Raw genomic sequence first — 55,760 nt, 5'->3', positions numbered from 1 at the left:
GTTTGCTCATGGCGTCTGCTTCTCTTCCGTGGGGGATGTCGATCGCAGTGTACCCTGCGCACCCCGACCTGAATGCGGCACGTTCCATGAACGAGGCGTCCTCGCCTTCGAGCCCACACGCACGCGCGGACCAGCGACTTTCCTGGGCGCGCATCACACTGAAGGCGCCCGCTCTGTTACTGCAGCGGGCCAGTGTGGACGCCGGCCAGCGCAGCTATTGGCGCACCCAGGGCGCGGCCGAGTCGCTGATCGTGATGGACTCCCCACCCGGGCTGGAGGACGTGCGCCCGTGGCTGTCCTGGCACGCGCTGCTGGAAGACGGCGGCGTGCGCGTACCGAGGATCCTGGCGCGCGATGTGGACGCCGGCTTCCTGCTGCTGGAAGACCTCGGCCAGCCGACCCTGGCGCAGCTGCTGTCGCGCGACCCGGCGCAGGCCGATGCCTGGTTCGACGCCGCCTTCGACCAGCTGCTGACGCTGCAGGCGATCGCACCGCCGGAAGGCACGGGCGTGTTCGGCGAGGCGCTACTGCAGCGCGATGCCGGGCTGTTCGAGGAATGGTTCCTGCGCCGGCATCTGGGGATCGAACTGGACTGCGACGCCAGCGACGGCCTGGAACTGGTCCAGCGCCGCCTGATGGACAACGCTTTGGGCCAACACAAGGTGCTGACCCATCGCGACTTCATGCCGCGCAATCTGATGCCGGTGCTGCCGGGCCCGGCGGTGCTGGATTTCCAGGACTGCGTACGCGGGCCGGTCGCCTACGACGCGGTGAGCCTGTTCAAGGACGCCTTCCTGAGCTGGCCGCTCGAACGCGTGGACGGCTGGCTGCTGCGCTACCACGCGCGGGCGCTGCAGGCCGGCGTGCCGGTGCCGGCCTCGGCGCAGACCTTCCTGCGCGATGCCGACTGGATGGGCATCCAGCGCCACCTGAAGATTCTAGGCATCTTCTGTCGCCTGCACTACCGCGATGGCAAGTCGCAGTACCTGCCCGACCTGCCGCGCTTCATCGCCTATCTGGACCAGGTGCTGCCGCGCCATCCGCAGCTGCAGTCGCTGCAGCAGTTGTTGGACCAGCGCATACGCCCGGCCCTGGCGGCGCGCAGCGCATGAAGGCGCTGATCTTCTGCGCCGGGCTGGGTGAGCGCATGCGGCCGCTGACCGACCACACACCCAAACCGCTGCTCGAGGTGGGCGGCGCGCCGCTGGTCGTCTGGCATCTGCGCAAGCTGGCCGCGATCGGCGTGACCGACGTCGTCATCAACCTCAGCTGGCTGGCCGACCAGTTCCCGCGCGCGCTGGGCGATGGCAGCGCCTTCGGCGTGCGCATCGCCTTCTCGCACGAGGGCCCGGTCCCGCTGGAGACCGGCGGCGGCATGCTGCACGCGCTGCCGCTGCTGGGCGAGGCGCCGTTCCTGGCGGTCAATGGCGATGTATGGACCGACCTGGACTTCGCCACGCTGCCGCGCGCGCCGGCCGGCGACGCGCATCTGGTGATGATCGACAACCCGCCGCACCATCCGCGCGGCGATTTCTGCTTCAGCGACGGGCATCGCCTGCAGCCGCGCCGCGACGATGCGCAGAACTTCACCTATTCGGGCATCGGCGTGTATCGTCCCGAGATCCTGCGCGACTGGCGCGCGGCGTTCGAAGCGGCCGACCCCGATCCCGGACCGGACGCACAGCCGCCCCGCTTCCCGCTGGCGCCGCTGCTGCGCGCGGCGATGGCGCGCGACGCGGTCACCGGCCAGCACCATGCCGGACGCTGGACCGACGTCGGCACGCCGCAACGCCTGGCCGACCTGGACGCGCAGCTGCGCGCCGAGGGTTTGGGAGCCGCCACAACGGCGATGGAGCTTTCGAAGTAGCGCCCATCGCCGCCATTGGCCAATGGCCACAACGGCGGCCCCACCTATAGAGCGGAGCTTGCTCCGCTGGGGCTTTCCCGATGGTCTGGACGAAACGCAGCGGAGTCCCCAAAGGGGATTGCCACAAGCTCCGCTCTACAAGGAGGCCGCGACGTGATCGGAGCAGACAGTTGCGCCCACAGATGTGCTCCAGGCCAAGCGCGACCGCAGGCCCTACTCCTCCGCCAGCACCTGCCGCAGGAACGGCACGGTCACCCGCCGCTTGGCCGCCAGCGAGGCACGATCCAGACGTTCGATCAGATCGACCAGCTGCGCCGGTTCGCGCACGGTGCGGGTGAGCATCCAGTCCACCGCCGCGTCTTCCAGCACCAGCCCGCGCCGGGCCGCGCGATCGCGCAGCAGCGCCGCGCGCCCGGCGTCATCCAGCGGGCGCAGCACGATGCGCGCGCATTGCGCCAGACGCGAGCGCAGATCGGGCAGGACCAGGCCGATCGCATCGGGCACATCGGCGGCGGTGTAGAGCAGGCCGATGCCGGCGGCACGCGCGCGATTGTGGAAGTCGAACAGCGCGATCTCATCGGCGCGATCGCCGGCGATGGCCTCCAGGCCGTCCAGCGCCACCAGGGCATGGCGCTCCAGGCCGTCGAGCGCCTGCTGCAGATGGCCGGCCGCCGCCTTCAGTGGCAGATACGCGGCCTCGCGCCCGCTCTCGCCGGCCGCCGCGCAGGCCGCCAGGGCCAGGTGGGTCTTGCCGGCGCCGTGCGCGGCCGCGACGTAGAGCCAGTCGGCCTCCGGCGCGCGCGCCAGGGCCTGCAGCTGCGCCAGCGCGCCGGCCGGCGCGCCGAGGAAGCTTTCGAAGCGCTGATCAGACGGGGTCCGCAGCGCCAGCGGCAACTGCGGCACGCTCATGGCGAGGAGGGATCCTGCGGCGGATGCAGGCCTTCGACCGGCGTGCGCTGTGGATCGAGCAGGATGGTCGGCTGCCCGCCGGCATAGAGCTGGCTGTGGGTATAGCGCTCGTGCGCATAGCGCAGCAGCACATTGGCCACCGCGGCGATCGGCAACGCCAGCAGCATGCCCAGGAAGCCGAACAGCTGGCCGCAGGCCAGCACGGCGAAGATCACCGCCACCGGGTGCAGGCCGATGCGATCGCCGACCAGCTTGGGCGTCAGCACATAGCTCTCGATCACCTGCCCCACCGCGAATACCACCGACACCAGCACCAGATGCTTGACGTCGCCGTACTGCATCAGCGCGGCGATCAGGCCCATCGCCACGCCGCTGGTCGGCCCCAGATATGGCACGAAGGTCAGCAGGCCGGCGATCAGGCCGATCAGGATGCCAAGGTCCAGGCCCACCGCCCACAGCCCGGCGCCGTAGAGCACGCCCAGGATGATCATCACCAGCAGCTGGCCTTTGAGGAAGCCGCCCAGCACCTCGCTGGACTCGCCCGCCAGCCGGCTGACCACGCCGATCTGGTTGCGCGGCACCATCGCCGCCACGCGGCCGACGATCAGGTCCCAGTCGCGCAGGAAGAAGAAGGCGATGACCGGGATCAGCACCAGGTTGGCCATCCAGCCGAACAGCGCGAAGCCCGAGCGGGACACATAGCCCCACAGGGTGTAGGCCACCCCGCCGGCCCGCTCCCAGTTGCTGCGCAGCAGCCCCCAGATGTGGGTGAAGTCCAGGTATTCGGCCACGCGCACGTTGAAGCGGCCCTCGATCCACGGCAGGGCCACCTGGTAGAACCACTGCTGATAGCGCGGCAGCGACCGCACCAGGATCGAGATCTGGTCCTGGATCGTCGGCACCAGCAGCAACAGCACCACGGTGATGGCCAGCAGCATCACGAAGAACACCACCGTGACCGAGATCCCGCGCGACCAGCCGCGCGCCTCCAGCCGGTCCACCAGCGGATCGCCCATCCAGCCCAGGATCGCCGCGCAGGCAAACGGGGTCAGCACCGGCGAGAGAATCCACAGCAGCCACACCAGGGCGGCCGCCAGCGCCGCCCATTGCAGGCGGCGCAGGAACTGGGCGATGACCTGCAGCGGGTCCTCGATGATCATGGGTGCACCGTCCTGGGCGTCAGCGCGCGGGTCACTTGAGGTAGAACTGCGGCGGATTGCCGTCGCCGCCGACCAGCGGGCCATCCTGGCCGAGCATGCGCTGCAGGCCTTCGACGCCACTGAGCAGATCCAGGTCCAGCTCAAGCACATCGCCCTGTGCGCGCACCGGCGCGATCCGGCGCACCACGGCGGTCTGCTGCAGCGCCGCCGACAGGCGCACGTAGTCCTCGGCGCTGCGGATGCCGCTGACGAGGATCCGGTAGGTGCCCGGCTGACCGCCGACGGCCTGCTTGGCGTAACGCTTGACCAGCGCATCGGCGGCCACGTCGGCGCCGGTGGCCATGGCCTGGCGGGCGTCGGCGTTGTCGCTGGACGAGGTCGCCAGCACCTTGCCGCTGTCCACGAAGGTCCAGTCGGCGACCCAGCCGGACTTGCCGCGGTAGAGCTTGCCGATCAGCTGCATCGGCGGGGCATAGCGGGCCGAGGCGCTCGCCACCGCCGCCGTGTCGCCGCGCCAGATCGCCGCGGCCAGCGCGGCCTCGGCCGCGGTGCCCTGCGGCAGGCCCAGGCGGTAGCCGCGGTCCACGGCGCGGTCCAGCACCGAGCGCGCCGCGCCGGACTGCTGCACGCCGACCAGGCGCGGGCCCGAGCCGTCGTCGATGGCCAGCCACAGCACCGGCTTGGCGCGCGGCTGCGGCCAGACCGGCAGGCCGAGCACGCTGGCCAGCACGTCGACCTTCTGCGGGTCGAAGCGGGCGATCAGGGTGGTGCGGAAGGACGGCGCGCCGGTGGCCGAGGTGCCCTGGTCCTGGCGGTAGTCGTAGCTGTCCAGATAATTCTTGGCGTTGCGCAGCTCGGCAGCCACACCGGGGCGCGTGGCGGCGTTGCGGTCGCCGCTGACCTTGCCCAGCACCTGCCCGAGCGCGCGCGCCAGGCCGCCGTTGCGGTCGCCCTCGCTCTGGCTGGGCACGGTGACCTCGGCCTCGTACAGGCCCTGGGCCTTGGCGACATCGCCCTCGGTGCGCAGCGCGTCCTGCGCGACGGCAGGCAGTGCACAGGAAAAGAGAAGGGCGGCAGCAGCGGCCAGGGCGTGCAAACGGCGCATCGAGCGTCCTAAAGTCAACAGCGAATCGTGCGGATTGTTGCCCGAACGGCCCGCCACCGCCAGCACGCCCCGTTCACGCCGCGCACGCCGAGGGACGCACTTCCCTTAAAATGCGCCCCCCGCCTCCCTCAGATCCGGCCGCCTTGTGACCCAGCCCAACCCGCCCGCCGCCACGCCCATGACCTACCGCGACGCGGGGGTGGACATCGACGCCGGCAACGCCGTGGTCGAACGGATCAAGCCCCTGGTCAAGCGCAGCTTCCGGCCCGAGGTGATGGGCGGCCTGGGCGGCTTCGGCGCCCTGTTCGACCTGTCCGGCAAGTACCGCGAGCCGGTGCTGGTCTCGGGCACGGACGGCGTCGGCACCAAGCTCAAGCTGGCCCAGGAGCTCGGCCGCCACGACACCATCGGCATCGACCTGGTCGGCATGTGCGTCAACGACGTGCTGGTACAGGGCGCCGAGCCGCTGTTCTTCCTGGACTACTTCGCCACCGGCAAGCTGGACGTGGACACCACCGTGGCCGTGGTCGGCGGCATCGCCAAGGGCTGCGAACTGTCTGGTTGCGCGCTGATCGGCGGCGAGACCGCGGAGATGCCCGACATGTACGCCCCGGGCGAATACGACCTGGCCGGCTTCACCGTCGGCGCGGTCGAGAAGGCCGAGATGCTCGACGGCAGCGCCGTGGGCGAAGGCGACGTGCTGATCGGCCTGGCGTCCTCGGGCGCGCACTCCAACGGCTATTCGCTGATCCGCCGCATCTACGACCGCGCCGGTCGCCCGGCCGAGCTGGACATCGGCGGCGTGCCGCTGATCGATGCGCTGATGGCGCCGACCACCCTGTACGTCAAGCCGGTGCTGGCGCTGCTGCGCAGCCACGGCGCAGGCGCGGGCAAGCCCATCCACGCCATGGCCCACATCACCGGCGGCGGCCTGACCGAGAACATCATCCGCGTCGTGCCCGACGGCCTGGGCCTGGACATCGACGCGAGCGCTTGGCCGCTGCCGCCGCTGTTCCAGTGGCTGCAGCAGGCCGGCGCGGTGGCCGACGCGGAGATGTGGCGCACCTTCAACTGCGGCATCGGCTTCGTGCTGATCGCCGATCCGGCCAGCGCCGCGGCGCTGGAGACCAGCCTGGACCAGGCCGGCATCGGCCACTGGCGCATCGGCCAGGTGGTGGCCGCCGGCGCCGGCGAGCGCGTGCGGATCGGCTGACGGCCCGGCGCTTGCCCTGCCCTCGCTCCGGGCGCCGCGCATGACCCTGCCCCGCATCGCGGTGCTGGCCTCCGGGCGCGGCAGCAACCTGCAGGCGATCCTCGACGCGATCGCGCAAGGTCGGCTGGACGCGCGCCTGGTGGGCGTCTTCTCCGACCGCCCGCAGGCCGGCGCGCTGATGCGCGTGCCGCCGGAGCTGCGCTGGTCGGCCAGGCCGTCCAGTTTCGAGAGCCGCCAGGCCTACGAACAGGCGCTGGGCGACGCCCTGGCCGCCTCCGGCGCCGACTGGATCGTGTGCGCCGGCTATATGCGCATCCTGGGCGAGGCGCTGATCGCGCGCTTCGCCGGGCGCATGCTCAACATCCACCCCTCCCTGCTGCCGCGTCACCGCGGCCTGCACACCCATGCCGCGACGCTGGCCGCCGGCGACGCCGAGCACGGCTGCAGCGTGCATTTCGTCATTCCCGAACTGGACGCCGGCAGCCTGATCGCCCAGGCGCGCCTGCCCGTCGAAGCCGGCGACACGCCCGAGACCCTCGCCTCGCGCGTGCTGGCACTCGAACACCGCCTGCTGCCCGCGGTGCTGCGCCTCGCGGTGGCCGGGCGCCTGTCTGAACGTGATGGCACGACCTACGTCGATGGTCAGCCGCGATTTACGCCGCTGACACTAGATTCCCTCGAACGGCGCATGCCCCACCCCGAAGCGACCCCGTGAAGACCATCCTGCTGACCGGCATCCTGCTGCTCGCCTGTGCCGTGCCCGCAACCCAGGCCCAGCAGGCGCCGGCGACGCCCAACGCAACACCGCCCGCCGCGCCAGCGGCTGCCGACAGCACCGCGCAGGACGCCCCCCAGCCCTGGACGCTGGCGCCGTTCACCGCCACCTACGAGGCCTGGTACAAGGGCAAGCGCGCCGGCGATGCCACCCTGCAGGTCGTGCACCGCGAGGGCAACCAGTGGCGGCTGGACCTGGAGATCCGCGGCGAGCGCGGCGTGGCCAGCCTGCTGCGCCTGAACATCCAGCAGAGCACGGTGTTCGACGTCACCGACACCGGTGCCGGCATCCTGCTGCGGCCGCTGAGCCAGAGCACGGTGCGCAAGGCCGTGTTCGGCGACAAGCAGCAGACCGGCAGCTACGACTGGCGCAGCAATACCGCGCAATGGGAAGGCAAGGTCGACAAGGACCGGCGCGCGCCGGTTCCGCTGAAGGCCGGCGACATGAGCTCGCTGCTGCTGGACCTGGCGATCATGCGCGACGCCAAGCCGGGCGCGGCGCTGGACTACCGCGTGGTCGACAACGGCCGCGCGCGCCAGTACCAGTACGCGGTCGCCCCGCAGACCGAGATCGTGCAGGTCGGCGAACTCAGCTACGACGCCATGCGCGTGGCCCGCACCAACGGCGGCGACCGCGAACAGATTTTCTGGGTCGCCTCCGGCGTGCCCACCCCCGTGCGCATGCTGCAACGCGACGATGGCGAGGACGCCATCGACCTGCGCCTCATCGATTACCAGGGAGTGCAATGACATGACATCCAACCCGATCCGCCCGCTCAAGGCGCTGGCCGCCATCGCCGTGCTCGCCCTGGCCGCGGCGCCGGCCCTGGCCCTGCAGCCGTTCAACGCCACCTACCAGGCCAGTGCCATGGGCATGCAGGGCAACGGCCAGATGACCCTGGCCGCCCAGGGCGCCGGCAAGTGGAAGTACGACCTGAACGTGCGCAACCAGTTGGTCAACCTGACCCAGTCCACCACCTTCGAGGAGAAGGACGGCCAGTTCCGTCCGCTGTCCTCCAGCGACGCCTCGCTGGTGCTGGTCAAGAGCAAGCAGGTGAAGACCGCCTACGACTGGGGCAGCAAGCAGGCCACCTGGAGCGGCGACATCAAGGACAACCGCCGCGGCCCGGTCGCGCTGGAGCCCGGCGACATGGACGCGCTGCTGGTGAACCTGGCCATCGTGCGCGACGTGCACGCCGGCAAGCAGACGCTCAACTACCGCATGCTGGAGAACGGCAAGGCCACGCCGATGAGCTACCAAGTCACCGGCAAGGACACCATCAACATCGCCGGCAAGCAGGTCACCGCGACCAAGGTCAGCCAGACCGAGGGCAAGAAGCAGATGATCGTATGGGTGGTGCCGGACATGCCGGTGCCGGCGCGCATGCTGCAGCGGGAGAACGGTCAGGACTCCTACGACCTGACCTTGACCTCGTTCAACTGATCCGAAGCGGGAGTTCCTAGCGAACCCGTGGGAGCAGCTGTCTCTCAGATCGAGCGCAGCCTCCTTGTAGAGCGGGAGCCGCCCTTGTGGCGGCGCCCGCATTTTTTTTGGAACGACTAAAGCCGGCGGCATCTGCGCGATGCCAGGCGTGCCGCCTACTTCTTCGTCTCGCCCGCTTGCGCCGGATGCAGCTCGGTGCGGCATTCGACGCGGATCTGCGTGCCGCTGCTGCGCCACTTGTAGGTGGTGCAGGTGCGATTGCCTTCGGTGGTCTTCTCCGCGACGACCGCGTAATAGGACTGGGCGATCTCCTGGCCAGTGACATGGCCGTTGCCGTCCCAGTCCATGTCCTTGCTGGAGATGCCGCTCAGACCGGCCGCGCCAATCCAGGCCATCCACGCCACCGCCAGCAGCGCGATCCCCACCAGCGTCAGCAGCGCGCGGCGCCGACGCGAGAACACCGGCGTTCCGGTGCGGCGCTTGATCATCGTCATGACGCGCGCCTGATGGTGGCGCCCAGCGCGCCGAGCTTGCCTTCGATGTTCTCGTAGCCGCGGTCCAGGTGGTAAATGCGGTCGATCGTGGTCTCGCCGCTGGCCACCAGGCCGGCCAGGATCAGCGAGGCCGAGGCGCGCAGGTCGGTGGCCATGACCGGGGCGCCGGACAGCTGGGCGGCGCCGCGCACGATGGCGGTGTGGCCTTCCACGCGGATGTCCGCGCCCAGGCGCAGCAGCTCGTTGACGTGCATGAAGCGGTTTTCGAAGATCGTCTCGTTGATCACGCCCACGCCCTCGGCCACGCAGTTGAGCGCCATGAACTGGGCCTGCATGTCGGTCGGGAACGCCGGGTACGGCGCGGTGGTCAGATCGACCGCCCTGGGCCGCTTGCCCTGCATGTCCAGGGTGATCGTGTCGGCCGTGGTCTCGATGTGCGCCCCGGCCTCGGTGAGCTTGTCCAGCACCGCCTCCAGCGTGTCCGGACGCGCGCTGCGCGCGGTGATCCTGCCGCCGGTCATCGCCGCGGCGACCAGGAAGGTGCCGGTCTCGATGCGGTCCGGCACCACGGCGTGGCGACCGCCGCCGAGGCGCTCGACGCCATGGATGACGATGCGCGAGGTGCCCGCGCCTTCGATCCGCGCGCCCAGCGCATTGAGGCAGTCGGCCAGGTCGGTGACCTCCGGCTCCATCGCCGCGTTCTCCAGCACCGTGGTGCCTTCGGCCAGCGTGGCGGCGGCCATGACGTTCTCGGTGCCGGTGACGGTGACCATGTCGAACACGAAGCGCGTGCCCTTCAGCCGCGCCGCGCGCGCCTTGATGTAGCCGTTCTCGACGGTGATATGCGCGCCGAGCGCCTGCAGGCCCTTGATGTGCTGATCGACCGGACGCGAACCGATGGCGCAGCCGCCCGGCAGCGACACCACCGCCGCGCCGTGGCGCGCCACCAGCGGGCCCAGCACCAGGATCGAGGCACGCATGGTGCGCACCAGCTCGTAGGGAGCCACGAAGCGGTCCACGGTGCTCGGGTCGATGGTGATGCGGCGCCCCGCGCCGTCGCCGCCCTCGTCGATCTCGACCCCGGCGCCGATGCCGCTCAGCAGCTTCACCGTGGTGGCCACATCGTGCAGGTTGGGGACGTTGGTGATCTCCACCGGCGCGTCGGCCAGCAGCGTGGCGCACAGGATGGGCAGCACGGCGTTCTTGGCGCCGGAGATGGTGACTTCGCCGTTGAGCGGCGCGCCACCGGTGACGATGATCTTCTGCATGGAGCTTGGGGATGTCCGAAAGGGAACGCGACCGCGCTTAGGCGGCTTCGTCGGGGGTGACGGTCTTGAGTTGCAGGGCGTGGATCGCGCCGCCCATCAGGTCGCCCAGGGTGGCGTAGACCATGCGGTGGCGCGCCAGCGGCAGCTTGCCCTTGAACGCCTCGCAGACCACGGTGGCCTCGAAATGCACGCCGTCATCGCCCTGCACGCGCGCCTGGGCGCCGGGCAGGCCCGTCTGGATGAGTTCACGGATGGTTTCGGCGTCCAACGGCCTTTCCTCCTAAAATGGCCGACCATTCTAAGCCCAGGCCATCGCCCCCGATGCCTTCCACCGCGCAGCACAGCGTTCCCGTCGACGATGCCGCCCTGGCCGCCAGTGGCCGTCGCGCGGTGCAGATCGAGGCCGACGCGCTGACCGCGCTGGCCCAGCGCATCGACGGCCCGTTCTCGGCCGCCTGCCGGCTGGTGCTGGCCGGCGCCGGGCGCGTGGTGGCCATGGGCATGGGCAAGTCGGGGCATATCGCGCGCAAGATCGCCGCGACCCTGGCCTCCACCGGCACGCCGGCCTTCTTCGTCCACCCCAGCGAGGCCGGTCACGGCGACCTGGGGATGATCACCGACGCGGACATCGTGCTGGCCATTTCCTACTCCGGCGAGTCCGACGAGATCCTGATGCTGCTGCCGGTGCTGCGCCGCCAGGGCAACCCTGGTGATCGCCATGACCGGGCGCCCGGCCTCGACCCTGGCCCGCCAGGCCGACCTGCACCTGGATGTCAGCGTCCCGGCCGAGGCCTGCCCGCTGCACCTGGCGCCGACCTCCAGCACCACCGCCACCCTGGCCATGGGCGACGCGCTGGCCGTGGCCCTGCTGGAGGCGCGCGGCTTCACCTCGGAGGACTTCGCCCGCTCGCATCCGGCCGGCAGCCTGGGCCGGCGCCTGCTGGTGCACATCAGCGATGTCATGCACACCGACGAGGACGTGCCGACCGTGTCCCAGGACGCCACCCTGGCCCAGGCGCTGGTGGAGATGAGCCGCAAGCGGCTGGGCATGACCGCCGTGGTGGACGACCAGCGCGTGCTGCGCGGCATCTTCACCGACGGCGATCTGCGCCGCGCCCTGGACAATGCCGGGCTGGACATCCACACCACGCCCATCGCCAGCCTGATGACCCGTCACCCCGTCACCATCGGGCCGCAGGCGCTGGCCACCGAGGCCGCGCGCCTGCTGGAAACCCGCAACATCGGCAGCGGCCTGATCGTGGTCGACGCCGACCAGCGCGTGATCGGCGCGCTCAATGTTCACGACCTGTTGCGTGCACGCGTGGTGTAAGAACCACGCCACCTGCGCCTATTCATGAAGGACCGCCACGTTTTGACCGCCCATGCCCACCTGCCCCACGTCACCGACGCCCTGCTGCAACGCGCCGCGCGCGTGCGCCTGGCCTGCTTCGACGTCGACGGCACGCTGACCGACGGCGGGCTGTTCCTGGATGCCGAGGGCCGTGAAGGCAAGACCTTCCACGTGCAGGACGGGCTAGGCCTGGTGCTGTTGCGCAGGCATGGCATCGAGGTGATGCTGGTCACCGCGCGCAGCGGCCAGGTGGTGGAGCACCGCGCGCGCGAGCTGGGCATCGGCGTGCACCAGGGTGTCAAGGACAAGCTGGGCCTGGTCGAGCGGCTGTGCGCCGAGCGCGGCCTGGCGCTGGAGCAGGTCCTGTTCATGGGCGACGACCTGGCCGACCTGACCACGCTGCGCCGGGTCGGGCTGGCGGTGGCGCCGGCCAATGCCCATCCCTGGGTGGCGCCGCTGGCGCACTGGACGACCCCGGCCGGCGGCGGCCATGGCGCCGCGCGCCAGGCCTGCGACCTGGTGCTGGCCGCGCAAGGGCATGTCGAACGCCTGCTGCAGGAGGGCGCCGCATGAACTGGCGCATGGGGCTGGGACTGGCGCTGCTGGTGGCGCTGCTGCTGTTCGGCTGGTCGGCCTGGAACAATCGCAAGAAGCCGCACACCAGTGGCCCGGCCGCGCAGTCGGACTACATCATGCACGACTTCGAGATGGTCACCCTCAACAAGGACGGGACCGAGGGCGTGACTTTGCGCGCCCCGGAGATGCACCGCACCGCCAGCGATGAGACCTTCAGCATCACCACCCCGCTGTTCCTGATGCCCGACAAGGACGGGCACCACTGGGAGCTGCGCAGCAAGAGCGCCTGGGTGGCGGCCAAGGGCGAGAAGGCGGTGCTGACCGGGGATGTGATCGGCAACAGCCCGCCCGAGGCGGCGACCCGCTCGACCTTTACCACCAGCCGGCTCGATGTCTTCCCCGATCAGCACATCGCCAGCACCGACCAGCCGGCCACGCTCACCCAGCCCGGCGCGATCATGCAGGGCACCGGTTTCGTCATCAACTCACAGACCCAACAATTCCAGTTCAAGTCCAAGGTGAAAACACGCTATGTGCCCAAATCCGCGCAATAAGACTGGCCTGGCCGCGCTGGCGGCCGCCTGCCTGCTGGTGGTGGCGGGAGGCGCACTGGCCAAGAAATCCGACCGCGACCAGCCGATGACCATTGACTCGGATACCAACGACATCAGCTTCGCCGACGACGGCGTCAGCACGCTGACCGGCAACGTGGTCATCGTGCAGGGCACCCTGGAAGTGCATGCCGACAAGGGCCTGATCTACCGCAAGGCCGGCGAAGTCTCGCGCGGCGTGTTCACCGGCACCAAGACCAAGCAGCCCACGCTGCACCAGATCAACGATGACGGCACGCCCATCGACGCCACCGCCGACCGGATCGACTACGACATCACCAACAACATCATCACCCTGACCGGCAACTACAAGATCACCTCCCCCCGTGGCACCAACGCGGGCGAGAAGATGGTCTACAACACCGTGACCGGCAACATGCAGAGCGGCGGCGACGGCAACCGCGTGCGCACCGTGATCCAGCCCAAAAACAAGGCCCCCGCCGCGGGCGCCGCGCCCGCTCCCGCCAAGCCGGGGACCAAGTAATGCTGTCGGCCCAGGGACTGCGCAAGCGCTACAAGCAGCGCGAGGTGGTGCGCGAATTCGGCCTGACCCTCGACCAGGGCGAGGTGGTCGGCCTGCTCGGCCCCAACGGCGCCGGCAAGACGACCTGCTTCTACATGATCGTGGGACTGGTCTCGGCCGACGCCGGCAACATCGTGCTGGACGGCCAGGACATCACCAGCGAGCCGATGTACCGCCGCGCCAAGCTCGGCGTGGGCTATCTGCCGCAGGAACCCTCCGTGTTCCGCAAGCTGACCGTGGCCGACAACATCCGCCTGGTGCTGGAGCTGCGCGAGGACCTGGACAGCGACGGCGCCGAGCGCGAGCTGGCCTCGCTGCTGGAAGAGCTGCAGATCAGCCATGTCGCCGACCAGTTTGGCGCCAGCCTGTCCGGCGGCGAGCGCCGCCGCGTGGAAATCGCCCGCGCCCTGGCCGCCAAGCCGCGTCTGATGCTGCTGGACGAGCCCTTCGCCGGCGTGGACCCGATCTCGGTCGGCGAGATCCAGCGCATCATCACCCACCTCAAGGACCGCGGCATCGGCGTGCTGATCACCGACCACAACGTCCGCGAAACCTTGGGAATCTGCGACCGGGCGTATATCCTCGCCGAAGGCAGCGTGCTGGCGCAGGGGGCTCCGGACGAACTGCTGGCCAACGCGGACGTCCGTCGCGTCTACCTGGGAGAGACCTTCCGGCTGTAAGGCGCGCGTGGCGAACGCGGCAGGCGTTCGGTCCGCTATCCTGACGGTTCGCGAATGAAGCCACGCCTCCAGACATCGCTGGGCCAGCAACTGGTCATGACGCCGCAGCTGCGTCAGGCGATCCGTCTGTTGCAGATGTCCGCGGCCGAACTGGAAGCCGAGATCACCGAGGCGGTGGAGACCAATCCCCTGCTGGACTGGGCCGAGGACGGCCCCGACCCCATGGCCGGCAGCGTCGACCACGCCGACCAGGCCCCGGCCGACGAGCCGCCCGAGGAGCGCCAGCGCGAGCGCGAGGACTGGCAGGCCGATGAGAATCCCTGGAGCAACGAGGGCGGCGGCGGGTCCGGCGGGTCGTTCGACGACGACGACAACTTCGGCAGCGCGGCCGAGCGCATGGCCCAGACCGACAGCCTGCAGGACCATCTGCTGTGGCAGCTGCATCTGTCGCAGCTGTCCCTGCGCGACCGGCGCATCGGCGCGGCGGTGATCGACGCCATCGATGACGACGGCTACCTGCGCACCGAGCTGGCCGAGATCGCCCAAACCCTGCGGCCGGAGGTCGTCGCCGGCGAGGACGAGATCCAGGCCGTGCTGTGCCAGCTGCAGCGCTTCGATCCGGTCGGGGTCGGCGCACGCTCGCTGGGCGAGTGCCTGTGCCTGCAGCTGGACGTGCTGTCGGCCGACACGCCCGGGCGTGCGCTGGCGCTGACCATCGCCCAGGGCGCCCTGCTGGAGAAGCTGCCTCGCAGCGGCGTGGCCGGCCTGGCCAGCGAGCTCAAGCGCCCCCAGGCCGAGGTCGAGGACGCCGTGGCGCTGCTGCGCTCGCTGGATCCCAAGCCGGGCGTGCAGATCGGCGAACTCAGCCAGGACACCTATGTGGTGCCCGACTGCGTGGTCTGGCGCCAGAAGGGCATCTGGCGCGCGGCCCTGGCCAGCCAGCATCTTCCGCGGGTGTCCATCCATCGCGGCTACGAGTCGATGATCCGCCAGTGCAGCGAGTCGGATGCCGGCTATCTGCGCGGCCACCTGCAGGAGGCGCGCTGGCTGCTCAAGAGCCTGGAGGCCCGCGGCGACACCCTGCTCAAGGTCACCCGCTGCCTGATCCACCAGCAGGCCGGCTTCCTGGAATTCGGCGAGGCCGCCCTGCGCCCGCTGACCCTGCGCGAGGTCGCCGGCGAGGTCGGCCTGCACGAATCCACCGTCTCGCGCGCCATCGCCCGCAAGTACGTGCGCACCCCGCGCGGCACCCTGCCCCTGCGCGCGTTCTTCGCCTCGGGGGTGAGCACCGAGGGCGGCGGGGAGGCCTCCAGCACCGCCATCCAGTCGATGATCCGCAAGCTGATCGAGGCCGAAAACCCGCGCAAGCCGCTGTCCGACGCCAAGCTGGCCGACCTGTTGAAATCGTCAGGCGTGCCGGTGGCCAGGCGCACGGTGGCCAAGTATCGTGAGGCCATGGACATCCTGTCCTCGCACGAGCGCGTGCGGATGGGCTGATCCTTGCGATTGGCGGCAGGTTCACCTGCCACCTGCCAGCTTGAACACCGGGCCGACCGGTGCGAACTTGAACCCAACCCCGCCAACCACAGGAGCAGCAAGGAACCCCACGCCCGCCCGGTTTGTCCCAACAACCGACGCAACAACCACTGCAGGAGACAATGCGATGCGAATCGAGACATACGGCCAGTCGATGGAAGTCACCCCCGCACTGCGTGACTACGTCGAGACGAAACTCAAGCGCCTTGAACGACATTTCGACCAGCCGCTCGAATGCCGCACGCAACTGGGGTTCTCCAAGCCCGACTACGTGGCCGAAGCCACGATCAACTTCTCCGGCCGCACGCTGCACGCCGACGCCGGCGCCGAGACCATGTACGCGGCCATCGACATCCTGGCCGACAAGCTGGACCGGCTGGTGCTCAAGCACAAGCGCAAGCAGATCGACCGCCAGCGCGGCCGCGGCGAGAACGCCGACTGAGCCTGTCCCGGCCACGATGCATCCTCACCAGACGGCGGCCCTTCGGCCGCCGTCTGCGTTATGGCGCCGCGACGCGCGGCCGCGCGCGTGGATGTGTCACCGGCACGTCGTATCATCGCGCTTCGATGCCGCTTTCCCCGACGCCATGAATTCCAGCATCACCGCCAGCGAGCTGTTCGAGCAGATGAAGGACAAGCTAGGCCTGCGCTGGATCGCCGGGCGGGCCGGCGGCAAGCGCCAGATCGACACCGCCGGCAAGGTCAAGCGCCGGCCCTCGCTGGCCGGCTACCTCAATGCGATCTATCCCAACAAGGTGCAGATCCTGGGCACCGAGGAGCTGGCCTGGCTGGACGGGCTGGATTCGCGCCAGCGCTGGGAGACCATCGAGAAGATGATGGCCGACCGGCCGCTGGCGCTGGTGATCAGCAAGAACCAGTCCTGCCCCGAGGACCTGCGCGCCACCGCCGAGGAGACCGAGACCCCGCTGTGGGTCTCGCCGCGCCGCGGCCATGAGCTGCTCAACTTCCTGTCCTACCACATGGCGCGCACGCTGGCGCCGCGGGTGACGCTGCACGGCGTGTTCATGGAGATCTATTCCATCGGCGTGCTGATCACCGGCGAGGCCGGTTCGGGCAAGAGCGAGCTGGCGCTGGAACTGCTGACCCGCGGCCATCGCCTGGTGGCCGACGATGCGCCCGAGTTCACCCAGATCGCCCCGGACGTGCTCGACGGCACCTGCCCGGAGCTGCTGCAGGACCTGCTGGAAGTGCGCGGGCTGGGCGTACTCAACGTGCGCGACATGTTCGGCGACACCTCGGTGAAGAAGAACAAGTACCTGCGCCTGATCGTGCACCTGACCCGGCCGATGACCGAGCCCGGCGTGCACGGCTACGACCGCCTGACCGGCGACTCGGGCGCGCGCCACGTGCTGGACCTGGACGTGCCGCTGATCACCCTGCCGGTGATGCCCGGCCGCAACCTGGCGGTGCTGACCGAGGCGGCCACGCGCCTGCACATCCTGCGCACTAAGGGCATCGACCCGGCGGCGATGTTCATCGCCCGCCACAGCAACCTGCTGGAGCGCAGCACGCCATGAGTCAGGCCCCGACCGACGAGGGCGGCAAGCCCGCCGAGGCGACGCAGGCACCGTTCGTGCTGATCGTCAGCGGCCTGTCCGGCTCGGGCAAATCGGTGGCGCTCAAGACGCTGGAGGACCTGGACTACTACTGCGTGGACAACCTGCCCATCGAGCTGCTGCCGGACTTCATCCGCAGCCTGATGCGCGAGGACGTGCTGCCGCAGAAGGTCGCCGTGGGCATCGACGTGCGCAACCGCCACAGCGATCTGTCCAGGCTCTCGCTGTGGCGCGCGGCGGTGGGACGGCTGGGGCTGGACGCCAAGCTGGTGTTCTTCGACTCGGAGGACGCGGTGCTGCTGCGCCGCTACTCGGACACGCGCCGGCGCCACCCGCTGAGCCATACCGGCCTGTCGCTGCCCGAGGCGATCGCGCGCGAGCGCCAGGTCACCCAGCCGCTGCGGCTGGAGGCGGACCTGGTGATCGACACCAGCCAGCTCAACGTGCACCAGCTGCGCCGCCGCGTGGTCGGCGAATTCGCCTTCGACAGCCGCGACGCGCCCTCGCTGCTGTTCGAATCCTTCGCCTACCGCCGCGGCGTGCCGGCCGATGCGGACTTCGTGTTCGACGCGCGCGTGCTGCCCAATCCGCACTGGCAGCCCGAGCTGCGCCCGCTGACCGGCCGCGACGCCCCGGTGCGCGAATACCTCGAGGCGCAGGACGACGTGCAGCGCTATGTGCAGCAGGTCAGCGAATTCCTGGACACCTGGCTGCCGCGCCTGCGCGGGGAGACGCGCAGCTACGTGACCGTGGCCTTCGGCTGCACCGGCGGCAAGCACCGCTCGGTCTTCCTCACCGAGCGACTGGCCGAACACGCCCGCACCCAGGGCTGGGACCAGGTCGCCACCTTCCATCGCGAACTGGACTGACTCGCTAAACGCGTGCCAGTGCGTGCTGCGGCGCATCGCGGGACGGAGAAAACCGTGATCCCAGGTCGATGCGCGCGGCATCAGCCTGTTAATGTTGTCACCATGACCTGTGGCGTCCTGCTCATCACCCATCCCGGCATCGGCCCCTCGCTCCTGGCGGTGGCCGGCGGCATGCTGCGCAACCTGCCGTTGAAGGCCGAGGCCTTTGAGGTGCCGTTCGACGCGGACCTGGACGCGCTGCTGCCGCAGGCCTCGGCCGCGCTGCGGCGCGTGGACGGCGGCGAAGGCGTGCTGGTGCTGACCGACGTGTACGGCGGCTCGCCCAGCAACCTGGCCGCCCGCGTGGCGCGCCTGGGCACGCCGGTACGGCGCGTCTCGGCGCTGAGCCTGCCGATGCTGCTGCGGGTGATGAATTACCCCGAACAGGGACTGGACGAACTCCCGGCCACCGCGGCGGCCGGCTCACGAAATGGAGCCATCCTCGACGATGCTTGAGCGCGAACTCACCGTCTCCAACGCCTTAGGGCTGCATGCGCGCGCCACGGCCAAGCTGGTCCAGGTGGTCTCGCCTTTCCGCAGCCACGTGACCCTGGCCGCCAAGGGGCGCCAGGTCAACGCCAAGAGCATCATGGGCGTGATGCTGCTGGCCGCCGGCAAGGGCACCCAGGTCACCGTGCGCACCGACGGCGAGGACGAGGCCGCGTGCATGCAGGCCATCGTCGACCTGTTCGAACGGCGCTTCGACGAGGACGCCTGATGAGGAAACTGCTGCCGGGCCACGGGGCTTCGCGCGGCAGTGCCCTGGGTCGCGCGCGCGTGCGCCTGCCGCACGCGCTGGACGTGGCCGAGCAGCGCATCCGCGCGCGCGAGGTCGATGAGGAGCTGGCCCGCCTGCACGGCGCCATCGACGCGGCGCGGGCGGAAATGCGCGAGCTGCGCACGCGCCTGCACGGCGCGCTGGCGCGCGAGGTCGGCGAGTTTCTCGACCTGCACGCCCTGCTGCTGGACGATCCGGAGCTGCTGCAGGGGCTGGACGACCTGATCCGCAAGGGCCGCTACGGCGCCGACTACGCCCTGCGCCTGCAGCGCGACCGCCTGGCGGCCGTGTTCCGCGACATGGACGACGCCTACCTGAAAAGCCGCATGGACGATCTTGACCATGTGATCGGGCGCATCCATGCCCATCTGCACAGCCGCGCCATCGATCCGGAAGGCCTGGCCGGCGAGATCCTGGTCAGCGATACGGTCGCCCCTTCCGAACTGGCGCAGCTGCAGGCCCAGGGCGTGGTGGCGGTGGTCACCTCCACCGGCAGCCCGCTCTCGCACAGCGCCATCCTGGCGCGCAGCCTGCACATGCCGCTGGTGGTGGGCTGCAGCGCGGCGCTGGCCAAGATCAACGACGGCGATGCGCTGATCGTCGATGGCGAGACCGGCGAGGTGGTGGTCGAACCCTCCGCCGCGGACCTGCGCGAGTTCCGCCAGCGCCTGAAAGACCTCAAGCGCGAGCAGCGCGAGCTCGGCCGCCTGCGCAGCAAGCCTACCCGCACGCGCGACGGTCTGGACATCGCGCTGCACGCCAACGCCGAATCGCGCGAGGACGTGGCCCAGGCCCATGCGCTGGGCGCGGCCGGGATCGGGCTATACCGCACCGAATTCCTGTTCCTGCAGCGTGCCGAGCTGCCCAGCGAGGAAGAACAGTTCCACACCTATCGCGACGTGGTGCTGGGCATGAGCGGGCGGCCGGTGACCATCCGCACCCTGGACCTGGGCGCGGACAAGGCCGACCGCACCGGCCTGGCCCTGCGCGGCGAGGCCAACCCGGCGCTGGGCCTGCGCGGCGTGCGCCTCTCGCGCGCGCATGGCGAGGTGTTCGACACCCAGCTGCGCGCCATCCTGCGCGCCTCCGGCTACGGCCCGGTGCGCGTGCTGGTGCCGATGGTGGCCATCCGCGAAGAACTGCTCGACGTGCGCAAGCGCCTCAAACGCCTGGCCCGGCAGCTGGTCAAGGAAGGCCACGAGATCGCGGCGCAGGTGCAGATCGGCGCGATGATCGAGGTGCCGTCGGCGGCGATCTGCGTGGAGCACTTCATCGACCTGGTCGATTTCCTCTCCATCGGCACCAACGACCTGGTGCAGTACCTGCTGGCGGCCGACCGCAACAACGATGCGCTGGGCGAGCTGTACTCGCCGCTGCGCCCGGCGCTGCTGCATCTGCTCGACGGCGTGCTGCGCGCCGGCCGCCGCCACGGCAAGCAGGTCGCGGTGTGCGGCGAGATCGCCGGCGACCCGGCGATGGCGCCGATCCTGCTGGCCCTGGGGCTGGAACACTTCAGCCTGCATCCCTCGCACATGCTCGAACTGCGCCGCACCATCCGCGGCCACGACCGCGGCGCGCTGCTCAAGGCCGCCCCCGCCCTGCTCAAGGCACGCGACCGCAGCGGCATCGAGCGCTGGCTGGCGAAGGCGGGAGCGAACAACGAGACGTGAGGGCAGGCCGGTGCTTCGCCTATGCCTCCATGCTCTTCACGCACTCACGGCTTAAAAGCGATAATGCCGCGATGAACACCTGACCTGCAGCGCATCGTCCATCGGCGAGGCGGTGCTTCCACCGACCGCACAGGGGCCATGCGCATGGCAGAAGCCGTCCGCCACGACAAGACCGCACGCCAGCTGCGCCTGCTTTCCGATGCGCTGGACAGCGGTCGTCTGGGGCCGGTGCGGCGCCTGGTCAACACGCTCTCGCCGGCCGAGATCGGCAACTTGCTCGAGTCGCTGCCGCCCGGCAAGCGCGAGGTGGTCTGGGGCCTGGTCGATCCGGAGGACGATGGCGAAGTGCTGGTCCACGTCGGCGAGGAAGTGCGCGAAAGCCTGCTGGCCGAGATGGACCCCGACGAAATCGTCGCGGCGGTCGAGGACCTGGACATCGACGACCTGGCCGATCTGGTCGAGGACCTGCCCGACACGGTCATCGACGAGGTCCTCAAGTCGATGGACCGCGAGAACCGCGAGCGCCTGGAGCAGGTGCTGTCCTACCCCGAGGACAGCGCCGGCCGCCTGATGAATCCCGACGTGGTCACGGTGCGGGCCGACGTCAACATCGAGGTGGTGCTGCGCTATCTGCGCCTGCGCGGCGAGCTGCCCGACCACACCGACTACCTGTTCGTGGTCAGCAAGAAGCACCAGTACCTGGGCCGCGTGCCGCTGGCCGCGCTGGTCACCCACGAGCCGTCCACGCCGATCAACCGCCTGATCGACGACGAGCAGCCGGCCATCGACGTGGAGGAGCGCTCGGAGGAAGTCGCGCGCAAGTTCTCCGACCACGACTGGGTCTCGGCGCCGGTGGTGGACGACAACAACATCCTGATGGGCCGCATCACCATCGACGACGTGGTCGACATCATCCGCGACCAGGCCGAGCACCAGGCCATGAGCGCGGCCGGCCTGGACGAGGACGAGGACCTGTTCTCGCCGATCCGGCGCGCCTTCCGCCGGCGCATGCTGTGGCTGGGCATCAACCTGGGCACGGCCTTCATCGCCTCCTCGGTGGTCAGCCAGTTCGAAGGCACCATCGCCAAGATCGTCGCGCTGGCCGCGCTGATGCCGATCGTGGCCGGCATGGGCGGCAACGCCGGCACCCAGGTGCTGGCGCTGATGGTGCGCGGCCTGGCGCTGGGACAGATCGGCGCCTCCAACGTTTACGTGCTGCTGCGCAAGGAGCTGGGCGTGGCGCTGATCAACGGGCTGGGGCTGGGCACGCTGCTGGGGCTGATCGTGCTGGTGTGGTTCCGCCAGCCTGGCCTGTCGCTGGTGATCGGCACCGCGCTGACGCTCAACCTGCTGACCGCCGCGGCCGGCGGCGTGGCCGTGCCGCTGGCGCTCAAGCGCATGGGCTTCGACCCGGCGCTGGCCGGCAGCGTGATCCTGACCACCCTCACCGACGTGATGGGCTTCATGAGCTTTCTTGGCCTGGCCACCCTGGTGCTGCTCTGAAGGAGCGGGCGGATGCGCGACGGCGAGCGGCTGGGCAAGGTGACCGAGTGGCACGACGCGCGCGGCTACGGCTTCATCCAGCCAGTGGACGGGCCGAAGCTGTTCTTCCACATCCGCGACTACCAGCAGCAGGGGCGCAGGCCGGAAGTGGGCGAATGGCTGCGCTATACGCAGGGCCAGGGCCGCGACGGGCAACCTGCAGCGAAGCGGGTTCGCCGCGTCGTCCCCCCGAGCGCATCGGCCAGGCAGCGCGCGGCAGCCACCGCGCCTCAGGCCTGGCATGGAGGCTGGCCGGGCTGGTGCATCCTGGTCGCCTACGGGCTGGTTCTTGCGTGGCTGGCTTGGTCCCATCGCGTGCCGGACTGGGGCGTGATCGGCGTGCTGGCGATGAGCGGCGTGACCTGGACCGCGTACGCCCTGGACAAACGTGCAGCCGGATCCAACGCATGGCGCACACCGGAACAGACGCTGCACCTGCTGGAATTCCTCGGCGGCTGGCCCGGGGCGCTGATCGCGCAACGCAGTCTGCGTCACAAGAACCGAAAGCGGAGCTATCAGATCGCGTTCTGGTCGCTGGTGGCGACGCACTGTGCGGTCCTGGCGCTGCTGGTCTACTGGCGTCCGTGGGCATGATCTGCTGCAGCACGCCATGCGTACGCCGAGCCAGGGACCTAGGATGCGCGCTGTGTCCGCAGGATCATGCGTTTCATGAAAAGGTTCTCCCTGTTGTTGCTTTGTTCCCTGCTCGCCGCCTGCGCTTCCAGGCCTGAGACCATGTCGGGGCGCTTCGTCGAGCGCAGCGTGCAGGTCGATGGTGCGACGCATCGCTACCAGGTGTTCGTCCCCTCGCCCGCCGCCTATCAGGGTGCGCCGGCGCTGGTGCTGTTCCTGCATGGCTCGGGCGAGCGCGGCCGCGACAATCGCAAGCAGCTCGAGGCCGGGCTCGGCCCGTATCTGCAGCGGCATCGCCGCGACTTCCCCGCGCTGGTGGTCCTGCCGCAGGTGCCGGACGAGGAGGAATGGACCGGCACCAACGCACGCGTCGCCCTGGCCGCGCAGGCGGCGACGCTGGCCGAGTTCCAGGCCGATCCTGCGCGCGTCTACGCCACCGGCATCTCGATGGGCGGCTACGGCACCTGGGAAGTGGCATTGCTGGCGCCGGAGCGGTTCGCCGCGCTGGCGCCGGTGTGCGGCGCGGTGCACCCGCCGCGCCCGCAGCGGCCGAGCCTGCGCGTCACCCCGGTCGACGGCCTGGCCGATCCCTACGCCGCCATCGCCACGCGCCTGGGCGGCACGCCGATCTGGATGTTCCATGGCGCGCAGGACGATATCGTCCTGCCAGAAGACGACCACCGGCTGGTGGCCGCCTTCGAGGCCGCCGGCCATCCGGCGCGCTACACCGAGTATCCGCACGGCAATCACAACGTCTGGGATGTCACCTACGCCGACCCGGCGCTGTGGGCCTGGCTGTTCGCCCAGCGCCGCCCGTAGCGCCGCCCGCCACACCCGCCGCCGGACCGGTGGCGTATAACGACCCACGCCACTTTCCCCGGAGCCACCCCATGAAGCCCCTGCTCAAGTCCGCCGCCCTGGCCCTCGCGCTCACCTTGGCCTCGACCGCCTCGGCCGCGCTGAAGACCGGCGCTGAGGCCCCCGCCTTCAGCGCGCCGGCCTATCTGGCCGGCAAGCCCTTCACCTTCACCCTGGCCGATGCGCTGAAGAAGGGCCCGGTGGTGGTGTACTTCTTTCCCGCCGCCAACACCGCCGGCTGCAATCTGGAGGCGCACCTGTTCTCCGAGGCGGTGGACCAGTTCAAGGCGCATGGCGCCACGGTGATCGGCGTGACCGCCGGCAACACCGACCAGCTGGCGGACTTCTCCAAGAACACCGAGACCTGCGGCGGCAAGTTCCCGGTGGCGGCCGACGCGGGCGCCAAGATCGCCGCGCAGTACGACGCCACCCTGGCCGAGAAGCCCGGCTGGTCCGACCGCACCTCGTATGTGATCACGCCGCAGGGCAAGGTCGCCCACGTCTACTCCGACCGCAGCCCCAAGCTGCACGTGCAGGAAACGCTGGATGCGGTGAAGGCTCTGGAGCACAGCGCGCACTGAATGCTGCAACGCATCACGCTCCCGAAAGGCCCCGCCCGCGCGCGGGGCCTTTTTCTTGCATGGGAGTCTGCATAATCGGGCCAAGGGGAGAACCGTCGCATGTTCAAGGCCAGGGCCATCCTGTGGATGCTGCTGTGCTGCGCCATACCTGCCGCGCAGGCTGCGGCCGGCGCTGCGGCGAGCGTGCGTCCGCTCGATCTCACCGATCTGGAGGCGCCGGCCTTCACCAACTTCGGCCAGGACGAGGGGCTGCCGGACGCCGGCGTGTCCTCGACCTGCGTGGACAGGAATGGCTTCGTCTGGGGCGCCACGCCGGCCGGCGTGTACCGCTACGACGGGCGCCGCTGGATGGCGGTGGACGAGCCGGCGCTGCGACACTCGGCCACGCATGTGTTCGTCGACCACGGCGGGCGGGTGTGGGCGGCGTTCCGCAATACCGGCCTGGCGGTCTATGACGGCAAGCACTGGCAGGCGGCCAACACCGACACCGGCCTGCCCTCGAACCAGATCAAGCATTTCGCCGAGACCACCGACCCCAGCGGCGAGGTGGTGCTGTGGGCGCTGACCTGGGACCACGGCCTGATGCGCCTGCGCGACGGGCGCTGGGAACTGGATCCTGGGAATGCCTCGCTGCCGGCCGACCCGCTGCGGTCGATGGCCCAGACCCGGCAGCTGGGCGTGCCCGGCCGGCAGTGGCTGGGCACCAACGCGCGCGGCCTGTGGTACCGCGATCCGGGCCAGGTCGCCTGGCGGCGCTGGGAAGGTCATCAGTTCGACGTGGCCCAGGTCGAGGACCTGATGCCGGTCATGCAGCAGGGCCGCGAGGAACTGTGGATCTCCACCTACACCGGCGGCCTGTGGCGCATGCGCGCCGACGGCCTGCGCCACTGGAGCCACGACCACGACGGTCTGCCCAGCAACGTGATCTACAACGTGGCCAATACCGCGCTGCCGGACGGCAACCGCGCGATCTGGGTGGCCAGCCGCGCCGGCCTGCTTCGCCTGCACGAGGACACCCTGCAGGTGTTCAACCGCCGCCACGGCCTGCGGTCGGACGTGATCCGCGACGTGATCGCCTGGCGCAGCCCCGACGGGCTGGACGTGCTGTGGATGGCCAGCGACTGGGGCGTGACCCGCACCGTGCTCGGCGCCAGCCCCTGGGTGATCGCCTCGCTGATGGGCTCGGACGGGCTGGGCGTGTTCGGCTTCCTGGTCGAACCCGACGGCCAGGGCGGCGAGCGGCTGTGGGTGAGTTCCTCCGGCGAAGGCCTGTCGCTCTATCAGGGCCGCCAGTGGCACCACTTCGGCCAGGACGAGGGCGTGCCGCCGGACGCCAACATCGGCTCGGTGATCGCCACCCATGACGAGGCCGGACGCAGCACCTACTGGGTCAGTCTGCGCGGCGGCGTGGTGCTGCGCAGGTCGCCGGGCCAGTCGCGCTTCGCGCCGATCGCCACCCCTTGGAAGCACACCGAGGGCGAACTGCTCTACGACACCCTGGTGCGCACCTACGAGGGCCGGCGCGAGCAGTGGTTCGCCACCCGCGAGACCGGCCTGTACCGGCTGCGCGACGGCGCCTGGACGCGCTTCCCGCCGCCGGTGAGCAATGCCCCCTGGCGCGCGCTGCGGGTGCTGGACGTGATCGATGCGCAGGGTCGTTCGTGGCTGTGGGCGGCCACCAACCACGGCCTGGCGCGCTTCGACGGTACACGCTGGGACACGCTGGGCACGGACCTGGGCCTGACCGACACCAACGTCATCGGCCTGAGCCTGATCCCCGACGCCGGGCACCGCCAGATCCTGTGGCTGGGCACCAGCAGCGCCGGCGTGGCACGCGTGGACATCAGCGACCCACGCCAGCCCCGGTTACTGCCCGAGCCGCTGCCACCACCACCCGACCCCAGCGTCTACAACGCCCAGGTCGACAGCAAGGGCCGGGTCTACCTGTGCACCAACAACGGCGTGCAGCTGCTCACCCCGACCGCGCGCGGTTACGAGAGCCGCATCTTCGGGCGCCACGACGGCCTGCTGCACCAGGAATGCAACTACGTGCAGTTTCTGGACCGGCACGACCGCTTCTGGACCGGCACGCTGGGTGGGCTGGCCGTCTACGACCCAAGGCGTGAGCTGCACGACACCCAGCCCAAGCCGCTGCGCGTGACCGGCCTGCGGATCGACGGCCGCCCGGTGGCCGGACCCGCGCTGGAGGTGCCGCCGGGCAAGCGCGAGCTGCGCATCGACTACGCGCTGCTGTCCTGGTTCCGCGAGGCCGACTCGCGCTTCCGCACCCAGCTGCTCGGCTACGACACCGCGCCGGGCGACTGGACCGAACAGAATTTCCGCAGCTTCAACGCGCTGCCGCCGGGCCACTACCGCCTGCGCGTGGAGGCGCGCGACCACGCCGGCAACACGAGCACGCCATTGGAAGTGCCGATCAACATCCAGGCGGCGTGGTGGCAGACACCGGGCGCGCGGGTGGCCGCGGGGTTCGCCGTGCTGCTGGTCGGCTACGGGCTGGCGGCCTGGCGCACGCGCCGCCTGCGCGAACAGCGTCGCGTGCTGGAACAGCGCGTGCGCGAGCGCACCGCCGAACTGCACGAGGCCAACGAACGCCTGCGCACCCTGTCCTACCGCGACGAGCTCACCGGCCTGGACAACCGCCGCCGGCTGCTGGAAGTGGTCTCGCCCTCGCCGGACGGGCCCCTGCCACGCGCCCTGATCCTGCTGGACGTGGACCACTTCAAGCGCTTCAACGACCGCTTCGGCCACCCCGCCGGCGACGAGGCCCTGCGCCAGGTCGCCGCGGCCATGCGCGACTGCGCCGGCGCACAGGCCACCGTCGCCCGCCACGGCGGCGAGGAGTTCGCCTGTGTGCTGCCGACCACCGACGCCCAGCACGCGCTGGACGTGGCCGAATGCATCCGCAAGGCCGTGGCCGCCTGCGAGCTGCGCGTACCCGGCCAGGACGCGCCCTGGCACATCACCATCAGCGCCGGCGTGGCCATCGCCATGGTCCGCACCCGCGAGGACACGCTGCGGCTGTTCAACGACGCCGACCTGGCGCTGTACCAGGCCAAGCACGAGGGCCGCGACCGGGTGCAGCTGCATCGTCCGCTGTAGGCCCGCATCGCGGGCAGGCTGTTAGGGTATCGGCCCTTGCTTCGCACGATCCGTCGCCATGTCCCAGACCACCCCCTCGGTGCTGTTCGTCTGCACCGGCAACATCTGCCGCTCGCCCACCGCGCAGGCGCTGCTGCTGCGCAAGGCGGCCGCGCAGGGCATCGAGGTGGACACCGACAGCGCGGCGGTCACCGACGAGGAAGTCGGCAATCCGCCCGACCGTCGTGCCCTGCAGGAGCTGCAGCGACGCGGCGTGCCCATGCCGCCGCACCGGGCCCGGCTGATCGAGGCGCGCGACTATCGCCATTTCGACCTGATCCTGGGCATGACCGCCCAGCATGTCGGCGCCATCGAGCGCCTGGCCCCGCCCGATGCGCGCGCCCGGATCGGCCTGCTGATGGAGTACGCGCCAGGCCAGCGCGCGATCGATGTCCCCGATCCCTGGTACGGCGGACCCCAGGATTTCGTGAAGGCCTTCGACATGATCGAGGCCGGCGTGGACGGCCTGCTGCGCAGCTGGACGCTGGCGCGCGATTGAGGCGGATTGATCGCAACAAAAAACCCGCGGCACGGGGCCGCGGGCTTGGCGTTGCGTCGTCACGGACCGGCCGCTTGGCGGGGCGATCCGGATCGCAGGCTTACAGCGCCTGCATCGCCTTGTTGGTCTTGTCCTCGGTCTTGACCGGCACTTCGGGCTGCGGCTGCACCGCCGGCTCGGCGGCCGGGGCGGGCTGCAGGCCGGCGTTGTCCGGCACCTCGATGTAGGGCAGGTGCAGCGTCTCGCTGGTCATGCGCCGGATCCGGTTGGTCAGCGCCGCGCTCTTGTTGAGCTCCTGGCCGTAGCTGGGCACGATCCGCTCCAGCTTCTGCTTCCAGCCGGCTTCCATCTGCCTGGGGAAGGCCTGAGCCATCAGCTTGAGCATGATCGGCGGCGAGGTGGACGCGCCCGGCGAGGCGCCCAGCAGCGCGGCGATGGTGTCGTCCTGGTCGGTGACGATCTCGGTGCCGAACTGCAGGCTGGTCTTGCCGGTCGCCGGGTCGCGCTTGATCACCTGCACGCGCTGGCCGGCGGTGATCAGCTTCCAGTCCTCGCGCTTGGCGTTGGGGTAGTACTTGACCAGTTCGGCCTGACGATCGGCGTCGGTCAGCTCGGCCTGCTGCAGCAGGTACTTGACCAGGTCCAGGTTCTCCTCGCCCACCTTGAGCATGCCGCCCACGTTGTGCTGGTTGACCGAGGAGTACAGGTCCCACTGCGAACCGGCCTTGAGGAACTTGGTGCTGTACAGCGCGAAGGGCCCGAACAGCACGACCGGCTTGCCGTCCAGCTTGCGCGCGTCGATGTGCGGCACCGACATCGGCGGCGAACCGGTATCGGCCATGCCATAGACCTTGACGTCGTGGCGGCCGGCGATGGCCGGCGCCTGGAAGGCCAGGAACTGGCCGCCCACCGGGAAGCCCGCATAGTTCTTCGCCTCGGGGATGCCCGACATCTGCAGCAGCTTCAGCGCCGCACCGCCGGCACCGATGAACACGAAGCGCGAGCGGACCGTGCGCAGCTGGTCGGACTTGAGGTCCCGCACGGTGACGTTCCAGGTCTTGTCCTGGTTCTGGTGCAGGCCCTGCACCTCGTTTTGCAGGTTGAGGTGGAAGTGCGGGTTCTTCTGCAGGGCCGCGGTGAGCTGGTTGGTGATCACGCCGAAGTTCACGTCGGTGCCCAGCGGCATGTAGGTGGCGGCCACCTTCTGCGCCGGATCGCGGCCTTCCATCACCAGCGGTGCCCAGGCCTTGATCTGCGCCGGATCGGTGGAGTACTGCATGCCGTAGAACAGCGGATTCTTGACCAGCGCGTCGTGGCGCTTGCGCAGGTACTCGATGCGGTCATCGCCCCAGACGAAGCTCATGTGCGGGGTGGGATTGATGAAGTCCGACGGGGTTCCCAGCCGGCCCTCGCGCACCTGGTGCGACCAGAACTCGCGCGAGACCTCGAACTGCTCGGCGATGCCGACCGCGCGCTTGGTCTCGATGGAGCCGTCGGGCAGCTCCGGGGTGTAGTTGAGCTCGGCGAAGGCCGAGTGTCCGGTGCCGGCGTTGTTCCAGCCGTTGGAGCTCTCCAGCGCCACGCCGTCCAGACGTTCGAACAGCTGCACGTTCCAGTCCGGCTCCAGTTCCTGCAGATAGGTGGCCAGGGTGACGCTCATGATGCCGCCGCCGACCAGGACCACATCGACCGACCGGTCGCTATCGGGCTTGGGGCCTGTCACGTTCTTGATCGGCCAGAACAGGAAGACGACGCCGACCACCAGCAACAGCAGGACGGCGCCGAGAAGGAATTTGAGGAAATTTTTCATCACGTATGAGGATCGCGGGGGGAGACGAGTACGACTGAGCGGGAGAGCCTGACGCAAAAACGTCATTGCACGCCACTTCCTGTATCGCACGGACATCAAACCACAGCGCTCCGGACGATACTGCGTCAAAGGGTCTTCCTGTCCCGTTGGGTGGGATGCGATCCCGTCTTGAACCTCGCTTTGAGTGCCGCCGGGTCGTCCATGTAAGGCAACCGGCCTCGACGCGCGGCCTTCACAGACGGCTGACGAGGCCGCTGTCATTGATGCAGCACGTTCCACGAGATGCTTATGACGACACTGCGTAGCTCCAAGGCCATGCCGCCGGATATCGAATTCTCCCGCCCGCGCGAGGACAAGCGCGCCGCGCAACGCCAACTGCAGGACCGCCTGGACGCCTTCGAACGCGCCGGCGGTCGGGTCGAAAAACTCGGCGACACGCCGCTGCGCAAACGCGGCTGATTGCCGAAGCTGCACCACCATCGAGCGCTTCTTCCCCGCTGAGTTGATCTCTTTCGATAAGCCAGCTGTGCTCATCTCTCTTGGTGGGCTTGCTGAGCTATGTGTTGTAGGCCTGCTGAGCTCATCGTCCTTGGTGGGAGCAACTGTCCCGGCCTGCATGTAGAGCGGAGCTTGCTCCGCTGGAGCCTTCCCCACGAACCGACCGAAGAGCAGCGGAGCAAGCTCCGCTCTACAGGGGGCGCCATGGCGGCGATGAGGCCCTGCCGGGAAAGCCTCATCGCCGCCATGGCGGTTGCCACGGATGTCACTGCTTGTGCGGGCAATCGACGGTGATCAATTACCGCCTACAGCGCTGCCCCAGCAACAACTGATCCCCAAACTCGCCCACTCAGCCAGCGGCATGCCGTCATCGCCTAGAATGCGCGCCCCTGCCGGCGTTTGCGCCGTTCCTCGGCGCTCGCCGTCCGCTCGAAGTCCTCGATGAATCAGCTCGCCCATTGCGTCCTCCACTACGCGCGCAGCCTGTGGGAGACCCAGCAGTTGCTGCCACCGGGCGACGCCGCCGACACGCATGCCGCGGCGCATGCGCGCGCCAACCTGCATCTGGCCAGCCTGGCCGGCTCGGTCGCTGCCTTGACCGAGGCGCAGCGTGTGGACCTGGCGCGCGCCGCGCTGCGCGGCTGGCCGCTGCACGTGGCCGGTACGGTCGAAGACGCGCCCGATCCGGTGCGCCTGGCGCTGATGGCAGGCCGCGCCCCGACGCCGCTGCACGCGCTGCCGGACGGGCTGACGCCATGGGTCGACGCCTCGCTGGCCGCCATCGCCCTGCGCAGCCTGCGCTACGCGCTGGAACTGACCGCGCTGCTGCCCGACCCGACCCGCCAGCCGCTGCCCGATGACGCCTCGCCGCAGTTGCTCAGCGCCGCGGCGGCCGTGGACGAGCAGCAGGCCGTGCTGTGGGACGCCATCGAGAAGGTCGGCGCCGACGAAGCGGCGCAGCTGGCCGACGCCGCGCGCGCCATGCTCGACAGCGCCGCACCGGGCAGCCAGGACGCCGAGCTGCTGGCCTACTTCGCCAGCGGCATGTTCGCCCAGCGCACCTGCGCACACCGCTGAAGCGCACCGCCACACGCCGCCGAAGGCCTCCACCTGCCCGCGCATGACTTCCGGCAGTCACTGCCGACAGGACATGGGCGGTAGCTTGCACTCACTCTCAATGTGCGCGCAGGCGCGGGACCGCCGGTGGCAACCCAAGGATCGATCGCGCGCTGGACCGGGGCGGTATACCTGGTCGTGGTACTCACCGGCATATTCAGCCTGGCCTATGTGCCAGGCCAGCTGCGCGCCCTGGGCGACCCCAGCGGCATGCTCGAACATATCGTGGCGCGGCAGCGGCTGTTCCAGGCCGGCATCGCGTCCTTCGTACTGGAGCAGTTGGCCTTCCTGGCGCTGCCGTTCCTGCTCCACCGCCTGCTGCGCCACGTGCAGCGCACCCTGGCCGCCGCGATGGTGGTGCTGGCGGTGATCGCGGTGCCGATCGCCCTGATCGCCGCCGCCCATCGACTGGATGCGCTGACCGCGCTGACCGATCCGGGCCTGGACGCGGTGTCGAGCAACGTGCGCGAGGCGCTAGCCCTGCATTCGATGACGGCCTACCGGAACGCGATCTTCATGGCGACCCTGTTCTGGGGCCTGTGGCTGCTGCCGCTGGGGCTGCTGGTCTATCGCTCGCGGCAATTGCCGCGCGTGCTGGGCGCCGCGCTGATCCTGGGAGGTCTTGGCTATGTGTGCAACGTGTTCGGCGCGCTGCTGGTACCGGGCTACGACCAGGGCGCCTTGTCGAACTACGCGACCCTGCCGGCGGCGTTCGGCGAGATCGGCCTGTGCCTGTGGCTGCTGCTGTTCGGCATGCGACCGGTCGCCTCCACCCTGACGGACACACTGGAATGAGCTCCCTTCTGCAAGACACGCCCGTCCCCGTGCGCCAGCGCCTGTCGGCGGCCTGGGGCGCGCTGATGTTCTGCTATCTGTATGGCGACTACTTCGGCCTGTACACGCCGGACAAGCTCAAGGGCATGCTCGCCGGCGAAGGCCCGGTCGGCGCCTACAGCGAGGGCTCGCTGGTCGGCGTCTCGCTGATGATGGCGGTGCCGGCGCTGATGGTGCTCGGCGCGCTGCTGCTGCCGGCGCGCCTGTGCCGCTGGCTCAACGTGCTGCTGGGCATGGCCTACACGGCGATCATGCTGCTCACCCTGCCCGGCGCGCGGCCGTACTACCTGGTGCTGGGCGGGATCGAGATCGTCCTGTCGCTGAGCATCGCCGTCATCGCCCTGCGCTGGCCGCGCGCGAGGGCCTGACCAACCGGCCGCACGGACCGGCGCGGGCGTCGCCCGGGCCGGTCCGTGATGCAGGCGGCCTCAGGCGCCGGGGACGGCGCTGTTGTTGGCGCGGTCGGCGTCGGGCAGTACGTGGTCGGGGTCGATCGTCACCTTGGACACCGGCTTGCGCGTGGCCAGCAGCAGCTGCGGGGCGGCGCGCTGGATCCAGGTCTCCACCGGCACGCGCCGATCCTCATGCGTGCCATCGGTGTAGTCGATGCGCAGCGTCGCCGGCATCACCAGCTTCTGCCGGTTCTCCAGCGTCACCGCCAGGCCCTTGGCCGCATCGCCATCGACGTACCCGGCCGCGCTGATGCCCAGATCCAGTTGCCAGTTGTTGAAGTACCAGCCGCGCCACCACCACGACAGGTCCTCGCCGGCCTCGCTTTCCATGAAACGGAAGAAGTCCGACGGCGTGGGGTGCTTGTAGGCCCAGGTGGCGATGTACTTGCGGAACGCCGGATCGAAGCGCGCCGGTCCCAGGATCTGCTCGCGCAGCAGCACCAGGCCCAGCGCGCCCTTGAAGTAGGTCACCGGATGGCGGTACTTCTCGCTGGTCGCATCGGCCAGGTCCATCAGCGTGGGCGCGTCCTTGTCGGCCAGCACCGGCAGGATCTCATCGACCGGGTTGCCGCCCTTGGGTGCGTATTCGCCGTCGCGCTTGGGCGCGTACTCGCCGTGGTTGAAGGCGTCGGAGGCATAGACGTCGATGAAGGTGTTGAAGCCTTCGTCCATGAAGGCATGGCGGCGCTCGTTGGAGCCGACGATCATCGGGAACCAGCCGTGGCCCAGCTCGTGCGCGGTGATCCAGAACAGCTTGTCGTCCTTGTCCTCGTAACCGTCGAAGACGATGCCGGGGTATTCCATGCCGGCGCCGTGGCCGCCCAGGTTGACCGCGACCGGCCACGGGTAGGCATACCACTTGTCAGAGAAGTGCTCGATGGCGCCCTTGACGTATTCGGTCGAGCGCACCCAGTTGGCCGCGCCTTCCACCGGGTAGACCGACATGGCCAGCGCCTGCTTGCCGGCCGGCAGATTGATGCGCGCCGCATCCCAGACGAACGCCGGCGAGGCGGCGAAGGCCACGTCGCGGGTGTGGTCCATGTGGAAGCGCCAGGTCTGGGTGCCGCTGCGCACGGGCCGGCTGGCCGGGTCGGTGACTTCCTCCGGGGTGCGGATCATCACCGTCCTGTCGCTGGCCTGCGCCTGCTTGAGCCGCGCGCGCTGGGTGGCGGTGAGGACCTCATCGGCATTGGTCAGCGCGCCGGAGCCGGCGACGATGTAGTTCCACGGCACGGTCACCGCGTAGTCGAAATCGCCGTACTCCAGGTAGAACTCCGAGCCCAGATAGGGCTGGGTGTCCCAGCCGCGCAGGTCGTCGTAGACGGCCATGCGCGGATACCACTGGGCGATCTCGAAGATGTCGCCGTTCCTGGTCGGGGTGACCGCGGTGCGCCCGCCCCATTCGCCCGGCACCACGTAGCGGTAGGCGATATGCAGCTTGAGCACGCCGGTCCTGGCGGCCAGGCCGGTCGGCAGATCCACGCGCATGCGGGTGTCGTCGACCAGGTAGCGCACCGGCACGCGCCTGCCGCCCTGCTCGACCTCGACGCTGGCGATGGTCATGCCGTCGCTGCCGGGCGAGGTGCGCCCCGGGCGCGCGGTGCGGGTGCTGGCCGCGCGCGAATCGGCCCGGTAGATGTTCTGGTCCAGCTGCAGCCACAGCACGTCCAGCGCGTCGGGGCTGTGGTTGCTGTAGGTGATGGTCGCCTCGCCGCTCAGCGTGTGGCTGGCCGGGTCGATGCTGGCCTTGAGCGCGTAATCGGCGCGGTTCTGCCAGAACAGCGGCCCGGGCTTGCCGGCGCCGCCGCGCACGGCCGTGGCCGGCGTGGGCAGCTGCAGCGGGGCGAAGGCCTCCAGCGGCTTGAAGCCGGTGTCCTGGGCGGCGGGTTCGGCGGCCTGCGCGGTCACGCAGGCCAGCAGGAAGGACAGCAGGACCAGGGCGTGCAGCCCACGGCGACGGGACGCGGTCATGGCGTGGCGGGATCCGGGCAGACAGGGGGGGACTTCGAATCCTACCTTGCAGTCCGGTCAGGTCATGGGCCATTGGTCCTGGGCGCGGCCCGCCGCGGATGGCCTAGAACGGTTTGGCCAGCACCAGGTAGACGATCACCACCAGCCCCAGCACGGGCAGCTCGTTGAACCAGCGCAGCGCCCGCCCAGAGGGCAGCGCGCCGCCGCGCGCTACGCGCTTGAGCCAGCGCCCGGACACCACGTAGTGCGCCAGCACCAGCACCACCAGCGCCAGCTTGGCGTGCAGCCAGCCGCTGCCGGGACCGACCATGGTCGGGAAGTCCGGGGTGAAGCGGTAGCCCAGCCACAGCACCAGACCCAGCACCAGCGCGATGCCGAACATCATGTGCCCGAAGCGATACAGCCGCCGTCCCATCAGCACCAGGCGCGCCTGCACCTCGGGCTGGCCGGCGCTTTCGGCCAGGTTGACCAGGATGCGCGGCAGGTAGAACACCGCGGCCATCCACGCCACCACGAACACCACATGGAGGGTCTTGACCCAGAAATAAGCCTGCATCGAATCGGCTCCGTGGCGCGCGCAGCTGCGAAGAGGCGATCATTGTCGCTCATCCCTTCCCAGGCCCGCATCTTGGACAAGCGCTACGACGCCGCCTATTTCCAGCACTGGTATCGCGGCGGCGACATCGGCGGCAGCGCGCGGCTGGCGCGCAAGGTCGCCCTGGCGGTCAGCTGCGCCGAGTACTGGCTCGAACGCCCCATCCGCACCGTGCTGGACATCGGCTGCGGCGAAGGCGCCTGGCGCGCGCCGCTGCGCAAGCTGCGGCCCAGGGCGCAGTACCTGGGCTTTGACAGCAGCGACTACGTGGTGCGCCGCTTCGGCGCGCGCCGCAACCTGCACCTGGCCGCCTTCGGCGATTTCCAGTGGCTGCGCCCGTGCGCGCCGGTGGACCTGCTGGTGTGTTCGGACGTGCTGCACTACCTGCCCGACGCCGAACTGCGCCGCGGCCTGCCCGGCCTGGCCGAGCTGTGCGGCGGGGTGGCGTTTCTGGAGACCTTCGCCGCCGAAGACGCGTTCGAGGGCGACCACGTCGGCTTCCAGGCGCGGCCGGCGGCGTGGTACCGGCGCCAGTTCAGGCGCGCCGGGCTGCGCGCGGCCGGCTCGCACTGCTGGCTCGGCCCGGCTCTGGCCGCCGAGGCGGCGGCGCTGGAAGCCAGCCCCTGAGCCGGTCCGCGGCGCTTTCATGTGGCGCGCCCGCCGTTGGGCTATCCTGCGCCGCGGCAACCGCCTGATCCAGCACGGTTTTGTTCCTATGATGCTTTACCAGTGGCATGAAATGGGCCGTCAGTGGATGGCCCCATGGGTCCACCTGGCCGACGCCAGCTCGCGCATTTTTTCCGATCCCAACAGCTGGCTCTCGGCCCTGCCGGGCGCCGAGCGCATCTCGGCCTACAACGAGCTGATGCACCGGCTGGGCAAGGATTACGAGAAGCCCGACTGGGACATCGGTGAGGTCGAGGTCGACGGCCACACCCTGCCGGTGATCGAGCAGGAGATCATCGCCAAGCCGTTCTGCCGGCTGCTGCGCTTCAAGCGCTTCACCGACGATCAGGCGGTGATCGCCGGGCTCAAGGCCCAGCCCGCCGTACTCGTGGTCGCACCCCTGTCCGGCCACCACGCCACGCTGCTGCGCGACACCGTGCGCACCCTGCTGCGCGACCACAAGGTCTATGTGACCGAATGGATCGACGCGCGCCTGGTGCCGGCCGAGCAAGGCGGTTTCGGCCTGGAGGACTATGTCGCCTACATCCAGGAATTCATCCGCCACATTGGCGCCGACAAGCTGCACGTGATGAGCGTGTGCCAGCCCACGGTGCCGGTGCTGGCCGCGGTGTCGCTGATGGCCAGCGCCGGCGAGACCACGCCGCGCTCGCTGGTGATGATGGGCGGGCCGATCGATGCGCGCGTCAGCCCGACCCAGGTCAACGACCTGGCCACGCGCAACCCGCTGTCCTGGTTCGAGCACAACGTCATCCATACCGTGCCGGTGAACTACCCCGGCCACGGCCGCGCGGTCTATCCGGGCTTCCTGCAGCACGCCGGCTTCATCGCCATGAATCCCAGCCGCCACTTCCAGTCGCACTGGGACTTCTACGCCGACCTGGTCAAGGGCGACCTGGAAGACGCCGATGCCCACCGCCGCTTCTACGACGAATACAACGCGGTGCTGGACATGCCGGCCGAGTTCTACCTGGACACCATCCGCGTGGTCTTCCAGGAGTTCCTGCTGCCGCGCGGGCTGTGGACGATCGATGGCGTCAAGGTCGATCCCTCGGCGATCACTGGCACCGCGCTGCTGAGCATCGAGGGCGAACTGGACGACATCGCCGGCCTCGGCCAGACCAAGGCCGCGCACGGGCTGTGCACCGGCATTCCCAAGGCCCGGCGCAAGCACATCACCGTCGAAGGCGCCGGCCATTACGGCATCTTCAGCGGCCGCCGCTGGCGCGAGTCGGTCTATCCCGACGTCAAGGCCTTCATCGCCAAGTACAACTGAGGCAGAAGCGAGTGGAGTGAGCGAAGGCGCTATGGCTCCGCTCACTCCTGCGCGCGCACTTCTCGCATCGGTGACGGTCCACTTGCGCGGTTGAACAGCGCCTCGGCCACGAGCAGATTCGGGATCCAGCACAGCCAGGCGATCACCGGATAGCAGGTCTCGAACGGGATGCCGCTGGCGACCGAGATGGGCAGATAGATCCGCAGGGTCACGGCCGCGAAGGTCAGCGCGAAGTTGCGCACCATCCACCTGCGATGCGCGGCCACATCGCCGGCGCGGATGGCGCCGAACGCCCGCAGTCCGGTGTAGAGCCAGGCCAACGCCAGGCACGCGAAGCCGAACTTGGCTGTGAGCCCGCCGAAGGCGAGCGTGGCCATGTACAGGCCCGACAGCCCGCCCAACGCGACGCCGATCCCCAGGTAGACGCGCCCCATCCAGCGATGCACCTGCGCAGACCGCTGCCGGAGCCTGGAGGAGAACTGGAACGGCCCCGTCAGCAGCGCAAGCGATGAAGCGAACACATGGGTGTAGATACCCACCTGGTGCGCATGAAACGTCAGCCGCATGGCGGGATGGACGCCGATTCCCAAGGGCAGCAGCGCGTAGGCCAGGATGGCGTAAGCGGCCACGGCCAGGGCGAGGAAATACAGCGCGATGTTGCCGATCGTCTTGACCACGGTGGTCTGTTTCCTGGATGGATTTCCGCGTCGGCAGCGCCGATGCGTGCCGATGACCCGCTTGCCGAGGGTTGAAGGCAGGAATGAGCGAAGAGGAGGCAGGAATGAGCAAAAAACACTGCCCCTGCACTCACGCCTCGCCTCTCACACCACCGGCGTGCGCACCAGCAGGTGCTTGGCGAGCCAGCCGTGGAAGCGTCCGATCCAGCGCGCCAGATGCAGGGTCAGGAACAGCAGCAGGAACCCGGCCACCGGCGTCACGATCGCGATCCACGGGCTGGTGTCCAGCAGGTTCTCGCCGTTCGCCCAGAACACGTAGTGGTTGCCGCCCAGCAGGCTCAGCGGCGAGAGCACGCAGGCGATCGCGGTGGATCCCAGCGTGACGATCAGCGTGAAATAGGCGATGCCCAGCGGCAGCATCAACAGCAGATAGAGCATCGCCGTCCAGGTGCCGGCGTCGGTGAACAGCTCACCCAGGCGCTTGAACCAGGACTTGTCGCGCTGTGTATAGAGCGGGCGCCGCGGCATGCGCACGCCGAGCAGGACTTCGACGATGCGTCCCTCGACCAGCGACAGCAGGCGCACCGACATCAGGAACAGCAGCAGGATCGGGATGCCGATGATCAGGATCAGCAGACCGACCGAGAGGCTGGCGCCGGTCACCACCCAGCTGAAGTAGAAGACGCCGGTGGCCATCGACAGCAGCATGTAGAACAGCGCGCCGTAGGTGCGCGGATCGGCGGCCACGCCGAAGAAGCGCCCCAGCCAGGAGCGACGCGGCGGCGGCGGCGGCGGGCGCAGCGCGCGGCTCACCGTGACCTCGGTCTGGCGATAGATGTCGGCCACCTCCTCCGGTGCGCCGTAGCTGCCGGCGACCGAGGCGATCACCTCGGCCTCGCTCTTGCCGGGCTGCTCGGCCAGCTCGGCGCGCAGATACTCCTCGGCGTCGTAGAGCGCGTCCTGGATCATGGCCGGGTCGGCGCCCTTCAGCGCCGCACGCAGCTGGTCCAGGTATTCGGGGATGGTGGTGGGCAAACCTTGTGCGTTCATGCGGTGGTCCCCTTGAGAACAAGATCGACGGAATCTCGGGTGGCGCGCCAGGCGGCGGCCCATTGCGCCAGGACCTGTCGGCCCGCGGCGGTGATGCAGTAGTAGCGGCGCGGCGGGCCGGACGCCGACGGCTCGACCTCGCTCTCCAGCAGGCCGGCGGCCTCCAGATTGCGCAGCACCGGATACAGCGCGCTCTGCTTGCCGGCCAGCACGCCCTGGCCCAGCTGCTCCATGCGCTTGGCGATCAGATAGCCGTACAGCGGCTCCTCGGCCTGGGCCAGCACCGCCAGCAGCGCAAGGGAGACGGTGCCGGCGCTGAGCTCCTTCTGGAACTTCTTCAGTTGGCTGTCGACATCGACCATGGACGCTGCGTGTGGGCACTAGGTTGAACACAACACTAGTGTGAACTTGGGACTAGTGGATGTGCCGGTGGTCATGCCCGCGGCGGATCGTGTTGCCGCCTTCAGCCGCCCGGGCGCAGGATGCCGCGCATGACCCTGCTCCCGCATACCGACGCCCTGCCCCCCGTCCCGCAACCGCCTTCGGCCCCCGGCAACCCGGCCTGTGTGATCACCTGCGCCGCCTACGACCGGCAAGGCACGCGCACCAACCTGACCCTGGACGAGATCAGCGACGTGCTGGCCCGCGACGACGGCTCGTTCGTCTGGGTCGGCCTGTACGAGCCCGAGGAACACGTCCTGCTGAAGCTGCAGGAGGAGTTCTGCCTGCACCCGCTGGCCGTCGAGGACGCCGGCAAGGCGCACCAGCGGCCCAAGCTGGAGACTTACGGCCACTCGCTGTTCATGGCCATGCACACCGTGCAGGTCATCGACGAACGCATCCGCTACGGCGAGACCCAGGCCTTCCTTGGCCAGCGCTATCTGATCACCGTGCGCCACGGCGCCTCGCTGTCCTACACCCCGGCGCGCCAGCGCATCGAGCGCGAGCCGGAGCTGCTCAAGCTCGGCCCGGCCTACTGCCTGTACACCGTGCTGGACTTCATCGTCGACAACTACCTGCCGATCATCGAGGAGTCGCGCGACACGCTGTTCACCCTGGAACGCGACATCTTCTCCGAGACCTACCGCGGCGCGGTGGTGCGCCGGCTGTACGACCTCAAGCGCGAACTGACCCTGATGCGCGTGGCGGTCGGGCCGCTGCAGGACGTCCTGGCCCAGCTGGTGCGCACCCAGAACCCGCTGGTGCCCGAGGAGATCCGCCTGTACATGCGCGATGTCCACGACCACGCGCTGCGCGTCAACGACGGCATCGACACCCTGCGCGAGATGCTCGGCACCGCGCTCAGCGTCAACCTCTCCTTGGTGACCCTAGGCCAGGGCGAGACGGTCAAGCGCCTGGGCGCCCTGGGCCGCGCTGCTGGCGGCCCCGACCCTGATGACCAGCTGGTACGGCATGAACTTCGAAGGCATGCCCGAGCTGCACGCGCGCTTCGGCTACTGGGTGCTGATCGGCGCGGTGGCGGTGACCTGCGGCGTACTATACGTGCTGTTCAAGCGGGCGCGCTGGCTCTGAGCGGCGCCGCCGCGCGGGCGGCTACTAGACCAAAGTAGGAGCCGCCACCAGCACAATGGATGATTGACCCCCGCCGAGGCTTGTTGAACCCTGTCCGCCACATTACAGCCGGGGACATTTCATGAAGGGGCTATCCAAGATCGCCTGGGCGCTGCTCGCGCTCCTGGGCGCGTTCTGTCTGGGGACGGTGGCGCTGCGGCGCGGGGAAACCGTCAACGCGTTGTGGATCGTGGTGGCGGCGGTGTCGCTGTATCTGGTCGCCTACCGCTACTACGCCTTGTTCATCGCCAGCAAGGTGATGCGGCTGGACCCGACGCGGGCCACGCCGGCGGTGCTGCGCAACGACGGTCTGGACTATGTGCCGACCAACAAGCATGTGCTGTTCGGCCACCACTTCGCCGCCATCGCCGGCGCCGGCCCGCTGGTCGGCCCCGTGCTGGCCGCGCAGATGGGCTACCTGCCCGGCCTGCTGTGGTTGGTGCTGGGTGTGGTGTTCGCTGGCGCGGTGCAGGACTTCATGGTGCTGTTCATCTCCAGCCGCCGCGATGCGCGCTCGCTGGGCGATCTGGTGCGCGAGGAGATGGGCCAGATTCCCGGCACCATCGCCCTGTTCGGCGCCTTCCTGATCATGATCATCATCCTGGGCGTGCTGGCCATGGTGGTGGTCAACGCCCTGGCCGAGAGCCCGTGGGGCACCTTCACCGTGTTCGCCACCATGCCCATCGCGATCCTGATGGGCCTGTACATGCGCTACATCCGCCCGGGCAAGATCGGCGAGATCTCGGTGGTCGGCCTGGTGCTGCTGCTGGCGGCGATCTGGCTGGGCGGCAAGGTCGCCGCGGACCCGAGCTGGGGCCCGGCGCTGACCTTCACCAAGGTGCAGATCACCTGGATGATGATCGGCTACGGCTTCGTCGCCTCGGTGCTGCCGGTGTGGCTGCTGCTGGCTCCGCGCGACTACCTGTCCACCTTCCTCAAGATCGGCACCATCATCGCTCTGGCGATCGGCATCCTGATCGTGATGCCCGACCTGAAGATGCCGGCGCTGACCGAGTACGCGCACACCGGCAAGGGTCCGGTCTGGACCGGCGGGCTGTTCCCGTTCCTGTTCATCACCATCGCCTGCGGCGCGGTGTCCGGCTTCCATGCGTTGATCTCCTCGGGCACCACGCCCAAGCTGCTGGCCAATGAGGCGCACATGCCCTACATCGGCTACGGCGGCATGCTGATGGAGTCCTTCGTGGCGATCATGGCGCTGGTGGCGGCCTGCATCATCGACCCGGGCGTGTACTTCGCCATGAACGCGCCGCCGGCCGTGGTCGGCACCGACGTGGTGGCCGTGGCCGCCAAGGTCAGCGAGATGGGCTTCGTCATCACCCCCGACGTGCTCACCGCCACGGCCAAGGACATCGGCGAGAGCACCATCCTCAATCGCGCCGGCGGCGCGCCGACGCTGGCGGTGGGCATCGCCCAGATCCTGCACGCGGTGCTGCCCACCGGCGACTCGATGGGCTTCTGGTACCACTTCGCGATCCTGTTCGAGGCGTTGTTCATCCTGACCGCGGTCGACGCGGGCACGCGCTCGGGCCGCTTCATGTTGCAGGACCTGATCGGCAATTTCGTCCCGGCGATGAAGCGCACCGAGTCGTGGACCGCCAACATCATCGCCACCGCCGGCTGCGTGGCGCTGTGGGGCTATCTGCTGCATTCGGGCGTGACCGATCCGTTCGGCGGCATCAAGACGCTGTGGCCGCTGTTCGGCATCTCTAACCAGATGCTGGCCGGCATCGCGCTGCTGCTCGGCACGGTGGTGCTGTTCAAGCTCAAGCGCGACCGCTATGCCTGGGTCTGCGGCATCCCGGCACTGTGGCTGCTGGCGTGCACCACCACGGCCGGGCTGATCAAGTTGTTCGACAGCAATCCGGGCCAGGGCTTCCTGGCGCAGGCGCACAAGTTCCAGGACGCGATCGGCCGCGGTGAGGTGCTGGCGCCGGCCAAGTCGATGGCCGAGATGCACAAGGTGGTGGTCAATGCCTACGTCAACACGGCGCTGACCACGCTGTTCCTGCTGGTGGTGGCGATGGTGCTGGTGTATTCGATCAAGGCGATCCTGGTCGCGCGCCGCAATCCGCAGCGCAGCGATCGTGAGACCGAGTACGTGGCGCTGACGCCGGCCCAGATGGCGGACCTGTGATGGGCACCGCGCTGGTTCCCGTCGGTCAGTACCAGGTGCACCGCCGCGTGTGGCGGCGCCTGGTGCAGACCGCGCGGCTGTGCTGCGGCATCCCCGACTACGACAACTACGTGCGCCACGTGCTGGAGAAGCACCCGGACCGCACGCCGATGGACTACAAGACCTTCTTCCGCGAGCGCCAGGAAGCGCGCTTCGGCGGGGGGCGCGGCTTCCGCTGCTGCTGAACCGGAAAGGGCGGCCTCGGGGCCGCCCTTTCTTTTTGGTTCTTCTCTCGACGCAGAGATCTTGGCGCAGTGTGGATTGTGGCTTCGGAAGGGCAGCGGTCCGGAGACCTCTGGGTCGAAAGTCAAAAGAAGTCCGGATCGATCCGCCGCGGAGCCTCGATCCGGCCGGGTCGAGGCTGGTCGGCGAAGTGGCGCTCCCGGCTCCGCACTTCAGCGAGAACCCTTCCTTTGCCCGCACCTCTGGGCGAGGCTGCAAGCTCAGACCAGCATGCCGCCCGAGGCCTCCACGCGCTGGGCGTTGATCCACTGCGTGGCCGGGTCGAGCAGCATGGCGATGACCGGGCCGATGTCGTCGGCCTTGCCCGGGCGGCCGAGCGCGGTGACCGAGGACACCATCGCGTTGACCTGCGCATCGTCGCGCACGCGGCCGCCGCCGAAGTCGGTCTCGATGGCGCCAGGCGCCAGCGTGTTGACGCTGATGCCGCGCGCGCCCAACTCCTTGGCCAGATACCGGGTGAACACCTCGATGCCGCCCTTCATCATCGCGTAGGCCGAACTGCCCGGCAGCGCGAACCGCGCCAGGCCGCTGGAGACGTTGAGGATGCGCCCCCCATCGGCGATCAGCGGCAGCAGCGCCTGGGTCAGGAAGTAAGGCCCGCGCAGATGCACGGCGACCATCTGCTCGAACTGCGCCGGCGTGGTCTCGGCGATTGGAGCGTACAGCGCGGTGCCCGCGTTGTTCACCAGCGCATGCAACTGCGTGGCCTGCCACTGGCCAAGCTGCGCGCGCAGCGCCTCGACGAAGCCGGGCAGCGCCGCGGCGTCGGCCACGTCGAACTGCAGCGCGGCGGCGCGGCGGCCCAGCGCCTGGATCTGCGCGACCACCGCCTGTGCCTCGTCGGCATGGCTGCGATAGGTCAGGATCACATCGCTGCCGGCCTTGGCCACCGCCAGCGCGCCGTTACGGCCCAGGCCCCGGTTGGCGCCGGTGATCAGGGTGATGCGAGGGGAAGTGCTCATGGGAAGGCTCCTAGCAGGCGCGGGAGTGCGCCAATGCAAGGCACGTTATTGGGATTGACGCAGCCGATAAATCACTCGAACCTGGCATTACTGTTCAACATCGGTGAACAATCATGGAGTTCGCCCAATCCCTGCGGACCTTCCAGCGCGTAGTCGAGCTGGGCGGATTCACCCGCGCCGCCGAATCGCTCGGCCTGCCCAAGGCCAGCGTGTCCACCGCCGTGCAGCAGCTGGAGGCGCGCGTGGGCACGCAGCTGCTCCACCGCACCACCCGGCGCGTGCAGCCCACCGCCGATGGCCGCGCGTTCTATCAGCGCAGCCGCGACGTGCTGGCCGACCTGGAGGAACTGCAGGCCATGTTCCTCACCGAGGGCCGGCAGCTGCGCGGCCGGTTGCGGGTGGACATGAGCAGCGGCATGGCGCGCCTGCTGGTGCTGCCGCAGCTTCCTGCGTTCCTGGCCGAGCATCCGCAGCTGGAGATCGAGCTCAGCGCCACCGACCGGCTGGTGGACGTGGTCCGCGAGGGCTTCGACTGCGTGCTGCGCGGCGGCACCCCGCAGGACAGCGCCCTGGTGGCCCGGCCCTTAGGCGTGATGCACATCGTCAACTGCGCCAGCCCCGCCTACCTCGCCCGTCGCGGCACGCCGCACGGGCTGGAGGACCTGGCCACGCACGAACTGGTGCACTACGCCAGCGTGCTCGGCCAGCGCCCGTCGGGCTTCGAGTACTTCGACGGCGAGGCCTACCGCCTGCTGCCGATGGGCGGCGCGGTCACGGTCAACAACGTGGAGGCCTACCACGTCGCCGCATTGGCCGGCCTGGGCATCATCCAGGTGCCGCTGCTGAGCGTTCGCGACGCACTGGCACGCGGCGAGCTGGTCGAAGTGGTGCCGCAGCTGGTGGCCGAACCGATGCCGCTGACCCTGCTCTACGCCCAGCGCAGACATCTACCGCGACGCGTGCGGGTCTTCATGGACTGGCTGGCCGGCCTGCTGACACCGCATCTGGCGCCGCTGCCCCACGGCTGATACGAGGCAGGGCCCCTACCTTGGCGGCGCGCAGGCGTCATTGCCGTCTGTTCCGCCAGCGCGGCCACGGCAGACCGCCGCGACATCGCCCGTGCCAGGCCAGCGAGGCCTTGAAGCCCCCGCCCTGTCTCTCGATGCCGTGACGGATGCACGGTCGCGATGCTTGTCTGGGTGACGCAACGCTTTGCTAGTATCGGGACGCGGCCCGGCACGAGGGCGGGCCGACGCACCCGCAGACGGAAAGGAACCCCGCAATGCGCAGGCACGTCCCGGCCCTAGCGGCCCTCGCGACTTTCTTGCTCATGGCTTCATGCGCCGCCGGACCGGTCGGCGCGAAGGAGAAGACCGGCATGTCAGCAACGATGAAGGACAGCTCCCGCATCCCCTTCCACGATCCGGCGATCGTGCCGATGGCGCAGGCCATCCAGCACGGCGACATCGCCCGCATCCGCGCGCTTGCCGGCTCGACCGACCTGGCCGCACACGGCGAGGACAACGTCACCCTGCTCGAATGGGCCATCTGGACCGAACAGCCCGAGGCGCTGGCGGCGCTGCTGGAGTCGGGCGCCGACGCGCGCCTGCTGGGCATGGACCAGGAGACCGTCGCCCACATGGCCGCCATGGTCGAGCCGCCCGAGTACCTGCGCGTGCTGATCGCGCACAAGGCGCCGGTGGACATCGTCAGCCCGCGCGGCGGCCGCACGCCGGTGTTCTCCGCGGTGCAGTCCGGCCGCGCCCCGCAGCTGGAGATGCTGATCGAGGCCGGGGTGGATCTGAATCGCAAGGACAGCATGGGCAACACATTGCTGCACGAAGCGGCCTCGGCGAACAACGGCAAGGCGCTGCTGCGCCTGCTAGAGGCCGGCGTCGACCCGCGCGCGGTCAACGCGCAGGGCGTGACCTTCCAGCGCTACTTCTTCATGACCCGGGAGCGGCTGCTCAACGCGCAGGGCAAGCAGGAGCGCGCGGCCGTCGAAGCCTGGCTGACCCAGCACGGGGTCGCCCGCGAGTAGACCGGTCGGCGGCGGCCCGTCGCCGATGACGCGGGCCGTGGGCCCGACCAAGACGCAAGGATTGGCGAATGGATGATCGCAACACACCGCAGAACGATGGATTCGCGGCCCAGGTGTCGGGCATGCAGCCGCGGCCGATCGACCGCGACCTGTCCACCCTGCTCCAGGACAACTATGCCGTGGCCAATCTGCGCCGCGGCGTGTCGGGGCCGGCGCCGACACTTCCCGGAGGCTGGGCGCGGATGGGCGACGACGATCTTCGCGCGCTGGGCATCGACCCCGCCTTGCAGCACAACGCCAAGAGCGGCTTCGACGCCTCGTTCTACCGCGATCCACAGGGCCACGTGGTCCTGGCCTTCGCGGGCACCGACGAGGGCAAGGACTGGAAGCACAACGTCGGCCAGGGCCTGGGCTTTGACGACCCGCAGTACCGGCAGTCGATCGAATTGGCCAAGAAGGCCAAGGTCATGCTGGGCGACGACCTCATCCTCACCGGGCATTCGCTGGGCGGCGGACTTGCAGCGGCCGCGGCGCTGGCGTCCGATACGCCCGCGGTGACCTTCAACGCCTCGGGCGTGCACAACAAGACCTTGGAGCGCGCAGGGCTGGATCCCAAGGAGGCCAAGGCCTACGCGGCCGAAGGCCTGATCCGCAGCTACGCCGTCAAGAACGAGCTGCTGACCTATCTGCAGGAGGACAGCTTCCCGCTCAAGTACGCCATGCCCGACGCGCCGGGGCACCGCATCACCCTGCCCGATCCGGAGCCGCTGGGCGTGTTCGAGCGGCTGGTCCCCGGCAGGATGCTCATGCACCGGTTGGATCTGCACTACATCGACGCAGTCATGCAGGCGCAGGACCAAGCCGGCCTCGGCGCGCGCGCCAGCACCGCCGAGGGCGCGAGTGCGCCCACCGCCAACCGCCTGCTGGACGACGCGGTGCGCGGCCTGGCGCCGCAGCGTCAGCGCCTGGGGCTGCAGGACGACGAGGCCTTCCTCAACACCGCCGCCAGCCTGGCGGCCGACGCCCGCCGCGAAGGCCTGCAGCGCATCGACCACGTGCTGCCCGGGCGGCAGGGCGAGGCGGTGTTCGCGGTCCAGGGCGGACTGGCCGATCCGACGCAACGGCGCAGCGCGGTGGACCTGGCACAGGCCAGCGCCGAACCGGCACGCGACAGCGCCGCGCAGCTGCGCCAGCAGGAATCTCCACAGCTGGCGGCGCAACACGAACCGCACCGGCGCGCACTGCAGGCCTGAGGAGCGCTCGCGGCGACGATCATTGCCGGGTCGGCATCCCTCGCCGCTGCCGCGGCGATGAGACGACGTAAATCCTTGCCTTGAAGCCGCCGCTCGCAGCGACGCTCAGGACGTTCCGTATTCCCAGTCGTAGGGCACACCGGTCTTGCCGAGCACGAACTCCACCAGCTCGGCGAAGCCCTTCTCCGCGCGCACATCGTTACCTAGCACCAGCACGCAGCGCTGCTGCCGCCGCAGGCAGACCAGCGTGTTGCCGGTGGTGTCGTTGTGCCCGCCCTTGAAGAAGCCCGGGCCCTGCGGCCCTTCGAACGTCACCACGCCCAGTCCGGCGGAAAGATCCTTGCGTCGCTGCGCCGGCGGCAGCTCCGCCTGCAGCGTGGGGAACTGGCTGCGGGTGGTGATCGGCCGCTGCGGGCGCAGCATCTCGGCCTGCTCGCGCGCGCCGATGCCGCGGCCGGCCACCAGCGCTGCGGCGAACCGGGCCAGATCGCGGATGGTGGTGTCCATCGAGCCGGCCGCGCGCACCCGCGAGCGCTCGTCGTGCGGCGCGGGCTTGCCGTTCGCGTCCCAGCCGTCGGCCAGGTTGCCGGCGAAGTCCGGCCGCCATTTCAACGCGGTGCGCGTCATGCCGAGCTCGGCGAACACCGCATCGGTGCCCTGCCCCACGTCCAGGCCGCGGCCCTGCTCGAGCACGAACTGCAGCGTCGCCAGGCCATCGCCGGAATAGGCGTAGCGCGTGCCGGGATCGAAGTGGAAATGCAGCTTCTCGTCCGGCTCCAGGAAACCGAAGTTGGCGAATCCGCTGGCATGCTGCAGCAGGATGCGCGGCGTAAGCTTGCGCCAGCGCTCGTCCAGCGCGCTCCAGTCGGTATAGCGGGTCACCAGGTCCTCGCCGGTGTACTGCGGCAGCGGCTGCGGCAGGTCGTCGGCGATGGAGGTATCCAGCGCGATGCGCTCCTGCCCCACCCATCGCATCACGGTATAGGCGAACACCGTCTTGGTGAGCGAGGCACCGTACATCACCGTGTCGACGGTGAGCGGGTCGCCCTGCGCGTTGCGCTTGCCATAGGCCTGCACATAGACCGGCTGGCCGCGGTCGATGATGGCGATGGCCAGGCCCTGGGCGCAGGTGCGCTGCATCAGCGTGGCGACCTGCGCGTCGATCTGCGCGGGCTTGGGCAGGGGGCGGGCGAGCGCGGGCGCGACGGCGAGGCACAGGGTGGTGCACAGCAGACAGCCGATGACGGACTTCATGTCGCATCCTCCGCGGACGGCGGCGAACGGGAATCACCGCGTGCACCCCCCACGCTAGCGCGCACCGCAGCCCGCGCGCCCATGCCGCAAGTCACGCGGCGCGGCGGACCTGGCGCGGGCCGACACCTGGCCTGGCGCCAACCAGCGGCTGCTTTAGAACACGAGTCTCCCAGGAGAAGCGAACCCGCCTCGCCCGCTCAGGCCTGCCCGCGTCCCAGCAGGCGCCTGCCCAGCCGCCGGACCAGGCGGAGCAGCGCACGCGGCTGGCGCGCCTCGACATTGCCGCGGCGGGCGCGGGTGGCCGGCCCCTGCTGTGCATCGATCAGGGCCAGGCCGCTCAGCTGCACGACCGACATCACCCGCCGCACGGTGTGCGGCGCCACGCCGGTCTGGATCACCAGCTCGGCCAGGGTGTAGTCCTCGTCGCGCAGCCGGGCCAGCACCGCGAGCCAGTCCGGCGGCGTGTTGGCCAGATCCAGCGTGGGCCAGGCGGCCAGCTGCAGGCGCGCGGGCGGCAGCACCGGCAGGGCCAGCGTCGGACGCACCGCCAGGCGCCACCACAGCGGGGCGATGGCGTGGCTGGTGGTGACATCGTCGCGGTAGAGGCGCTGCCAGTCGGCCTCGTCCATCACCGTGGACTGCCAGCGCGGATTTTCGACGTGGTCGAGCAGCTCGTCCAGCGGCATGCGCCGCAGCATGTGCAGCTGGCCGCGCGCCGGATCGACCACCACGCGGAACAGGCCCAGCTCCATCAGCAGCCGCCGCGCGCCCGGGTCGCGCCGGTCCAGGCGCAGGCAGTCGATCAGGCGCAGCGAGCGCAGGTTAACGCCCGGCTGGCCCGCATGCCCGGCCGCCAGGCCGGCCTTGAGCGCCTCGGCGATGCGCCGCACCGAGGCGTCCGGGCGCAGCTCGCTCTCGCCCTGGCGGCCGCTGGCCTCGCGCGAGAAGGTCAGCACCGGCAGGCGCGCCGCCCAGGCCGCGCGGATCGCCTGGACGCCCTCGGGCGCGCCGCCGTCGGCCACCAGCAGATCGACCTGCGCGCCCGTCCAGGGCACCAGCCTGATGTCCAGCAGATCGGCCAGCAGCAGGGCGCTGGCGACCTTCAGGCGCGTGGCGGGCAGCGGCTCGAGGCCGGCGAAGGCCACGGTGAACCGATGCGTTGCGGTGGGCATGGACAACTCCTGCGGGGGCAGGTTCGTGAGGGATGCCGCTGCTGATAATGCCTGCAAAGAAAAGGCCGCATGCGCAGACGGCGTGCGGCCTTTCCGACTGCGCATGCGTCGACTTTACTCGCCGATGTGCTGCTTGAGCCAGCCGTTGACGGTGTCGTGCCACAGGATCGAGTTCTGCGGCTTGAGCACCCAGTGGTTCTCGTCGGGGAAATACAGGAACTTGGACTCGATGCCGCGACGCTGGGCCGCGGTGAACGCCGCCAGGCCCTGCTCGACCGGGATGCGGAAGTCCTGCTGGCCGTGGATCACCAGGATCGGCACGCGCCAGTTGGCGACGTGGTTGATCGGGTTGAACTTCTCGTACTTCTCCGGGTTGTTCCACGGCGTGCCGCCGTTCTCCCATTCGGAGAACCACAGCTCCTCGGTGCTGTAGCCCATCATGCGGTTGTCGAACACGCCGTCGTGGTCGACCAGGCACTTCCAGGGCTGGTTCCAGGTGCCGGCGATCCAGTAGGTCATGTAGCCGCCGTAGCTGGCGCCCAGCGCGCAGGCCTTGTCGCCGTTGAGGAAGGCGTACTGCTGCTGCGCGGCGGCCCAGCCCTTCTGCAGGTCCTCCAGCGGGCGATCGCCCCAGTGCTGGCTGATCGCGTCGGTGAAGGCCTGGCCGTAGCCGGTGGAGCCGTGGAAGTCGATCATGACCACCGCATAGCCCTTGCCGGCGTAGGTCTGCGGATTCCAGCGGTAGCTCCAGCCGTTGCCGAAGCTGCCCTGCGGACCGCCATGGATCAGGAAGGCCACCGGATACTGCTTGCCCTCCTGGTAGTTCCACGGCTTGACCACGTAGCCGTGCACGGTGTCGTTGTTCCAGCCCTTGAAGGTGAACTGCTCGTAGTCGCCGAACTTCACTTCCGGCAGCACCTCGCCGGCGCTGGGCGTGACCGCGCGCGGATTCTGTCCTTCCAGATCGGCCACGAAGATCTGGTCGCCGCTCTTGAGCGAGTTGCGGGTGAAGGCCAGCGTGGGGCCGGCCACGCTGGCCGAGCCGACGCTGCCCTCGCCCACCAGCTGGCTCACGCGCCCGCTGGCGATGTCGACCTTGAACAGCGGGTGCTGGCCCAGGTCGTCGGCGCTGGTGTAGATGGACTTGCCATCGGCGGTCAGCACGATCTCGCCGGCCGAGCGGTCCCAGTCCGCGGCGATCTCACGGGTCTTGCCGGACTTCACGTCCATCGCCATCAGGCCGAAGCGGTCGGCCTCGAAGCCCGGGCGCTTCATCGCGCGGTAGTACAGGGTCTTGCCGTCGGCGCTGAACACCGGGCCGGCGTCCCAGGCCTTGTTGGCCACGGTCAGGTTCTTCGGCGCGGCGCGGCCGGCGGCGTCGAGCTGGTAGAGATCGAAGTTGGTCGACCACGGCTCCTCACGCCCGGCCACGCGGATGCTGGCCACCACCGAGCGGCCGTCCGGCGACCAGGCGATATCGTCCATGCCGCCGAACGGCTTGGACGGCGCATCGCCGGCGATGGTCGCGCTGATCGCCGAGGCCCCGACCACCGGCTTGGCGCCGGCCGCCGGCAGCGGCGCGACGAACAAGGTGTTGCGGCGACCGTCGTTCCAGGTGTCCCAGTGGCGCACGAACAGCTGGTCGAACACCTTGCCGGTCGCCTTGGACTTGGCCGCCGCCTCGAGCTTGCCCTTGGTGCAGGCCAGGTCAGAGCCGCAGTCCTGGAAGACCCCGGCGCTGAAGACGATGCGATCGCCGGTGGGCGAGAGCTTGTAGCCGTCCACGTCCACGGCGAAGTCGGTCAGCTGGCGCGGCTCGCCGCCGGTGGCGGGAATGGCGTACAGCTGCTGGCTGCCGGACTTGGCGCTCAGGAAGTACAGCGTCTGGCCATCGGGCGAGAACGCCGGCGAATTGACGTTCCAGCCTTCGGGCGTGATCTGCGTCGGCGGACGCAGGTCGCGCGTGCGCAGATCGCGCTGGTACAGCGCGGTGCTGGCCTTGGTCGCCTCGGCATTCATCACGCGCTTGGCGAACACCAACCGCCCGCCATCGGGCGAGAGCGTGGGCGAGGACACGCGATCCAGCTTGACCAGGTCGTGCACGTCGAAGCCGCGCTCGGCGGCGGCGGCCGGCAGCGCGGCGATCAGGGCCAGGGACAGCAAGGCGGGACGAAGCGTCATTGCGCGAACTCCGAAAACTTCAAAAAGTGGCCGATGGTAGGCCGGACCAGTCGGCCGGCGCAAAGACGCGAGATCATGCGAACGCCCGAGACAAGCAGCCACCTGCGTAGAGCGGAGCTTGCTCCGCTGGGGCTTTCATGGCGATCTGTCCGAAAGGCAGCGGAGCGAGCTCCGCCCTACAAGGAGCGGTCAGGCCGCCTGCTCGCCCTTCTTGCCGGTGCGATACAGCAGCCAGCCGACCAGCGCCAGCACCGCCAGGCCGATCCACTGGCCCAGGTCCAGGCCGACCGACAGCACGTCGGCGCGGCTGCTGAGCACGATCGGCACCGCGATCGCGATGCCCATCAGCGCCTCGCCGGTGATCAGGCCGGCGGCGAACAGCACGCCGGGGCGATGCACGCGGTCGCGCCCGTCCTCGTCGTCGGCGCGCACCTTGTGGAAGCGCTCGACCAGGTGCGCGATCAGGCCACCGAGGAAGATCGGCACCATCAGCTCCAGCGGCAGGTAGATGCCGATGGCCGCGGCCAGCACCGGCACGCGGAAGCGCTTGCCCGCCTTCTTCAGCCACTCGTCGATGGCGATGACCACCGCGCCGACCACCGCGCCGAGCGCGATGAAGGTCCACGGCAGCTGGCCGCCGAACAGCCCGCGCGCGACCGAGGCCATCAGGTTGGCCTGCGGCGCGGCCAGTGCGTTGGGATGCTCGGGCGTGGGCGCGCCGATGCCGTAGGCCTGCGAGAGCAGGCTCAGTACCGGCGCCATGATCAGCGCGCAGGAGAACGCGCCGATACCCAGCATCAGCTGCTGCTTCCACGGCGTGGCGCCGACCAGATAGCCGGCCTTGAGGTCCTGCAGGTTGTCGCCGCCGACCGCCGCGGCGCAGCACACCACCGCGCCGATCATGATCGCGGCCACCGCGCCCAGCGGCGCGCCGCCCGTGCCGACCGGGGTCAGGCCGCTGGAGCCCATCAGCAGGGCCAGCACCGCCGAGGCGAACAGGATGGTGGAAATGGTGATGCCCGAGACCGGATTGTTGGACGACCCGATCAGCCCGGCCAGATAGCCGGATACCGAGACGAACAGGAAGCCGGCCACGACCATGATGATCGCCATCGGGATCGACACGTGCCACGCGCCGACGATGGCCTGGTACAGCCCCAGCAGCGGCAGGGTGAACACCACCAGCGCCACCAGCATCCACTTCATCGGCAGGTCGCGCTCGGTCTCGGCCAGGGCCACGCCGCCGCTGCCCTTGCGCGCGGCGGCGAAGCCGGACTTGATCCCGCCCAGCAGCGACTTGCGCAGCGAGAACAGCGTCCAGATGCCGCCGATCAGCATCGCGCCCACGCCCAGGTAGCGGATCTTGGCGCTCCAGATGGCATAGGCGGCATCGGCCGAGGAAGCCGCGGCGATCTTGGCCGCCAGCGCCGGATCGGAGCCGGCGAAGAAGGCCTGATACAGCGGGATGGCGATGTGCCAGGACAGGATCGAGCCGGACACCACCACGATGCCCACGTTCAGGCCGACGATGTAGCCCACGCCCAGCAGCGCCGGCGAGAGGTTGGTGCCGATGAAGGCGGTGACCCGGGCGCTGCCCAGGTAGGTCGACTGGGTCCAGGTGTCGGGGATCAGCCGCAGGCCGCTGGCGGCGGCCAGCTTCACGAACGCGCCGATGGCCGCGGACACGGCCAGGATCTTCAGGCCCGGGCCCGGATTCTCGCCGGCCTTGAGCACCTCGGCCGCGGCCTTGCCCTCGGGGAAGGGCAGCGGCTCCTCGACGATCATCGAGCGGCGCAGCGGCACCGAGAACAGCACGCCCAGCAGGCCGCCCAGGCCGGCGATGCCCAGCACCCACCAGTACTTGAAGTCCGGCCAGTAGCCCATGATCACCAGCGCGGGGATGGTGAAGATGACGCCGGCGGCGATCGACGAACCGGCCGAGGCGCCGGTCTGGACGATGTTGTTCTCCAGGATCGTGCCGCCGCCGAGCAGGCGCAGCACGCCCATCGAGACCACGGCCGCGGGAATGGCCGTGGCGATGGTCAGGCCGGCGAACAGGCCCAGGTAGGCATTGGCGGCGGAGAGCACCACGGCCAGCACGACGGCCAGCACGACGGCGCGGAAGGTGAGCTGCCGCGGCGCGGCGACGGGCTGCTGCATGGTCTTGGGGCCCTGCGGAAGACGTAAAACGGCAACGCTACTCCAAGCCGGCGAGCCGGGCCAAGTGACGATTGCCACGGTCGGGCACCGCCGGCCCCGTCCCGGCGGCGCACTGGCATACTCGCGCGCCTGTCATTGCCGCAAGGTCGCCCGTGTCCGCCACCTCCGCCGCCCTGCCCGCCCGCGAGGACTTCCTGGGCCATCCCAAGGGCGTGTACGTGTGCTTCTTCACCGAGATGTGGGAGCGCTTCTCCTTCTACGGCATGAAGGCGCTGCTGTTGCTGTACCTGACCAAGCATCACCTGTTCGGCGACGACGCCGGCTACGACCTGCTGGGCGCCTACGGCGGGCTGGTGTACTGCATCCCGGTGATCGGCGGCCTGCTCGCCGACCGCTGGCTCGGCATGCGCAAGGCGGTGATCTTCGGCGGCCTGCTGCTGGTGGCCGGCCACGTCGGCATGGCCTTCGAGGGCCACACCGCCACGGTCAGCGGCGGCCAGGTGCTGCGCGATGAGGGCAGCCTGCGCATCACCTACCTGTCGCTGGCGCTGATCATCATGGGCGTGGGCTTCCTCAAGCCCAACATCTCCACCATCGTCGGCAGGCTCTATGCGGACGACGACCCGCGCCGGGACTCGGGCTTCTCCCTGTTCTATGCCGGCATCAACCTGGGCTCGCTGTTCGCCTCGCTGGTGTGCGGCTATCTGGGCGAGGCCTACGGCTGGCGCTACGGCTTCGGCGCGGCCGGCATCGGCATGCTGGCCGGGCTGGCGATGTTCCTGTGGGGCCAGAAGTACCTGCACGGCCATGCCGAACCGGGCAACCCGGCCTCGCTGCGCGAGCGCGTGGCCGGCCTGCCGCGCGAATGGCTGATCTATCTGCTGGCCATCGTCGGCGTGCTGCCGATCGCCTGGCTGATGTGGGCCACGGCCAACGGCGCGTTCGCGCTGGGCGGCGAGGTCACCCTGGCGCAGCTGCTGATGCTGGTGGTGCTGGGCGGGGTGCTGCTGTGGTTCGCGTGGTTCCTCGCTACCCAGTGCACGCCCGAACAGCGCCGCCAGATGCTGGCGCTGATGGCGCTGATCTTCATGGCCTTGGTGTTCTTCACCCTGTACGAGCAGACCTACGGCTCGTGGGTGACCTTCAACGACCGCCTGCTCACCAAGGACATCGTGCCGGCGCTGGTGATCCGCGAAGGCACGGCGCTGCCCTGGTCGATCGTCTCGCTGCTGCTGGCCCCGATCGCGTTCGTGGCCGCGGCCTCGCTGTCGGACCGGCATCCGCAGTCCAAGGCGCCGCGCACGGTGTTCGCCATCGCCGCGGCGATCATCGTGGTGCTGCTGGTGCGCGACTGTCTGGTGCTGCCGCAGACCGCCGGCTCGCTGACCTACCTCGGCGCCCTGTTCCTGGTGCTGCTGGCGCCGATCTTCGCCGCGCTGTGGGCCTGGTTGGACCGGCGGGGGCTGGACCCGTCCAAGCCGGTGAAGTCGGCCTGGGGCCTGCTGCTGGCCGGCGCCTCGTTCATCCCCCTGGCGCTGGCCGCGCATCACGTGGGCAGCACCGGGCAGATGGCCAGCGTGTGGTGGATCGTGGCCGCGTACTTCGTGCTGGAGCTGGGCGAGATGTGCCTCTCCCCCGTTGGCCTGTCGGCGGTCACCCAACTGGCCGTGCCCAGGGTCGTCAGCCTGATGATGGGCACCTGGTTCCTGGCCACCGCGTTCTCGGAAATGCTGGCGGCGATGTTCGGCAAGCTCGCCTCCATCGAGGTACCCGCGGGCCAGACGATGGACCTGGTCGAGGCCTCGGCCCGCTACGCGCACCTGTTCTGGCTGATGATGTGGATCGGCCTGGGCTGCGGCGTGATCGCACTGGTCGCCGCCCCGCTGCTCAAGTGGATGATGCGGCCGCATCGCTGAGCAAGCGCGGTGCGATCCAGGCCCATGAAAGAGCCCCGCGGCGTGCGGGGCTCTTGAGAACACAGCGTCCAGGGACATCAAGCCCGGGAGCATCCTGCTCCAAGCGCTACCAGCTGAATCCGGCGCCGCCCGA

53 protein-coding genes and 3 pseudogenes (2 of these 56 running past the window's edge) are annotated in these 55,760 nt (G+C 69.6%); 37 read left to right on the top strand and 19 right to left on the bottom strand.

The window, feature by feature from the left end:
- Positions 1-10, bottom strand: the 5' end (the start) of a protein-coding gene (locus ACFJIT_RS04200) for a mannose-1-phosphate guanylyltransferase/mannose-6-phosphate isomerase (protein ID WP_130531757.1). The gene continues 1,394 nt to the left of window position 1, outside the view; 10 of the gene's 1,404 nt are visible here — the first part of the coding sequence; its start codon is at positions 8-10; the stop codon falls past the left edge of the window.
- Between the two features lie 76 nt (positions 11-86).
- Here ACFJIT_RS04200 and ACFJIT_RS04195 point away from each other — a divergent pair, with 76 nt between their 5' ends.
- Both ACFJIT_RS04195 and murU read left to right on the top strand, forming a co-directional pair.
- Positions 87-1,112 carry an aminoglycoside phosphotransferase family protein gene (locus tag ACFJIT_RS04195; protein ID WP_379655140.1) on the top strand — a complete coding sequence of 342 codons (1,026 nt, stop codon included), beginning with the start codon at positions 87-89 and terminating at the stop codon, positions 1,110-1,112.
- The gene (gene murU, locus ACFJIT_RS04190; RefSeq protein WP_379655139.1) at positions 1,109-1,867 is read left to right on the top strand and encodes an N-acetylmuramate alpha-1-phosphate uridylyltransferase MurU; all 759 of its coding nucleotides are present in this window, start codon (positions 1,109-1,111) and stop codon (positions 1,865-1,867) included. The genes ACFJIT_RS04195 and murU overlap by 4 nt, the downstream gene beginning before the upstream one ends.
- A 213-nt stretch (positions 1,868-2,080) precedes the next feature.
- On the opposite strand, the gene hda is transcribed toward murU, so the two are convergent.
- The 3 genes from hda to ACFJIT_RS04175 are packed head-to-tail and all read right to left on the bottom strand — an operon-like array spanning position 2,081 to position 5,041.
- Positions 2,081-2,776 (bottom strand): DnaA regulatory inactivator Hda, encoded by a 696-nt coding sequence (gene hda / locus ACFJIT_RS04185; protein ID WP_379655138.1) that lies wholly within the window; start codon positions 2,774-2,776, stop codon positions 2,081-2,083.
- On the bottom strand, positions 2,773-3,936 hold the full coding sequence (locus tag ACFJIT_RS04180) for an AI-2E family transporter (protein ID WP_130561784.1): 1,164 nt from the start codon (positions 3,934-3,936) through the stop codon (positions 2,773-2,775). Before ACFJIT_RS04180 ends, hda begins: the two co-directional genes overlap by 4 nt.
- Before the next feature lie 31 nt (positions 3,937-3,967).
- A complete protein-coding gene (locus ACFJIT_RS04175) occupies positions 3,968-5,041 on the bottom strand; it encodes a DUF2066 domain-containing protein (protein WP_130535853.1) in 1,074 nt (357 codons plus the stop codon).
- 178 nt (positions 5,042-5,219) lie between these two features.
- On the opposite strand from ACFJIT_RS04175, the gene purM reads away from it, so the two are divergent.
- The 4 genes from purM to ACFJIT_RS04155 are packed head-to-tail and all read left to right on the top strand — an operon-like array spanning position 5,220 to position 8,472.
- Entirely contained in the window at positions 5,220-6,254 is a 1,035-nt protein-coding gene (purM, locus tag ACFJIT_RS04170; RefSeq protein WP_130531859.1) for a phosphoribosylformylglycinamidine cyclo-ligase, read from the top strand.
- A 40-nt stretch (positions 6,255-6,294) separates the two neighbouring features.
- On the top strand, positions 6,295-6,969 hold the full coding sequence (gene purN, locus ACFJIT_RS04165) for a phosphoribosylglycinamide formyltransferase (protein ID WP_379655137.1): 675 nt from the start codon (positions 6,295-6,297) through the stop codon (positions 6,967-6,969).
- Entirely contained in the window at positions 6,966-7,778 is an 813-nt protein-coding gene (locus tag ACFJIT_RS04160; protein WP_379655136.1) for a DUF3108 domain-containing protein, read from the top strand. The genes purN and ACFJIT_RS04160 overlap by 4 nt, the downstream gene beginning before the upstream one ends.
- A 1-nt stretch (position 7,779) precedes the next feature.
- The gene (locus ACFJIT_RS04155; RefSeq protein WP_379655135.1) at positions 7,780-8,472 is read left to right on the top strand and encodes a DUF3108 domain-containing protein; all 693 of its coding nucleotides are present in this window, start codon (positions 7,780-7,782) and stop codon (positions 8,470-8,472) included.
- Between the two features lie 155 nt (positions 8,473-8,627).
- Here ACFJIT_RS04155 and ACFJIT_RS04150 read toward each other — a convergent pair whose 3' ends face one another.
- From ACFJIT_RS04150 to ACFJIT_RS04140, 3 genes are read right to left on the bottom strand one after another with little or no spacing between them, the layout of a single operon-like run.
- The gene (locus tag ACFJIT_RS04150) at positions 8,628-8,966 is read right to left on the bottom strand and encodes a hypothetical protein (RefSeq protein ID WP_379655134.1); all 339 of its coding nucleotides are present in this window, start codon (positions 8,964-8,966) and stop codon (positions 8,628-8,630) included.
- Positions 8,963-10,234, bottom strand: a complete 1,272-nt coding sequence (gene murA / locus ACFJIT_RS04145; RefSeq protein WP_379655133.1) for a UDP-N-acetylglucosamine 1-carboxyvinyltransferase — start codon at positions 10,232-10,234, stop codon at positions 8,963-8,965. The genes ACFJIT_RS04150 and murA overlap by 4 nt, the downstream gene beginning before the upstream one ends.
- Before the next feature lie 37 nt (positions 10,235-10,271).
- Positions 10,272-10,502, bottom strand: coding sequence for a BolA family protein (locus ACFJIT_RS04140; protein ID WP_130520984.1), 231 nt, complete (start codon positions 10,500-10,502; stop codon positions 10,272-10,274).
- 53 nt (positions 10,503-10,555) lie between these two features.
- Between ACFJIT_RS04140 and ACFJIT_RS04135 the strand changes: the two are divergent.
- From ACFJIT_RS04135 to ACFJIT_RS04050, 18 genes and pseudogenes are all read left to right on the top strand, one after another.
- Positions 10,556-11,564 (top strand): annotated as a pseudogene (locus ACFJIT_RS04135) (KpsF/GutQ family sugar-phosphate isomerase).
- 42 nt (positions 11,565-11,606) lie between these two features.
- Positions 11,607-12,158, top strand: a complete 552-nt coding sequence (locus ACFJIT_RS04130; protein WP_379655132.1) for a KdsC family phosphatase — start codon at positions 11,607-11,609, stop codon at positions 12,156-12,158.
- Positions 12,155-12,715 (top strand): LPS export ABC transporter periplasmic protein LptC, encoded by a 561-nt coding sequence (lptC, locus tag ACFJIT_RS04125; protein WP_130522983.1) that lies wholly within the window; start codon positions 12,155-12,157, stop codon positions 12,713-12,715. The genes ACFJIT_RS04130 and lptC overlap by 4 nt, the downstream gene beginning before the upstream one ends.
- The gene (lptA, locus tag ACFJIT_RS04120; RefSeq protein ID WP_130522984.1) at positions 12,693-13,256 is read left to right on the top strand and encodes a lipopolysaccharide transport periplasmic protein LptA; all 564 of its coding nucleotides are present in this window, start codon (positions 12,693-12,695) and stop codon (positions 13,254-13,256) included. The genes lptC and lptA overlap by 23 nt, the downstream gene beginning before the upstream one ends.
- Entirely contained in the window at positions 13,256-13,975 is a 720-nt protein-coding gene (gene lptB, locus ACFJIT_RS04115; protein ID WP_130522985.1) for an LPS export ABC transporter ATP-binding protein, read from the top strand. The genes lptA and lptB overlap by 1 nt, the downstream gene beginning before the upstream one ends.
- Before the next feature lie 54 nt (positions 13,976-14,029).
- Positions 14,030-15,472, top strand: a complete 1,443-nt coding sequence (locus ACFJIT_RS04110) for an RNA polymerase factor sigma-54 (RefSeq protein WP_379655131.1) — start codon at positions 14,030-14,032, stop codon at positions 15,470-15,472.
- A gap of 166 nt (positions 15,473-15,638) precedes the next feature.
- Entirely contained in the window at positions 15,639-15,953 is a 315-nt protein-coding gene (gene hpf, locus ACFJIT_RS04105) for a ribosome hibernation-promoting factor, HPF/YfiA family (RefSeq protein ID WP_130520998.1), read from the top strand.
- Between the two features lie 145 nt (positions 15,954-16,098).
- Positions 16,099-17,049 carry an HPr(Ser) kinase/phosphatase gene (hprK, locus tag ACFJIT_RS04100; RefSeq protein WP_130521000.1) on the top strand — a complete coding sequence of 317 codons (951 nt, stop codon included), beginning with the start codon at positions 16,099-16,101 and terminating at the stop codon, positions 17,047-17,049.
- Entirely contained in the window at positions 17,046-17,957 is a 912-nt protein-coding gene (gene rapZ, locus ACFJIT_RS04095; protein ID WP_286574918.1) for an RNase adapter RapZ, read from the top strand. Before hprK ends, rapZ begins: the two co-directional genes overlap by 4 nt.
- A gap of 102 nt (positions 17,958-18,059) precedes the next feature.
- On the top strand, positions 18,060-18,452 hold the full coding sequence (locus ACFJIT_RS04090) for a PTS sugar transporter subunit IIA (protein ID WP_130521004.1): 393 nt from the start codon (positions 18,060-18,062) through the stop codon (positions 18,450-18,452).
- Entirely contained in the window at positions 18,445-18,714 is a 270-nt protein-coding gene (locus ACFJIT_RS04085; RefSeq protein ID WP_130521006.1) for an HPr family phosphocarrier protein, read from the top strand. The genes ACFJIT_RS04090 and ACFJIT_RS04085 overlap by 8 nt, the downstream gene beginning before the upstream one ends.
- Positions 18,714-20,444 (top strand): phosphoenolpyruvate--protein phosphotransferase, encoded by a 1,731-nt coding sequence (gene ptsP / locus ACFJIT_RS04080; RefSeq protein ID WP_130535846.1) that lies wholly within the window; start codon positions 18,714-18,716, stop codon positions 20,442-20,444. Before ACFJIT_RS04085 ends, ptsP begins: the two co-directional genes overlap by 1 nt.
- A 144-nt stretch (positions 20,445-20,588) precedes the next feature.
- Complete coding sequence (gene mgtE, locus ACFJIT_RS04075; RefSeq protein WP_130521010.1) at positions 20,589-21,947, top strand: magnesium transporter; 1,359 nt, start codon at positions 20,589-20,591, stop codon at positions 21,945-21,947.
- Between the two features lie 12 nt (positions 21,948-21,959).
- Positions 21,960-22,580 (top strand): DUF1294 domain-containing protein, encoded by a 621-nt coding sequence (locus ACFJIT_RS04070; protein WP_379655130.1) that lies wholly within the window; start codon positions 21,960-21,962, stop codon positions 22,578-22,580.
- A 75-nt stretch (positions 22,581-22,655) separates the two neighbouring features.
- On the top strand, positions 22,656-23,438 hold the full coding sequence (locus tag ACFJIT_RS04065) for a phospholipase (RefSeq protein WP_379655129.1): 783 nt from the start codon (positions 22,656-22,658) through the stop codon (positions 23,436-23,438).
- Between the two features lie 71 nt (positions 23,439-23,509).
- Entirely contained in the window at positions 23,510-24,058 is a 549-nt protein-coding gene (locus tag ACFJIT_RS04060) for a peroxiredoxin (protein ID WP_131659392.1), read from the top strand.
- 99 nt (positions 24,059-24,157) lie between these two features.
- A complete protein-coding gene (locus ACFJIT_RS04055; protein WP_379655128.1) occupies positions 24,158-27,178 on the top strand; it encodes a diguanylate cyclase domain-containing protein in 3,021 nt (1,006 codons plus the stop codon).
- 58 nt (positions 27,179-27,236) lie between these two features.
- Positions 27,237-27,716, top strand: coding sequence for a low molecular weight protein-tyrosine-phosphatase (locus tag ACFJIT_RS04050; RefSeq protein ID WP_379655127.1), 480 nt, complete (start codon positions 27,237-27,239; stop codon positions 27,714-27,716).
- A 100-nt stretch (positions 27,717-27,816) separates the two neighbouring features.
- On the opposite strand, the gene mqo is transcribed toward ACFJIT_RS04050, so the two are convergent.
- Positions 27,817-29,526, bottom strand: coding sequence for a malate dehydrogenase (quinone) (gene mqo, locus ACFJIT_RS04045; protein WP_379655126.1), 1,710 nt, complete (start codon positions 29,524-29,526; stop codon positions 27,817-27,819).
- A gap of 288 nt (positions 29,527-29,814) precedes the next feature.
- Between mqo and ACFJIT_RS04040 the strand changes: the two genes are divergently transcribed.
- The 4 genes from ACFJIT_RS04040 (at position 29,815) to ACFJIT_RS04025 (ending at position 32,342) form a co-directional block, all read left to right on the top strand.
- Entirely contained in the window at positions 29,815-29,985 is a 171-nt protein-coding gene (locus tag ACFJIT_RS04040) for a hypothetical protein (protein WP_379655125.1), read from the top strand.
- Positions 29,986-30,465: 480 nt separating this feature from the next.
- The gene (locus ACFJIT_RS04035) at positions 30,466-31,101 is read left to right on the top strand and encodes a hypothetical protein (RefSeq protein WP_379655124.1); all 636 of its coding nucleotides are present in this window, start codon (positions 30,466-30,468) and stop codon (positions 31,099-31,101) included.
- Between the two features lie 126 nt (positions 31,102-31,227).
- Positions 31,228-31,935 carry a DUF4386 domain-containing protein gene (locus tag ACFJIT_RS04030; protein ID WP_379655123.1) on the top strand — a complete coding sequence of 236 codons (708 nt, stop codon included), beginning with the start codon at positions 31,228-31,230 and terminating at the stop codon, positions 31,933-31,935.
- Entirely contained in the window at positions 31,932-32,342 is a 411-nt protein-coding gene (locus ACFJIT_RS04025; protein ID WP_379655122.1) for a DUF6326 family protein, read from the top strand. The genes ACFJIT_RS04030 and ACFJIT_RS04025 overlap by 4 nt, the downstream gene beginning before the upstream one ends.
- Positions 32,343-32,402: 60 nt before the next feature.
- On the opposite strand, the gene ACFJIT_RS04020 is transcribed toward ACFJIT_RS04025, so the two are convergent.
- Together ACFJIT_RS04020 and ACFJIT_RS04015 are read right to left on the bottom strand one after the other, a co-directional pair.
- A complete protein-coding gene (locus ACFJIT_RS04020; protein WP_379655121.1) occupies positions 32,403-34,397 on the bottom strand; it encodes a M1 family metallopeptidase in 1,995 nt (664 codons plus the stop codon).
- A 103-nt stretch (positions 34,398-34,500) separates the two neighbouring features.
- A complete protein-coding gene (locus ACFJIT_RS04015; RefSeq protein ID WP_379655120.1) occupies positions 34,501-34,953 on the bottom strand; it encodes a CopD family protein in 453 nt (150 codons plus the stop codon).
- A gap of 72 nt (positions 34,954-35,025) precedes the next feature.
- On the opposite strand from ACFJIT_RS04015, the gene ACFJIT_RS04010 reads away from it, so the two are divergent.
- Together ACFJIT_RS04010 and ACFJIT_RS04005 are read left to right on the top strand one after the other, a co-directional pair.
- The gene (locus ACFJIT_RS04010; protein WP_379655119.1) at positions 35,026-35,619 is read left to right on the top strand and encodes a class I SAM-dependent DNA methyltransferase; all 594 of its coding nucleotides are present in this window, start codon (positions 35,026-35,028) and stop codon (positions 35,617-35,619) included.
- Between the two features lie 91 nt (positions 35,620-35,710).
- Positions 35,711-36,952: a polyhydroxyalkanoate depolymerase gene (locus tag ACFJIT_RS04005; protein WP_130535915.1), complete on the top strand. Its 1,242-nt coding sequence runs from the start codon at positions 35,711-35,713 to the stop codon at positions 36,950-36,952.
- Positions 36,953-36,993: 41 nt separating this feature from the next.
- On the opposite strand, the gene ACFJIT_RS04000 is transcribed toward ACFJIT_RS04005, so the two are convergent.
- The 3 genes and pseudogenes from ACFJIT_RS04000 to ACFJIT_RS03990 all read right to left on the bottom strand — a co-directional run bounded on the left by ACFJIT_RS04000 (position 36,994) and on the right by ACFJIT_RS03990 (position 39,041).
- The gene (locus tag ACFJIT_RS04000; protein WP_379655118.1) at positions 36,994-37,629 is read right to left on the bottom strand and encodes a DUF2306 domain-containing protein; all 636 of its coding nucleotides are present in this window, start codon (positions 37,627-37,629) and stop codon (positions 36,994-36,996) included.
- 225 nt (positions 37,630-37,854) lie between these two features.
- Positions 37,855-38,598, bottom strand: a pseudogene (locus tag ACFJIT_RS03995) (sensor domain-containing protein); the annotation flags it as partial.
- 77 nt (positions 38,599-38,675) lie between these two features.
- Positions 38,676-39,041 (bottom strand): PadR family transcriptional regulator, encoded by a 366-nt coding sequence (locus ACFJIT_RS03990; RefSeq protein WP_379655117.1) that lies wholly within the window; start codon positions 39,039-39,041, stop codon positions 38,676-38,678.
- A 129-nt stretch (positions 39,042-39,170) separates the two neighbouring features.
- Between ACFJIT_RS03990 and ACFJIT_RS03985 the strand changes: the two are divergent.
- The 3 genes and pseudogenes from ACFJIT_RS03985 to ACFJIT_RS03975 all read left to right on the top strand — a co-directional run bounded on the left by ACFJIT_RS03985 (position 39,171) and on the right by ACFJIT_RS03975 (position 42,630).
- A pseudogene (locus ACFJIT_RS03985) lies at positions 39,171-40,212 on the top strand (magnesium and cobalt transport protein CorA).
- 121 nt (positions 40,213-40,333) lie between these two features.
- On the top strand, positions 40,334-42,406 hold the full coding sequence (locus tag ACFJIT_RS03980; protein ID WP_379655116.1) for a carbon starvation CstA family protein: 2,073 nt from the start codon (positions 40,334-40,336) through the stop codon (positions 42,404-42,406).
- Positions 42,406-42,630: a YbdD/YjiX family protein gene (locus ACFJIT_RS03975; protein ID WP_130521058.1), complete on the top strand. Its 225-nt coding sequence runs from the start codon at positions 42,406-42,408 to the stop codon at positions 42,628-42,630. The genes ACFJIT_RS03980 and ACFJIT_RS03975 overlap by 1 nt, the downstream gene beginning before the upstream one ends.
- A 258-nt stretch (positions 42,631-42,888) precedes the next feature.
- Here the strand turns inward: ACFJIT_RS03975 and ACFJIT_RS03970 are convergent, their stop codons facing one another.
- The gene (locus tag ACFJIT_RS03970; protein ID WP_379655115.1) at positions 42,889-43,650 is read right to left on the bottom strand and encodes an SDR family NAD(P)-dependent oxidoreductase; all 762 of its coding nucleotides are present in this window, start codon (positions 43,648-43,650) and stop codon (positions 42,889-42,891) included.
- A gap of 113 nt (positions 43,651-43,763) precedes the next feature.
- Between ACFJIT_RS03970 and ACFJIT_RS03965 the strand changes: the two genes are divergently transcribed.
- The 3 genes from ACFJIT_RS03965 (at position 43,764) to ACFJIT_RS03955 (ending at position 46,944) form a co-directional block, all read left to right on the top strand.
- The gene (locus tag ACFJIT_RS03965) at positions 43,764-44,678 is read left to right on the top strand and encodes a LysR family transcriptional regulator (protein ID WP_379655114.1); all 915 of its coding nucleotides are present in this window, start codon (positions 43,764-43,766) and stop codon (positions 44,676-44,678) included.
- A gap of 254 nt (positions 44,679-44,932) precedes the next feature.
- A complete protein-coding gene (locus ACFJIT_RS03960) occupies positions 44,933-45,691 on the top strand; it encodes an ankyrin repeat domain-containing protein (protein WP_379655113.1) in 759 nt (252 codons plus the stop codon).
- 68 nt (positions 45,692-45,759) lie between these two features.
- A complete protein-coding gene (locus ACFJIT_RS03955; RefSeq protein WP_379655112.1) occupies positions 45,760-46,944 on the top strand; it encodes an XVIPCD domain-containing protein in 1,185 nt (394 codons plus the stop codon).
- Positions 46,945-47,049: 105 nt separating this feature from the next.
- Here the strand turns inward: ACFJIT_RS03955 and ACFJIT_RS03950 are convergent, their stop codons facing one another.
- The 4 genes from ACFJIT_RS03950 to ACFJIT_RS03935 all read right to left on the bottom strand — a co-directional run bounded on the left by ACFJIT_RS03950 (position 47,050) and on the right by ACFJIT_RS03935 (position 53,711).
- A complete protein-coding gene (locus ACFJIT_RS03950) occupies positions 47,050-48,198 on the bottom strand; it encodes a serine hydrolase domain-containing protein (protein WP_379655111.1) in 1,149 nt (382 codons plus the stop codon).
- A 197-nt stretch (positions 48,199-48,395) separates the two neighbouring features.
- Entirely contained in the window at positions 48,396-49,370 is a 975-nt protein-coding gene (locus tag ACFJIT_RS03945; protein ID WP_379655110.1) for a hypothetical protein, read from the bottom strand.
- Positions 49,371-49,484: 114 nt separating this feature from the next.
- Positions 49,485-51,551 (bottom strand): prolyl oligopeptidase family serine peptidase, encoded by a 2,067-nt coding sequence (locus ACFJIT_RS03940; RefSeq protein ID WP_379655109.1) that lies wholly within the window; start codon positions 51,549-51,551, stop codon positions 49,485-49,487.
- Between the two features lie 189 nt (positions 51,552-51,740).
- Entirely contained in the window at positions 51,741-53,711 is a 1,971-nt protein-coding gene (locus ACFJIT_RS03935; RefSeq protein WP_379655108.1) for an OPT family oligopeptide transporter, read from the bottom strand.
- A 152-nt stretch (positions 53,712-53,863) separates the two neighbouring features.
- On the opposite strand from ACFJIT_RS03935, the gene ACFJIT_RS03930 reads away from it, so the two are divergent.
- Entirely contained in the window at positions 53,864-55,627 is a 1,764-nt protein-coding gene (locus ACFJIT_RS03930) for a peptide MFS transporter (protein WP_379655107.1), read from the top strand.
- A 106-nt stretch (positions 55,628-55,733) separates the two neighbouring features.
- Here the strand turns inward: ACFJIT_RS03930 and ACFJIT_RS03925 are convergent, their stop codons facing one another.
- Positions 55,734-55,760: the final stretch of a YadA-like family protein gene (locus tag ACFJIT_RS03925; protein ID WP_379655106.1), read on the bottom strand. Its footprint extends 5,082 nt past the window's final position; the window shows 27 of its 5,109 coding nt (coding positions 5,083-5,109); the start codon falls outside the window, past its right edge; it ends in the stop codon at positions 55,734-55,736.

The organism is Pseudoxanthomonas sp. UC19_8, from assembly GCF_042700505.1.
Lineage (GTDB): Bacteria > Pseudomonadota > Gammaproteobacteria > Xanthomonadales > Xanthomonadaceae > Pseudoxanthomonas_A > Pseudoxanthomonas_A winnipegensis.
This window is presented reverse-complemented; position numbering and strand designations above follow the sequence as displayed.

Bases quoted from the DNA above. Each gene is read 5' to 3' on its own strand.
- ACFJIT_RS04195 (WP_379655140.1), top strand. From the start codon at position 87: ATGAACGAGGCGTCCTCGCCTTCGAGCCCACACGCACGCGCGGACCAG.
- murU (WP_379655139.1), top strand. From the start codon at position 1,109: ATGAAGGCGCTGATCTTCTGCGCCGGGCTGGGTGAGCGCATGCGGCCG.
- hda (WP_379655138.1), bottom strand. From the start codon at position 2,776: ATGAGCGTGCCGCAGTTGCCGCTGGCGCTGCGGACCCCGTCTGATCAG.
- ACFJIT_RS04180 (WP_130561784.1), bottom strand. From the start codon at position 3,936: ATGATCATCGAGGACCCGCTGCAGGTCATCGCCCAGTTCCTGCGCCGC.
- ACFJIT_RS04175 (WP_130535853.1), bottom strand. From the start codon at position 5,041: ATGCGCCGTTTGCACGCCCTGGCCGCTGCTGCCGCCCTTCTCTTTTCC.
- purM (WP_130531859.1), top strand. From the start codon at position 5,220: ATGACCTACCGCGACGCGGGGGTGGACATCGACGCCGGCAACGCCGTG.
- purN (WP_379655137.1), top strand. From the start codon at position 6,295: ATGACCCTGCCCCGCATCGCGGTGCTGGCCTCCGGGCGCGGCAGCAAC.
- ACFJIT_RS04155 (WP_379655135.1), top strand. From the start codon at position 7,780: ATGACATCCAACCCGATCCGCCCGCTCAAGGCGCTGGCCGCCATCGCC.
- ACFJIT_RS04150 (WP_379655134.1), bottom strand. From the start codon at position 8,966: ATGACGATGATCAAGCGCCGCACCGGAACGCCGGTGTTCTCGCGTCGG.
- murA (WP_379655133.1), bottom strand. From the start codon at position 10,234: ATGCAGAAGATCATCGTCACCGGTGGCGCGCCGCTCAACGGCGAAGTC.
- lptC (WP_130522983.1), top strand. From the start codon at position 12,155: ATGAACTGGCGCATGGGGCTGGGACTGGCGCTGCTGGTGGCGCTGCTG.
- lptA (WP_130522984.1), top strand. From the start codon at position 12,693: ATGTGCCCAAATCCGCGCAATAAGACTGGCCTGGCCGCGCTGGCGGCC.
- lptB (WP_130522985.1), top strand. From the start codon at position 13,256: ATGCTGTCGGCCCAGGGACTGCGCAAGCGCTACAAGCAGCGCGAGGTG.
- ACFJIT_RS04110 (WP_379655131.1), top strand. From the start codon at position 14,030: ATGAAGCCACGCCTCCAGACATCGCTGGGCCAGCAACTGGTCATGACG.
- hpf (WP_130520998.1), top strand. From the start codon at position 15,639: ATGCGAATCGAGACATACGGCCAGTCGATGGAAGTCACCCCCGCACTG.
- hprK (WP_130521000.1), top strand. From the start codon at position 16,099: ATGAATTCCAGCATCACCGCCAGCGAGCTGTTCGAGCAGATGAAGGAC.
- rapZ (WP_286574918.1), top strand. From the start codon at position 17,046: ATGAGTCAGGCCCCGACCGACGAGGGCGGCAAGCCCGCCGAGGCGACG.
- ACFJIT_RS04090 (WP_130521004.1), top strand. From the start codon at position 18,060: ATGACCTGTGGCGTCCTGCTCATCACCCATCCCGGCATCGGCCCCTCG.
- ACFJIT_RS04085 (WP_130521006.1), top strand. From the start codon at position 18,445: ATGCTTGAGCGCGAACTCACCGTCTCCAACGCCTTAGGGCTGCATGCG.
- ptsP (WP_130535846.1), top strand. From the start codon at position 18,714: ATGAGGAAACTGCTGCCGGGCCACGGGGCTTCGCGCGGCAGTGCCCTG.
- mgtE (WP_130521010.1), top strand. From the start codon at position 20,589: ATGGCAGAAGCCGTCCGCCACGACAAGACCGCACGCCAGCTGCGCCTG.
- ACFJIT_RS04070 (WP_379655130.1), top strand. From the start codon at position 21,960: ATGCGCGACGGCGAGCGGCTGGGCAAGGTGACCGAGTGGCACGACGCG.
- ACFJIT_RS04065 (WP_379655129.1), top strand. From the start codon at position 22,656: ATGAAAAGGTTCTCCCTGTTGTTGCTTTGTTCCCTGCTCGCCGCCTGC.
- ACFJIT_RS04060 (WP_131659392.1), top strand. From the start codon at position 23,510: ATGAAGCCCCTGCTCAAGTCCGCCGCCCTGGCCCTCGCGCTCACCTTG.
- ACFJIT_RS04055 (WP_379655128.1), top strand. From the start codon at position 24,158: ATGTTCAAGGCCAGGGCCATCCTGTGGATGCTGCTGTGCTGCGCCATA.
- ACFJIT_RS04050 (WP_379655127.1), top strand. From the start codon at position 27,237: ATGTCCCAGACCACCCCCTCGGTGCTGTTCGTCTGCACCGGCAACATC.
- mqo (WP_379655126.1), bottom strand. From the start codon at position 29,526: ATGAAAAATTTCCTCAAATTCCTTCTCGGCGCCGTCCTGCTGTTGCTG.
- ACFJIT_RS04040 (WP_379655125.1), top strand. From the start codon at position 29,815: ATGACGACACTGCGTAGCTCCAAGGCCATGCCGCCGGATATCGAATTC.
- ACFJIT_RS04035 (WP_379655124.1), top strand. From the start codon at position 30,466: ATGAATCAGCTCGCCCATTGCGTCCTCCACTACGCGCGCAGCCTGTGG.
- ACFJIT_RS04025 (WP_379655122.1), top strand. From the start codon at position 31,932: ATGAGCTCCCTTCTGCAAGACACGCCCGTCCCCGTGCGCCAGCGCCTG.
- ACFJIT_RS04020 (WP_379655121.1), bottom strand. From the start codon at position 34,397: ATGACCGCGTCCCGTCGCCGTGGGCTGCACGCCCTGGTCCTGCTGTCC.
- ACFJIT_RS04015 (WP_379655120.1), bottom strand. From the start codon at position 34,953: ATGCAGGCTTATTTCTGGGTCAAGACCCTCCATGTGGTGTTCGTGGTG.
- ACFJIT_RS04005 (WP_130535915.1), top strand. From the start codon at position 35,711: ATGCTTTACCAGTGGCATGAAATGGGCCGTCAGTGGATGGCCCCATGG.
- ACFJIT_RS03990 (WP_379655117.1), bottom strand. From the start codon at position 39,041: ATGGTCGATGTCGACAGCCAACTGAAGAAGTTCCAGAAGGAGCTCAGC.
- ACFJIT_RS03980 (WP_379655116.1), top strand. From the start codon at position 40,334: ATGAAGGGGCTATCCAAGATCGCCTGGGCGCTGCTCGCGCTCCTGGGC.
- ACFJIT_RS03975 (WP_130521058.1), top strand. From the start codon at position 42,406: ATGGGCACCGCGCTGGTTCCCGTCGGTCAGTACCAGGTGCACCGCCGC.
- ACFJIT_RS03970 (WP_379655115.1), bottom strand. From the start codon at position 43,650: ATGAGCACTTCCCCTCGCATCACCCTGATCACCGGCGCCAACCGGGGC.
- ACFJIT_RS03965 (WP_379655114.1), top strand. From the start codon at position 43,764: ATGGAGTTCGCCCAATCCCTGCGGACCTTCCAGCGCGTAGTCGAGCTG.
- ACFJIT_RS03960 (WP_379655113.1), top strand. From the start codon at position 44,933: ATGCGCAGGCACGTCCCGGCCCTAGCGGCCCTCGCGACTTTCTTGCTC.
- ACFJIT_RS03955 (WP_379655112.1), top strand. From the start codon at position 45,760: ATGGATGATCGCAACACACCGCAGAACGATGGATTCGCGGCCCAGGTG.
- ACFJIT_RS03950 (WP_379655111.1), bottom strand. From the start codon at position 48,198: ATGAAGTCCGTCATCGGCTGTCTGCTGTGCACCACCCTGTGCCTCGCC.
- ACFJIT_RS03945 (WP_379655110.1), bottom strand. From the start codon at position 49,370: ATGCCCACCGCAACGCATCGGTTCACCGTGGCCTTCGCCGGCCTCGAG.
- ACFJIT_RS03940 (WP_379655109.1), bottom strand. From the start codon at position 51,551: ATGACGCTTCGTCCCGCCTTGCTGTCCCTGGCCCTGATCGCCGCGCTG.
- ACFJIT_RS03935 (WP_379655108.1), bottom strand. From the start codon at position 53,711: ATGCAGCAGCCCGTCGCCGCGCCGCGGCAGCTCACCTTCCGCGCCGTC.